General features: G+C 60.1%; 48 protein-coding genes (2 of these 48 running past the window's edge). 15 read left to right on the top strand and 33 right to left on the bottom strand.

The window, feature by feature from the left end:
• Both gspE and gspM read left to right on the top strand, forming a co-directional pair.
• Positions 1-1,302: the 3' portion of a type II secretion system ATPase GspE gene (gene gspE / locus KO536_RS14320; protein ID WP_307876324.1), read on the top strand. Its footprint begins 345 nt before the window's first position; only the last 1,302 of its 1,647 coding nucleotides appear in the window; its start codon lies beyond the left edge, outside the window; it ends in the stop codon at positions 1,300-1,302.
• Positions 1,299-1,742: a type II secretion system protein GspM gene (gene gspM, locus KO536_RS14315; protein ID WP_219262177.1), complete on the top strand. Its 444-nt coding sequence runs from the start codon at positions 1,299-1,301 to the stop codon at positions 1,740-1,742. Before gspE ends, gspM begins: the two co-directional genes overlap by 4 nt.
• Positions 1,743-1,744: 2 nt before the next feature.
• Here gspM and KO536_RS14310 read toward each other — a convergent pair whose 3' ends face one another.
• Positions 1,745-2,923, bottom strand: a complete 1,179-nt coding sequence (locus tag KO536_RS14310) for an MFS transporter (protein ID WP_257622936.1) — start codon at positions 2,921-2,923, stop codon at positions 1,745-1,747.
• A 221-nt stretch (positions 2,924-3,144) separates the two neighbouring features.
• On the opposite strand from KO536_RS14310, the gene KO536_RS14305 reads away from it, so the two are divergent.
• The 3 genes from KO536_RS14305 (at position 3,145) to KO536_RS14295 (ending at position 4,846) form a co-directional block, all read left to right on the top strand.
• A complete protein-coding gene (locus tag KO536_RS14305) occupies positions 3,145-4,044 on the top strand; it encodes a LysR family transcriptional regulator (RefSeq protein WP_133076733.1) in 900 nt (299 codons plus the stop codon).
• Between the two features lie 293 nt (positions 4,045-4,337).
• Complete coding sequence (locus tag KO536_RS14300) at positions 4,338-4,643, top strand: type II toxin-antitoxin system RelE/ParE family toxin (RefSeq protein ID WP_219262175.1); 306 nt, start codon at positions 4,338-4,340, stop codon at positions 4,641-4,643.
• Positions 4,640-4,846 (top strand): DNA-binding protein, encoded by a 207-nt coding sequence (locus tag KO536_RS14295; RefSeq protein WP_133076731.1) that lies wholly within the window; start codon positions 4,640-4,642, stop codon positions 4,844-4,846. Before KO536_RS14300 ends, KO536_RS14295 begins: the two co-directional genes overlap by 4 nt.
• A gap of 56 nt (positions 4,847-4,902) precedes the next feature.
• Here KO536_RS14295 and KO536_RS14290 read toward each other — a convergent pair whose 3' ends face one another.
• The 21 genes from KO536_RS14290 to KO536_RS14190 are packed head-to-tail and all read right to left on the bottom strand — an operon-like array spanning position 4,903 to position 23,446.
• Positions 4,903-5,343: a hypothetical protein gene (locus KO536_RS14290; RefSeq protein WP_133076730.1), complete on the bottom strand. Its 441-nt coding sequence runs from the start codon at positions 5,341-5,343 to the stop codon at positions 4,903-4,905.
• Positions 5,344-5,362: 19 nt separating this feature from the next.
• Positions 5,363-6,589, bottom strand: coding sequence for a beta-ketoacyl-ACP synthase (locus KO536_RS14285; RefSeq protein WP_133076729.1), 1,227 nt, complete (start codon positions 6,587-6,589; stop codon positions 5,363-5,365).
• The gene (gene fabG, locus KO536_RS14280; RefSeq protein WP_133076728.1) at positions 6,589-7,317 is read right to left on the bottom strand and encodes a 3-oxoacyl-ACP reductase FabG; all 729 of its coding nucleotides are present in this window, start codon (positions 7,315-7,317) and stop codon (positions 6,589-6,591) included. The genes KO536_RS14285 and fabG overlap by 1 nt, the downstream gene beginning before the upstream one ends.
• On the bottom strand, positions 7,310-7,777 hold the full coding sequence (locus tag KO536_RS14275) for a hotdog family protein (RefSeq protein ID WP_133076727.1): 468 nt from the start codon (positions 7,775-7,777) through the stop codon (positions 7,310-7,312). The genes fabG and KO536_RS14275 overlap by 8 nt, the downstream gene beginning before the upstream one ends.
• Entirely contained in the window at positions 7,774-8,961 is a 1,188-nt protein-coding gene (locus KO536_RS14270; RefSeq protein ID WP_219262174.1) for a beta-ketoacyl-[acyl-carrier-protein] synthase family protein, read from the bottom strand. The genes KO536_RS14275 and KO536_RS14270 overlap by 4 nt, the downstream gene beginning before the upstream one ends.
• Positions 8,958-9,428 (bottom strand): DUF3261 domain-containing protein, encoded by a 471-nt coding sequence (locus KO536_RS14265; RefSeq protein ID WP_219262200.1) that lies wholly within the window; start codon positions 9,426-9,428, stop codon positions 8,958-8,960. Before KO536_RS14265 ends, KO536_RS14270 begins: the two co-directional genes overlap by 4 nt.
• A 53-nt stretch (positions 9,429-9,481) precedes the next feature.
• Complete coding sequence (locus tag KO536_RS14260) at positions 9,482-10,237, bottom strand: class I SAM-dependent methyltransferase (protein WP_133076725.1); 756 nt, start codon at positions 10,235-10,237, stop codon at positions 9,482-9,484.
• Positions 10,234-11,466, bottom strand: coding sequence for an NAD(P)/FAD-dependent oxidoreductase (locus KO536_RS14255; protein ID WP_257622925.1), 1,233 nt, complete (start codon positions 11,464-11,466; stop codon positions 10,234-10,236). Before KO536_RS14255 ends, KO536_RS14260 begins: the two co-directional genes overlap by 4 nt.
• A gap of 2 nt (positions 11,467-11,468) precedes the next feature.
• Positions 11,469-12,632, bottom strand: a complete 1,164-nt coding sequence (locus KO536_RS14250) for a sodium:proton antiporter (protein ID WP_133076723.1) — start codon at positions 12,630-12,632, stop codon at positions 11,469-11,471.
• Positions 12,629-14,941, bottom strand: coding sequence for an MMPL family transporter (locus KO536_RS14245; protein ID WP_219262199.1), 2,313 nt, complete (start codon positions 14,939-14,941; stop codon positions 12,629-12,631). Before KO536_RS14245 ends, KO536_RS14250 begins: the two co-directional genes overlap by 4 nt.
• Entirely contained in the window at positions 14,931-15,629 is a 699-nt protein-coding gene (locus KO536_RS14240) for an outer membrane lipoprotein carrier protein LolA (RefSeq protein WP_257622924.1), read from the bottom strand. Before KO536_RS14240 ends, KO536_RS14245 begins: the two co-directional genes overlap by 11 nt.
• Positions 15,626-16,051 (bottom strand): thioesterase family protein, encoded by a 426-nt coding sequence (locus KO536_RS14235; protein WP_133076721.1) that lies wholly within the window; start codon positions 16,049-16,051, stop codon positions 15,626-15,628. Before KO536_RS14235 ends, KO536_RS14240 begins: the two co-directional genes overlap by 4 nt.
• Positions 16,044-17,588, bottom strand: coding sequence for a histidine ammonia-lyase (hutH, locus tag KO536_RS14230; protein WP_133076720.1), 1,545 nt, complete (start codon positions 17,586-17,588; stop codon positions 16,044-16,046). The genes KO536_RS14235 and hutH overlap by 8 nt, the downstream gene beginning before the upstream one ends.
• Positions 17,569-18,507, bottom strand: coding sequence for a glycosyl transferase (locus KO536_RS14225; RefSeq protein ID WP_219262172.1), 939 nt, complete (start codon positions 18,505-18,507; stop codon positions 17,569-17,571). Before KO536_RS14225 ends, hutH begins: the two co-directional genes overlap by 20 nt.
• On the bottom strand, positions 18,504-19,238 hold the full coding sequence (locus KO536_RS14220) for a glycosyltransferase family 2 protein (protein ID WP_219262171.1): 735 nt from the start codon (positions 19,236-19,238) through the stop codon (positions 18,504-18,506). Before KO536_RS14220 ends, KO536_RS14225 begins: the two co-directional genes overlap by 4 nt.
• On the bottom strand, positions 19,231-20,901 hold the full coding sequence (locus KO536_RS14215) for an acyl-CoA synthetase family protein (RefSeq protein ID WP_219262170.1): 1,671 nt from the start codon (positions 20,899-20,901) through the stop codon (positions 19,231-19,233). Before KO536_RS14215 ends, KO536_RS14220 begins: the two co-directional genes overlap by 8 nt.
• Positions 20,898-21,443 (bottom strand): hypothetical protein, encoded by a 546-nt coding sequence (locus tag KO536_RS14210; RefSeq protein WP_133076716.1) that lies wholly within the window; start codon positions 21,441-21,443, stop codon positions 20,898-20,900. The genes KO536_RS14215 and KO536_RS14210 overlap by 4 nt, the downstream gene beginning before the upstream one ends.
• Positions 21,440-21,694, bottom strand: a complete 255-nt coding sequence (locus tag KO536_RS14205) for an acyl carrier protein (RefSeq protein ID WP_133076715.1) — start codon at positions 21,692-21,694, stop codon at positions 21,440-21,442. Before KO536_RS14205 ends, KO536_RS14210 begins: the two co-directional genes overlap by 4 nt.
• A 9-nt stretch (positions 21,695-21,703) precedes the next feature.
• Positions 21,704-21,964: a phosphopantetheine-binding protein gene (locus KO536_RS14200; protein ID WP_133076714.1), complete on the bottom strand. Its 261-nt coding sequence runs from the start codon at positions 21,962-21,964 to the stop codon at positions 21,704-21,706.
• The gene (locus KO536_RS14195) at positions 21,939-22,751 is read right to left on the bottom strand and encodes a 1-acyl-sn-glycerol-3-phosphate acyltransferase (protein ID WP_133076713.1); all 813 of its coding nucleotides are present in this window, start codon (positions 22,749-22,751) and stop codon (positions 21,939-21,941) included. The genes KO536_RS14200 and KO536_RS14195 overlap by 26 nt, the downstream gene beginning before the upstream one ends.
• Entirely contained in the window at positions 22,727-23,446 is a 720-nt protein-coding gene (locus KO536_RS14190) for a beta-ketoacyl synthase chain length factor (protein ID WP_219262169.1), read from the bottom strand. Before KO536_RS14190 ends, KO536_RS14195 begins: the two co-directional genes overlap by 25 nt.
• Before the next feature lie 304 nt (positions 23,447-23,750).
• Here KO536_RS14190 and KO536_RS14185 point away from each other — a divergent pair, with 304 nt between their 5' ends.
• A complete protein-coding gene (locus KO536_RS14185; protein WP_133076711.1) occupies positions 23,751-24,524 on the top strand; it encodes a ParA family protein in 774 nt (257 codons plus the stop codon).
• On the opposite strand, the gene trxC is transcribed toward KO536_RS14185, so the two are convergent.
• A complete protein-coding gene (trxC, locus tag KO536_RS14180; RefSeq protein WP_133076710.1) occupies positions 24,521-24,961 on the bottom strand; it encodes a thioredoxin TrxC in 441 nt (146 codons plus the stop codon). The two genes, KO536_RS14185 and trxC, sit on opposite strands and share 4 nt — an antisense overlap.
• Positions 24,962-25,015: 54 nt before the next feature.
• A complete protein-coding gene (locus tag KO536_RS14175) occupies positions 25,016-26,812 on the bottom strand; it encodes an SLC13 family permease (protein WP_219262168.1) in 1,797 nt (598 codons plus the stop codon).
• Between the two features lie 304 nt (positions 26,813-27,116).
• Here KO536_RS14175 and KO536_RS14170 point away from each other — a divergent pair, with 304 nt between their 5' ends.
• Both KO536_RS14170 and KO536_RS14165 read left to right on the top strand, forming a co-directional pair.
• Positions 27,117-27,404, top strand: coding sequence for a type II toxin-antitoxin system HigB family toxin (locus tag KO536_RS14170; protein ID WP_219262167.1), 288 nt, complete (start codon positions 27,117-27,119; stop codon positions 27,402-27,404).
• Between the two features lie 5 nt (positions 27,405-27,409).
• Complete coding sequence (locus KO536_RS14165) at positions 27,410-27,811, top strand: type II toxin-antitoxin system HigA family antitoxin (protein WP_133076707.1); 402 nt, start codon at positions 27,410-27,412, stop codon at positions 27,809-27,811.
• Between the two features lie 9 nt (positions 27,812-27,820).
• Here KO536_RS14165 and selO read toward each other — a convergent pair whose 3' ends face one another.
• From selO to KO536_RS14150, 3 genes are all read right to left on the bottom strand, one after another.
• Positions 27,821-29,284 (bottom strand): protein adenylyltransferase SelO, encoded by a 1,464-nt coding sequence (gene selO, locus KO536_RS14160; protein ID WP_219262166.1) that lies wholly within the window; start codon positions 29,282-29,284, stop codon positions 27,821-27,823.
• A gap of 134 nt (positions 29,285-29,418) precedes the next feature.
• Positions 29,419-32,766 carry a mechanosensitive channel MscK gene (gene mscK / locus KO536_RS14155; protein ID WP_133076705.1) on the bottom strand — a complete coding sequence of 1,116 codons (3,348 nt, stop codon included), beginning with the start codon at positions 32,764-32,766 and terminating at the stop codon, positions 29,419-29,421.
• 35 nt (positions 32,767-32,801) lie between these two features.
• A complete protein-coding gene (locus KO536_RS14150; protein ID WP_133076704.1) occupies positions 32,802-34,544 on the bottom strand; it encodes a potassium/proton antiporter in 1,743 nt (580 codons plus the stop codon).
• On the opposite strand from KO536_RS14150, the gene KO536_RS14145 reads away from it, so the two are divergent.
• A complete protein-coding gene (locus tag KO536_RS14145; RefSeq protein WP_219262165.1) occupies positions 34,528-35,472 on the top strand; it encodes a hypothetical protein in 945 nt (314 codons plus the stop codon). The genes KO536_RS14150 and KO536_RS14145 overlap by 17 nt on opposite strands.
• A gap of 87 nt (positions 35,473-35,559) precedes the next feature.
• Here the strand turns inward: KO536_RS14145 and putA are convergent, their stop codons facing one another.
• A complete protein-coding gene (gene putA, locus KO536_RS14140) occupies positions 35,560-39,513 on the bottom strand; it encodes a trifunctional transcriptional regulator/proline dehydrogenase/L-glutamate gamma-semialdehyde dehydrogenase (RefSeq protein WP_219262164.1) in 3,954 nt (1,317 codons plus the stop codon).
• 458 nt (positions 39,514-39,971) lie between these two features.
• Between putA and putP the strand changes: the two genes are divergently transcribed.
• Together putP and KO536_RS14130 are read left to right on the top strand one after the other, a co-directional pair.
• Entirely contained in the window at positions 39,972-41,459 is a 1,488-nt protein-coding gene (putP, locus tag KO536_RS14135; protein ID WP_133076701.1) for a sodium/proline symporter PutP, read from the top strand.
• A 169-nt stretch (positions 41,460-41,628) separates the two neighbouring features.
• Entirely contained in the window at positions 41,629-42,465 is an 837-nt protein-coding gene (locus KO536_RS14130) for a 23S rRNA (adenine(2030)-N(6))-methyltransferase RlmJ (protein WP_219262163.1), read from the top strand.
• A 128-nt stretch (positions 42,466-42,593) separates the two neighbouring features.
• On the opposite strand, the gene msrA is transcribed toward KO536_RS14130, so the two are convergent.
• The 5 genes from msrA to aceE all read right to left on the bottom strand — a co-directional run bounded on the left by msrA (position 42,594) and on the right by aceE (position 52,127).
• Positions 42,594-43,241, bottom strand: a complete 648-nt coding sequence (gene msrA / locus KO536_RS14125) for a peptide-methionine (S)-S-oxide reductase MsrA (protein ID WP_133076699.1) — start codon at positions 43,239-43,241, stop codon at positions 42,594-42,596.
• Positions 43,242-43,308: 67 nt separating this feature from the next.
• Positions 43,309-46,002: a bifunctional diguanylate cyclase/phosphodiesterase gene (locus KO536_RS14120; protein ID WP_219262162.1), complete on the bottom strand. Its 2,694-nt coding sequence runs from the start codon at positions 46,000-46,002 to the stop codon at positions 43,309-43,311.
• A gap of 175 nt (positions 46,003-46,177) precedes the next feature.
• On the bottom strand, positions 46,178-47,563 hold the full coding sequence (locus tag KO536_RS14115) for an alkaline phosphatase D family protein (protein WP_219262161.1): 1,386 nt from the start codon (positions 47,561-47,563) through the stop codon (positions 46,178-46,180).
• A gap of 269 nt (positions 47,564-47,832) precedes the next feature.
• A complete protein-coding gene (gene aceF, locus KO536_RS14110) occupies positions 47,833-49,470 on the bottom strand; it encodes a dihydrolipoyllysine-residue acetyltransferase (protein ID WP_219262160.1) in 1,638 nt (545 codons plus the stop codon).
• An 11-nt stretch (positions 49,471-49,481) separates the two neighbouring features.
• Entirely contained in the window at positions 49,482-52,127 is a 2,646-nt protein-coding gene (gene aceE / locus KO536_RS14105) for a pyruvate dehydrogenase (acetyl-transferring), homodimeric type (protein WP_133076695.1), read from the bottom strand.
• A 383-nt stretch (positions 52,128-52,510) separates the two neighbouring features.
• On the opposite strand from aceE, the gene glnE reads away from it, so the two are divergent.
• The 4 genes from glnE to waaC form a co-directional block, all read left to right on the top strand.
• Positions 52,511-55,453, top strand: a complete 2,943-nt coding sequence (glnE, locus tag KO536_RS14100; protein WP_219262159.1) for a bifunctional [glutamate--ammonia ligase]-adenylyl-L-tyrosine phosphorylase/[glutamate--ammonia-ligase] adenylyltransferase — start codon at positions 52,511-52,513, stop codon at positions 55,451-55,453.
• Between the two features lie 118 nt (positions 55,454-55,571).
• On the top strand, positions 55,572-56,495 hold the full coding sequence (locus KO536_RS14095; RefSeq protein WP_019825360.1) for a branched-chain amino acid transaminase: 924 nt from the start codon (positions 55,572-55,574) through the stop codon (positions 56,493-56,495).
• Between the two features lie 58 nt (positions 56,496-56,553).
• Entirely contained in the window at positions 56,554-57,588 is a 1,035-nt protein-coding gene (gene waaF / locus KO536_RS14090) for a lipopolysaccharide heptosyltransferase II (RefSeq protein ID WP_219262158.1), read from the top strand.
• A protein-coding gene (gene waaC / locus KO536_RS14085; RefSeq protein ID WP_219262157.1) for a lipopolysaccharide heptosyltransferase I crosses the window boundary here: on the top strand, positions 57,589-57,671 show its beginning. 979 nt of this gene lie beyond the right edge of the window; only the first 83 of its 1,062 coding nucleotides appear in the window; its start codon is at positions 57,589-57,591; its stop codon lies off the right edge, out of view.

Raw genomic sequence — 57,671 nt, 5'->3', positions numbered from 1 at the left:
AACGCCTTGTTGCGCGAAGCCATGCGCGAGAAAGCCTCGGACGTACACCTTGAAACCTTCGAGCATTACCTGTCGGTGCGCATGCGTATCGACGGTCAACTGCGCGAAGTCCTCAGGCCCAAGCGCGAACTGGCCAACTTGCTGGTGTCACGGATCAAGGTCATGGCCCGGCTGGATATTGCTGAAAAGCGCGTGCCCCAGGATGGCCGCATCAGCCTGCGCCTGGCCGGGCATGAAGTGGATGTGAGGGTTTCGACCTTGCCCTCGGCCCACGGCGAGCGCGTGGTGATGCGTTTACTCGACAAGCAGGCCGGGCGCCTGGATCTCAAATGCCTGGGCATGCCCGCCGCCACCCTGAACCGGTTTGAGCAGATCCTGGCGCGTCCCCACGGGATCTTTTTGGTGACCGGCCCCACGGGCTCGGGCAAAACCACCAGCCTGTATGCCGCACTCAGCCATCTCAACCACCCGAACCGCAATATTCTGACGGTCGAAGACCCGGTGGAATATCACCTGCCGGGCATCGGCCAAACGCCGGTCAACACCAAGGCCGACATGACGTTCGCCCGTGGCTTGCGGGCGATTTTGCGCCAGGACCCGGATGTGGTCATGGTGGGTGAAATCCGCGACCGCGAAACCGCAGAAATCGCCGTCCAGGCGTCGTTGACCGGGCACCTTGTGCTGTCGACCCTGCACACCAACAGCGCCATTGGCGCAGTGACCCGGCTGGTGGACATGGGGGTCGACGCCTACTTGCTGGCTTCGTCCCTGGTCGGGGTATTGGCCCAGCGCCTGCTGCGCACCCTGTGTCCCGACTGCAAAGTCCCGTACCCCGCCGATCCTCCAGCCTGCACCCGGCTGGGACTTGACACCCAAGCCGCCCCGACCCTGTATCGCGCCCAGGGTTGCAGTCACTGTCAGCAAGGCTACCGCGGGCGCACCGGCATCTACGAGCTGGTCAGCATCACCCCGGCCCTGGCCGATTTGATCCACCAGGGTGCCAGCGAACCGGACTTGGCACGGGAGGCGCGCCAACGTTCCCCCAGCCTGTATCAAGACGGTCATATGGCGCGGCTGGTGCAACTGACTGAACAGGTGATAGGTGCCAGCAGTGTTGAAGTGCAACGCATGGAATGGCGCACGGATGTCGGCTGGGTACTCACTATCACCGCCGCCAGCTTCGCCGAGCTTGAACAACTGCGCACGCGGGGTGTGCAGAACGCACTGCCCGTCATCTTGGGCACTGCCAGCCAGCAGGGCAGCCGGGTGCAGGCATTACTCACCCTGAAGGACGTTATATGAAAGCGCATCTGCGTGAGCGCTGGCAGCACTTGTCGCGTCGAGATCGTCAACTGTGTGGCGGGCTGGCGGTGTTTCTGCTGGTTGTATTCTGTGCCTATGGGCTTTGGTTGCCGGCCCAGCAGAGGTTGGTGGCGGCTCAAGGGCTGTACCTTAAAAACGTGGCACTCGCGGATGAAGTCCAGCGGGCCAGGCCAGCTTCAGCCGCGCAGGATTCTGGTCAGCCATTGGCCACGCGCTTGAGCGAAAGTGCTGCGAGTTCGGGGTTGAATGTCGAGCAGTTCGAGCTGGATGCCGGTGTTGTACGCATCACCCTGATCGGGGATGCGGTTGCGGTGCTGGGCTGGCTCAACCGCATCGAACAACAGGGCGCCCGCTTCGAAAGTCTGAGCCTGGAGAAGCGCGACAGCAGCCTCCAGGCCCGGCTGCAGATCAACAACTGACGCTACAGGAGGCGGGTATTGCCCGGCAGCACCGGCAATCGGGCCAGATGCAGCGACACCAGCAGCGCAATCAGCAACATGCCGACGATAAACGCGCCAATACCGTTCCAGCCTGCGAGATGCCAGAACACGCCACCCAGGGTCCCGGCGACGCTCGACCCGGCGTAATAGCTGAACAGGTACAGCGACGATGCCTGCCCCTTGGCCTTGATGGCCCGGCGGCCGATCCAGCTGCTGGCCACCGAATGCGCACCGAAAAAGCCGAACGTGAACATCAGCATGCCGATAATCACAAACGCGATGGGTTCGAGCAGGGTCAGTGCGATCCCGGCCAGCATCAGCACAATCACGGCCCAGAGCACACGGCGGCGGCCCTGCTTGTCGGCCAGCGCGCCAATTTGCGCCGAGCTGTAGATGCCCGACAGATAGACGATGGACAGCAAACCCACCAGCGCCTGATTCATGTTGTAAGGGTCAGCCAGCAGGCGATAGCCGATGTAGTTGAACAACGTCACAAAGCTGCCCATCAGCAAGAAGGCTTCGAGAAACAGCCACGGCAGGCCCGCATCCCGAAAGTGCATGGTGAACCCGTCCAGCAGGCTGCGCGGGTTCATGGCACGGGGGCGGAAGTTGCGCGACTCGGGCAGGATCTTCACAAAGATCATCGCGGCGGCCAGGGCCAGGCCGCCGATGACCAGCATCGCGGTGTGCCAGCTCACAAAGTCGATCAACACGCCACTGATCAACCGCCCGCTCATCCCGCCAATGGCGTTACCGCCAATGTACAAACCCATGGCCAAACCGATGTGCTGGGGGTGAATTTCTTCACTCAAGTAAGTCATCGCCACGGCTGCCAGACCGCTGAGCGACAAACCCACCAGCGCCCGGGTGATCAGCACGCCTTCCCAGGTCGGCATCATGGCGCTGAGCAATGTAAAGGCTGCGGCAGAAAACAGTGCAAATACCATCACCGGTTTGCGCCCAAAGGCGTCGGAAATAGGCCCGGTAATCAGCAGACCAATGGCCAGCATCGCCGTGGCGACCGACAGGATCAGACTGCTTTGTGCCGCATTGATCCCGTATTCATGGGACAGCACCGGCATCATCGGTTGCACGCAATACAGCAGCGCAAAAGTCGCAAAGCCCCCCGAGAACAGCGCCAGCACCGTGCGCATAAACATCGGCGTGCCTTTCTCGATAAACACATCATTGAGTTGGGAGACAACATCATCCAGCGCGGACGGCGGGATTTCGTGGGCGAGCGGTGCAGCAGCAGTTTTCACGGGGACCTCAAATTGCGGTAAAGCCGAGCGGCAATGACGAAAGAATATAGGCAGCTAACGATTCTTTCCAATATATTGTTCGACATGTTTGATAGGTTTAACGACTCAATGGAGCTTGTATGGAATTGCGCCATTTGCGCTACTTCATCGCCGTCGCCGAAGAGCTGCACTTCGGTCGGGCGGCGCAGTTGCTGGGTATCTCGCAACCGCCCCTGAGCCAGCAAATACAGGCGCTGGAGCAGGAACTGGGGGCGCGTTTGTTTGATCGCACCAACCGTCGGGTTGAGCTCAGTGAAGCCGGGCGATTGTTTCTGGAAGAGGCGCGACTGGTGCTGGCCCAGGTCGACAAGGCGGCCGATGTGGCCCGTCGCGCGCAGCTGGGTGAACTGGGCGAATTGAAGATCGGCTTTACCTCCTCGGCACCGTTCAATTCCAGCATTCCCCAGGCCATTTTTGCGTTCCGCCAGGCATTCCCGGCGGTGCACCTGAACCTCAAGGAAATGAGCAGCCGTGAGGTGGCCGAGGGGTTGGTGGATGAGACCATTGAAGTCGGCATCATGCGTCCGCTGGCGTTGCCAGAGTCGTTAAGTGCCGTGGAGTTGTTTCGTGAGCCGCTGGTGGCGGTGATCCGCGCCGATCACCCCTTGGCTGAAGGCAGTGACCATGGCTTGCAGTTGGCGGCGTTGGCGGATGAGCCTTTTGTGTTCTTCCCGCGCAGTTATGGCAGCGGTTTGTATGCGCAGTTATTGAGCCTGGCGCGCCAGGCGGGTTTCAGCCCGCACTTTTCACAGGAAGCGGGTGAAGCCATGACCATCATCGGGCTGGTGTCGGCGGGGCTGGGGGTGTCGGTGTTGCCGGCGTCGTTCCAGCATATGCGCATCAAGGGCGTGGTCTATCGGCCGCTGCTTGATCCGGATGCCAATACGGCGGTGTGGCTGGTGCAGCGCAAGGGCAGCAACTCACCGATGGCGAATGCGTTCGCGGATTTACTGACCCGTAAAACGGTGGCCAGGGTTTAGGGCTGCCAGGTTTTTTGTGGGCGCTGACTTTACGACTGCTGCGCAGCCTCGCACAGCTCGTCAGCGGCTACAGATTTTGTTGCCAACCCCGCGTTGTAGCCGCTGACGAGTAGAACGAGGCTGCGTCCGATCGCGAAGCGGTCGCAAAACCGGCGCCCGCGATTTGCCAGATAAACCGAGGGGTCGCTCTCGCGCAAGGTCACTAATGGCTTATTAAACAAACTGGATTTTCTGACGGAAGGGAGTGTAATCGCCTGATTCTGCGGGTGTAGCCTTGGGCTTACCTTTTGCGGATGATTGAAATCACTCGCAGTTCAACATTTTCGCGTTGGCTTTCAGGCTTGCCTGACAGTCGAGCCCGTGCGCGTATTTTGGTCAGAATTGATCGGATGGCAGAAGGTCATTTTGGTGATACCAAGTCGATCAGGGCAGGGCTGAATGAAGTTCGAATCAATTACGGCCCCGGTTACAGGCTGTACTTCATGCAGCATGGCCATCAATGGATCGTTTTATTGTGTGCTGGGGATAAAAGCAGTCAAACCCGTGATATCAAACAAGCGCGGTTGATTGCCAAAACCTGGAAGGAGAAAGACTTGTGACTGAGCATTTCACTCGTTGGGACAGTACCGAATTCCTTAAAACGGAAGAAGATATTGGGCACTATCTTGAAGCCTGCAGGGATGAAGCGGGTGATGATCCTGCCTTCATTGCCAAAGCCATGGTCAGGGTTGCCGAGGCACGTGAGACTCTGAAGACCCTGGATAACCAGCCATCCCAGAGCCGGACAGATGCAGTGCGATGACAAACCAGTTTGTTTGTAAACAAGGCGCCGAAAGGCGCCTTTGTCATTTCTGAGGCTTACAACGGTTTTACCAGCGCCGCTTCAGACAGCTGTTTGGCCGTGCGTTCATTCTGGTTGTCCTTGAGGTCGCGCACGATATCGCGGTCCAGCAGGCGCACCCAGCGGATGTAGTTCTTGTGGATCTTGCCGTCCTTGTAGTCCAGACCGCTGCTGTCGCGGTACTGGATACGGTAATGGTCGGCGCTGTACGGAATGTCGATTTCAGCGTGGTATTGCTCGCGCACGGTGATCTGCGCCTGCACCTGCTGGGGGGTGATTTTTTGCACCGTCCAGCCACGCCCGACCAGGGCTTTGACGATGGCTTGCTGCATTTGCGCACGGTCGCTGTGGATCGAGGCATGCAAGGTGCGGTCCGGGTTCTGAATGGGTTTGCTGGTGCAGGACACGGTGCCCAGCAGGGCAAGGGCTATCAGGGTAATACGCAGCAAGTAAGGCATTCCATTGGCTCCAGAGGTGTTAAACCCAGCGACGGAAGATCAACGAGGTGTTGACCCCGCCAAAGGCAAAGTTGTTGTTCATCACGTAATCGTTGTGCATGACGCGCAATTCGTCGCGCAGGTAGTCCAGTTCGCCGCAACGGGGATCGACTTCATCCAGGTTGAGCGTGGGCAGGTAGCGGTCGCTGTTCATCATTTCGATGCTGAACCACGATTCCAGCGCGCCACAGGCGCCCAGGGTGTGGCCCAGATAGCTTTTCTGGGAGCTGATGGGCATGTGTGTGCCGAACAGCTCGCGGGTGGCCAGGGTCTCGGCAATATCGCCTTGCTCGGTGGCGGTGCCGTGGCCGTTTACGTAGCCGATGGCCTGCGCGCCAATGCCCGCGTCTTCCAGTGCCAGCTCCATCGCCCGGCGCATGGTGCTGACTTCCGGGCGGGTGGTGTGCTGCCCGTCGGCGTTGCTGCCAAATCCGACGATTTCAGCATGGATATGCGCGCCACGGGCCAGTGCGTGTTCCAGCTCTTCAAGCACCAGCATGCCGCCGCCTTCGCCGATGACCAGGCCGTCACGGCCCTTGTCATAGGGACGCGGGCTGGTGTGCGGCGCGTCGTTTTTCAGGCTGGTGGCGTAGAGGGCGTCAAATACCATGGCTTCGGTGGGGCACAGTTCTTCTGCACCGCCGGCGAGCATCAGGGGCAGGCGACCGAACTTGATGGCCTCGTAGGCGTAACCGATGCCCTGGCTGCCGCTGGTGCACGCGCTGGAAGTGGGGATCAGGCGCCCGGTCAGGCCAAAGAAGATGCTGATATTGGCCGCCGTGGTGTGCGGCATCATGCGCACGTAGCTGTTGGCATTGAGGCCGTCCGCCACGGAGTTGAGCAGCATATTGCCGAATGCCTTGATCTCATCGGTGCTGCCGGTGGACGAGCCGCAGGCCACGCCCATGCGCCCGTCACGAATGATCGGGTTGCCCAGCAAGCCGGCATCCTGCAACGCCATCTCCGCTGCGCCAACGGCCAGGCGCGAGACGCGGCCCATGCTGCGCAATTGTTTGCGGGTCCAGTGCGCGGGCACCGCAAAGTCATCAATCGGCCCGGCCAGCCGCGTGTTGAGTTCGGTGAAACGGTCCCACTCGTCCATGCGCCGAATGCCACTGCGCCCGGCCACACAGTTGGCTTCGATGCTGGCCCAGTCACTGCCCAGGGAGGTGATACCGGCCATGCCGGTGACGACAACGCGCTTCATCAGCACAAGCCTCCATTGACGGCCAGCACCTGACGGGTGATGTAACCCGCTTCGGCCGACATCAAAAAGTTAACCGCCCCGGCGACTTCTTCCGGGGTGCCCATGCGTTGGGCGGGGATCATTTTCATCAGGTCTTCTACCGGTACGTTTTCGTCGAGCATGGCGGTGTCGATCAACCCCGGCGCAACGCAGTTGACGGTGATTTTGCGTTTGCCCAGTTCGATGGCCAGGGCCTTGGCGGCGCCGATCAAGCCCGCCTTGGAGGCGCTGTAGTTGACCTGGCCGCGATTGCCGATCAGGCCCGATACCGAAGTGATGCAGACGATGCGTCCGGCAGCACGGCGACGGATCATGGGCATCATGACCGGGTGCAGCACGTTGTAGAAACCGTCGAGGTTGGTGCGCATCACGACGTCCCAATCGTCTTCGCTCAGGGCCGGGAACGCCCCGTCGCGGGTCAGCCCGGCGTTGAGCACGACGCCGTAATAGGCACCGTGGGTTTCAACATCGGCTTCGAGCATGGCTTTGCATTGGGCGCGATCCGACACGTCGAATTGCAGCACCCGTGCGCTGCGGCCCAATGCCTGGACTTCAGCCATGACGGCGTCGGCTTCACTGCGGCCACTGCGGCAATGCAGCACCAGGTCAAAACCGGCTTGGGCCAGACGCAGGGCAATGGCGCGGCCGATGCCACGGCTGGAGCCTGTGACCAAAATGGACTCAGTCATGGCGGGTCTCCTGGGATGCTTGAACAAGGTAGTTTTCAGCCTGGGGCGGACGGAACACGTTCAGGCGGGCGCTGGCACGGATGCCGGGGCCGGTGAGGTGACACTCGAACACGCCCATGCCGTTGTCGTCTTCCAGCGAGCGCAGCGCGTGGATGTGCAGTTGGGCACCGAGGGGAAAGTGTTCGACGTTGCATTCAAATTTGCGGGTGCCGAGCAAAAAGCCCAGCGCCACGGGACGGCCTTGCAGGCGGGCGTGGCAACCGGCGTAGGCAGCGACGCTTTGCGCCATCAGCTCAACGCCCACCCACGCGGGCAGGCTGCCGTCTTCGCGGTTGAACAAACCGCCTGCGTTCACGGTGAGACAGGTTTGAATCTGCTCTTCATCAAACGCCAGCACCTGATCGATGAGGATCATGTCGCCAGCGTGGGGCAGCAGTTCGGCGAGCGGCCAATCAATCATGGGGCGTCTCCGATAATAAGGCTGACGTTATTGCCGCCGAAGGCAAACGAGTTGCTCATCAGGCAGCGTTGTGGCGCCGGTGCCAGGGTCTGGCCGGGCGTTACCCAGTTCAGCGCAGGCAGCACCGGGTCGGGTTGACCGTCCCAGACGTGCGGGGGCAGGGCATCGCCGTGGGTCAGGCTCAGCCAGCAAAAGGCGGCCTCCAGTGCCCCTGCCGCACCCAGGGTGTGGCCGGTCATGGGTTTGGTCGAAGAGCACGGCACGCCTTGGGGGAAGACCTGTGTCACGGCGTGGCTTTCCATCGCGTCGTTGTGCAGGGTGGCGGTGCCATGCAGGTTCAGATAGCCGATGTGCGCGGGCTGCAAACCCGCACGACCCAGGGCCTTGTGCATGGCTTGAGCTGCGCCGCGCCCGGAGGGTTCAGGGGCGGAAATATGATGCGCATCACTGCTGGCGCCCGCGCCGAGCAGGGCGATGGAGTGAGTGCCCGCGGGTTGCTTGCTCATCACAAACAGCACCGCCGCCTCCCCGATATTGATGCCGTGACGGTTCACCGAAAAGGGGTTGCAGCGTTCATCCGACACGGCTTCCAGCGATGAAAAGCCATTGAGCGTGAGTTTGCACAGCGTGTCGACACCGCCGCACAGCACCACGTCGCACAGGTTCATGTCCAGCAGTCGCTGGGCACTCATCAGGGCGCGGGCGCTGGAGGTGCAGGCGGTAGAAATTACATAGGTCGGCCCGTTGATGTTCAGCCAGTCGGCCAGAAACGTGGCCGGTGCGCTCAGCTCTTGCTGCTGATAGTCGTAATCGCCGGGGAACTGTTGATGTTGCAAGTAGTGGGCAATGCCACGGCTGGCTTCATCGATGCCCGAGGTGCTGGTGCCCAGCACAACGGCAATGCGCTCGCGGCCGAACGTCTGGATCGCCTGTTCGATGTCGTCTTTGATCTGCAACGCAGCGTCGAGCAGCAACTGATTGTTGCGACTGCATTGCGGGCTGAGTTCAGCCGCAATTGCAGGCAGCTCGCCACTGACCGCGCCGAGGGTGATTGAGCGCTCGGGCACCCAGCCGCTTTGACGCTGCATGCCGGAGCAGTCACCGGCAAACAGCTTGCCCGCGACTTCATCGGTGCCGCGACCCAGCGAACAGACCACGCCCAGGGCATTGAGGTAAGCAGTCATGGGGCGGCCTCCAGCGGGCTGATCCGGTAGTGCAGATCGCCCTTCATATCGATACGAAAGAACCAGGGTTGCTGGTACTGCACTTGCCAGCGCTGTTCCATGAAGCGCCGATCAGGTTCAGCGGTTGCCTGTGGATAATTAACCGACAATTCAGCCGCAGGCGTCAGTGCAAACAATAACGCCGCGAACAGCTCGCGGGCTTCGGGATTGGGCGGCAACAGACCATCGGCGTGCCAGGTGCCGTCCTGCAACAATTGACGTGCCAGAGGAATGCCCAGCGGGTCCATCAACGACCAGCGCAGCCCGGCATTTTCCTGCTGAATCACCAGTAACCAGTCCTGACGCTCATCGGCGTGTTCACGCTGGATATGCAACTGCATGGGCAAGGCCAGGGTTGGGGTATGCCTGGGCAGCGGCAAGCTGGTGCAGCTACTGAGCAGCATGCACATCAACAACCACACAAACATTATCCGTGTGGGAGCGGGCTTGCTCGCGATGCAGGCAACTCGGTTCAACGGATTCACCGCAGCGATCCTGTCGCGAGTAAATCCGCTCCCACAGGGGATTGGGGCTTGCGCGCCACCACGTTGACCAGGGTTTCCTCCCGTTGCCCTACCGGTTTTGGCTTGAGCACGCCCAAGCGCTCCAGCAGGCCGAAATCCTTGGAGCGGCTCCACCACAGGTAGGGGTATGAGACGTTTTGCGGACCGAATTCAAAACCCTGATCACGGATCATGTCCAGGTATTGCTCCGCGCTTTTCTGCACATGCATGGGGTGGCGGAACAACCAGCGGATCACCCAGGTGTCGATGTAGGCTTCGGTGGACTCGGCAAACAGCAAGTACCCCCCCGGTTTGAGCACCCGGTAAAACTCGGCCAGTGCCCGGTCCTGCTGCACCAGATGGTGGAAGGTCTGGTGGCAGAACAGGATGTCGACACTGGCATCCGGCACGTCAAGTTCGGCGCAGTCGCTGCCGATCAGTTCGATGTCGATGCCCTGACGCCGGGCTTCTTCTGCGCTCAATTGCAGGCTCAGCGGATCGGCATCCAGGCCAACCAGACGCGTGGGGGTGAAGGTTTTATGCAGATACTGGAACGATTTTCCCTGGCCGCAGCCGGCATCGAGAATCACCGGCGCGCTTGGCAGTTCTTCACTGAACAGGCTGCGCAGGTCATTGATGGCCACCCGCAGCACATGGTGCTGCCAGGTGTGGCTGCGCAAAAACCAGAAGCCCAGACGGGTTTCTTCAACGTAGGTATCGCTCAGAGGTTTCATGGCGACTCCGTAGCGCAAATGTCCGACAGCATGCGCAAACGGCGCTTGGGTTCGCTGACAAACGGGTTGTTTTCATCCCAGGCATAGCCCGCCAGGATCGAGCTGATCATGCGGCGGATCTGTGGCGAGCTGTCAGGGTGGAAGATCACGTCCTGGAAGGTGCCGGCGTACCAGCCTTCGACGTAGCAGCGGAAGGTGTCGACCCCGCGCTTGAGCGGTTCGGCAAACTCGGCTTGCCAGTCCACGGCCTCGCCTTGCAACTGACGGTGCAGTACGCCAGCGGCCATGCTGGCCGAGCGCATGGCAATGGTCACGCCCGAAGAGAACACCGGATCGAGGAACTCGGCGGCATTGCCCAGTAGCGCAAAGCCAGGGCCGTGCAGGGTTTTGACGTTGGCCGAGTAGCCGCCGATGGTGCGCGCCGCAGTGTCCCACACAGCATTGGCCAGCACGCGTTTCAGGCTAGGGGTCTCGTCGATGAAGCTGCGCAGGCACTCGTCGAGGTTTTCGCTGCGCCCGGCAAAATGTTCAGCTGCCGCGACCACGCCCACCGAGCAGCGGCCATTGCTGAACGGAATGCTCCAGAACCAGATATCGCGCTGGGTCGGATGGGTGGTCACGAGGATTTTGTTGCGATCAAAACCGTCGCAATCAATGCGGTCTTCAACGTGGGTAAATACGGCCTGGCGCACCGGGAAATTCGACGGCGCTTCAAGATCGAGCAAGCGCGGGAGCACGCGGCCATAGCCGCTGGCGTCGAGGATAAAGTCGGTTTCGAGCTGATAGCGGCTGCCGTCTTCGCGTTCAATGTCCAGCAACGGTCTGTCCCGTTCAACATCGGTGGCGATCACGGTCTGGCCGTAGCGGATTTCAACACCTTGCAAGGCGGCCTGATCGGCCAGCAGCTTGTCGAGATCGGCGCGTTGCACCTGAAAGGTGGTGGGTTTGCCGTTGCTGAACGTGTCACCAAAATCGAAAGCGCTGTATTGCTCGCCCCAGGCGAAGGCGGCGCCGTTTTTGAGCTGGAAACCGGCCGCTTGTACCGCTTCCAGCATGCCCGCTTCTTCGATGAAGTCGATGCAGTGCGACAGCAGACTTTCACCAATGGAAAAGCGCGGGAAGTGTTGGCGCTCGATGATCAACACATCGTGGCCCTTGCGTTTGAGCAAGGCCGAAGCGATGGCGCCGGACGGCCCTGCGCCAATCACGACAACCTGACGACGTTCCATTTCTATTCCTGACACAGGCGCTCCTTGCCGGGTACTACGGCAGACTTCAAAGGGGGTTTACTCATGCCCGCCAACGCCGGTAACAGCGTAGCGATCAGGCTCATCAACATCAGCGCAAAGTACAGCGCGGGGCTGATGAGTTGTTGTTGCAGCAGCAGGTTGAGGAAGACGATTTCGCTCAATCCGCGAATGTTCAGTAACAGGCTTTCACGCCATTTGCTGGCCCCGGCAAACGACGGCGTGGCCCAGCTCACCCCGAGCCAGTTACCCAGCAGCTTACTGACCATCGGCAGCAGCAATAGTGCGGTCAGTTGCAGCAGGCTGATGTCGCTCAGGGCGCTGTGAACATTGATTTGCACAATGCCGAACGTGAGGATCAGCGGGATCGCCAACGTGGTCTGCAAGCGTTCCAGCCATACAGCGTTTAACGGCATGACCAGCTTCACCTTGAGCCACGCCATGCAGATCAAATAGCCGACGCCGAAAATAAGGGCATTGAGGCGGTAATGTTCGGCCACCACCAGCAAGGCAAAAAAGCTCAGGCTGTAACACAACGGCTGACGGATGCGCAGGGCGCGCAACAGCAGCGGCAGCAGGGCACCGGCCAGGGGCAGCAGCAAACTGCTCAGATCCAGGCTGCCCTGGGCCAGGCCAAACAGGGTCCAGCATGTGAGGTCGATAAGGATCGCGCTTTGCACCAGGCGCCGAGTGGCGGCGGGCGGGTAATCGATGTGGCGCAAGTACAGGTACAACACCGGGATCGCGGTGATGGCAAACACCAGGCCCACCGCCAGTGAACTCAACCAGGGTTGTTCAGGCAGCAGCCAGACGGCGCAGGCCAGCCCGCAGGCGAAGGGCACGGCAAAGCTGGGCAGGGCGATCTTTACACTCTGGCGATCAAGGCGCAGATCAATCACGTCGCTCAAAATGGTGCCCAGCAACAGGGCAAAACTAAGGCTGTACAGGCTTTTGAGCCAGACCGGCGCGACCAGTTGGGCGCCGTCAAGCTGCCAGTGCGGTTCGATCCAGAACAGCATCAACAGCGGCAGGACGATGGACGCCAGCAATAACTGGCTGACAATCGGGATCACGCCAAAATGACGGCCCACGCGGGTGGCCAAGGCAAACAGGGCCAGGGCCAGCAGCCAGAACAGGGCTGTCATCATTGGCTGTGCTCCTGTCTGCCCGCCCAGGGCGCCAGGATAAAACTGAACGCCAGCCCCAGGCTGACCGACAAGCCGAAGTTGCTGACGGCAGGTGTGCTCGACACGGCCAGCAGGCCGAACGACAGCCATGTGGTCAATGCCGCCAGCAAGGTGCCGAGCAGGCTGACGGCGGCGCCGCCGATTTGCTCGCGCATCAGAATCGCGTAATCGACGCTGATCGCCGTCACCAGCAGCAGGCCGAAGAGGCTGAACAGCGTCAACGGCTGACCCAGCCAGCCCAGGCTTGCCAGGCTGCACAGCGCGGCCAGCAGCGGCAGTGCGACGATGCGCAGTGCACCGCCAAAACCGAACGGAGCGATCAGCAGCAATACGATCAAGGCACAGGACAGCAGCTTCAATTCGGCGGCGCTGATTTGCGTTGCGGCGAATACGTTATTCAAGTCGCCCAGGCGGTCGACCAGTTGTACGCCCGGCAGGTCTTGCGCTTGCACCCGCAGCAAACTGGCACTGCTCAACCCTTGCAGGCTGACCATGGCTGCAACGCCTTCGGCGTTCTTGCCTAGCCAGAGTGCGCGCCAGGGTTCGGCCAGCGGGCCGCTCAACGCGTCATCGATATGTTGCTCGGGCAAGGTCTGCAATTGCGCAACCTCGGCCTGCAGAGCGGTTTCAGGTACGCCCAGCTCCAGCAGCGGCTGCCAATGTTGCGCCAGCTGAGACAGCGCACTGCGCAATTGCTGTTGCTCGCCGGGCAGGCTGACCAATTGGTTCAGCGCCAGGTAGCCCTGCAACTTGCCCATGTGCACCAACTGATCGAGACGCTCGCCAAGGGCGGTTTGGCGCTCAAGCAATTGCTGCTCGTTGTCGGCCCGCACCAGGAAAAACTGGCTGGTGGGCTGGTAGCCGGTAATCCGTGCAATGGCCTGTGCCTCGGCCATCAATTGCGGCGGGGCGCCGACCCATTGGCGAATGTCGTTCTTGGTGGTCAGTTGCCACAAACCGGCCGCGCAAAACCCCAGCAGTAAAACCAGCAAGGCTGGCGTGGGGATGCGTTTGAGCAAGGCTTCGCGCACGTCGAGCAGCGATTGCGCAATACGCAGGGGCCATTGCGCAGGGCGCAGTTCCACACCTTTGAGCAGCGCGGGCAGCAGGCATACGGCGCTCAAGTAAGCACCGACCAGGCCTGCGGCGGAGAAGATGGCGATTTGGGTCAGCGCCGGGAACGGGGTGAAGGCCAGTGCCAGATAGCCAATGCAACTGGTCGCCAGGCTCAGGCTTAAACCGGGCAATGTCAGGCGCAAGGCGGGCCAGCTGCGCCAGGGTTTCAGGCTCCAGCTTTTGGACAGGTAATGCAGTGGGTAATCCACCGCCACCCCGATCAGGCTGGAGCCCAGTACCAGCGTCATCACGTGCATGCTGCCAAAGAACGCGACGCAGGCCACGGCGCCAAACAGCATGCCGACCAGCACGGGCACAAACGCCAGCAGCACCCGCCAGCGCCGGAACGCGAGCAGTAACAACAGCAGAATTCCGACGGTGGCTCCACCGCCGACCCAGGTGATTTCGCGGGTGGCTTGCTGTTGCCCGCTGGCCGCGTAGAGCAGGCCACTGGCAGCGAGCAGTTGCACATCGTGGGGTGCGACCTGCTGACGGCTGTGCTCAAGCAGCTCGGCAACCCGCAGCGGCAGTTTCATGTCAAACGCATTGCCCTGGGTACGGGCGCGCAGCAGCACCCAGTGTTTGTCGTCGGCCTCGGCGACCAGCGCTGCGCTGCCTATATCGAGTTGCACTGCACCGCGCTGCGGCTGGCTGTTCTGGATACGCCCGGTGAGGCCCAGCCAGTCGTCCTGGCTCGGCACCAGGCTGAACCCGGTGAAGGGATCGAACAGGGCTTGTACCCGTTGCTGGATAAAGGCGTCGGGGTGTTCGATCAGTTGCGTGCGGTCGGCTGCAGACAGCATTGCCAATCGGCCGCGCAGCAGTTGATCACGCAGCGCCGGGAGGTCGGCCTGCAGGCTCCATTGCACCTTTTCAAACAGGCCGCTGGCTTGCCACTGCTGGCCCAATTGCTCAGCCGAGGCGATGGCTTGCTGGCGATCGCTACTGCCCACCAGCACCAGCATTTCGCGGTTCAGGGGTTCCTGCATGCGTTGTTCTGCGCTCAGCTCCAGCGCATCCGGTGAATCCCCTGGCACCAGTTCCATCAGGTTGGCCGACAGCGGTGCGCCGTGGCGCCATTGCCAGCCGGCGAGTGCAAGCACCGCCACCAGCAGGATCATGAAGCCACGGGGCAACCAGCGTTCACTGCGCAAAATCGTGCTGCTCCGTTTCACTCAAGGCTTGGTTGCTGACGCTGTTGAGCAGGGTCAGCAGCGTGCTGTCGCCTTGGGTTTCTTGCAGTTCGATACGTTGCACCAGTTCGCCGCCGCCGATGTTGATCTGCTTGAACACTTGCTTGAGCAGCAGTGAGCGTGGGGTCAGGGTCAGCGTCCAGTGGGCGGGTTCGCCTTGCAGTTGCAGGTCGAAGTCCCGTTGCAGGCCACTGCTGTCGCCTTGCAGCACGGCGAGGAACAAGCGGTTTTGCTCGGCGCCGGCGCTTTTGCCGGGCAGCATTTGCCAGCGCGTGCCGTCTCGCCGGGCGATGCCTTGGGACGTGATGCGGTAATCCTGTTGCAGCGGGGTTTTCAATTGCCAAAGCAGGCCGTGATCCTTGGCCAGTACAAAGGTACCGGTGCTGGTCAGCGGCTTGGGCAGGGCGCGCAGGTGTTTTTCCTGGATGAAATCACCGTGGATCACCTGGGGTTTGGCCAGTTGTTCGCTGAGTTGTTGCAGGTCGAAGGCGTGAGCCAGAGGAGTGAATCCGAGCAACAGCGTAACAATCAACCCCCTGTAGCCGCTGCCGAAGGCTGCGATAAGGGCCGAAGGCCCTTCGATATTGAAAAAGCGCGACCCCTTCGGGCTCGATCGCAGCCTGCGGCAGCGACTACCAAGGCGGTTCATGGCAGCATCCTCGCGACAGCGTCGGTGAAGCACTTGGGCGACACCAGTTGCATCTCCTTGCTGGCGATCTCGACCGCCACTTGCACCGTAACGGCCCGGGTCAGCCGCTCGCCTGTGGCCAGGTCGGTAATCAGGTAATTGACCTTCAGGCGGTTCTCCCACTCCACCAGGTTGGCGCGCACATTGATGCGCTGCCCAAACGTGGCCCCGCGGACATAGCGCAATTGCATGTCGATCACCGGCCACGCATAGCCCGCATCGAGCATGTGCGTGTAGTTGTGGCCGATATGGTCAAGTAACGCACAGCGCGCCACTTCGAGGTATTTGACGTAGTGGCCGTGCCACACCACGTGCAGGGTGTCGATGTCGAAAAACGGCACCAGCACTTCGGTATCAACGTGCAAAACGCCTTTGCTACGCATGCAGCCTCCAGTGTTGTTGGGCAATACGGCTCAGGCACAAGCGCAGTTCGGCTTCCAGGGCGCGGTCTTCGACCACCGGCGGGAAGTCCTTCGCCAATTCGGCGTGCATCCGGGCCAGTGCGGGTGGCAGCGGGCGGGCGTCTTCAGCGCGGCTGCGCAACCACACGCCCTGATTAGCCGCCAGCAAGGTGGCAGCAGCGACCTGTTCGGTCAGTTCAAGCACGCGGATCGCATCGCGGGCAGCGATGGTGCCCATGCTCACTTTGTCCTGGTTGTGGCACTCGGTGGAGCGCGAGAACACGCTGGCCGGCATGGTGTTTTTCAAGGCTTCGGCGGTCCAGGCGCTGGTGCCGATCTGCACCGCTTTAAAACCGTGGTTGAGCATCGCCCGCTCGGCGGTTGCGCCCGACAGGTTGCTCGGCAGGCCGTGGTTGTAACGCACGTCCACCAGCAGCGCGAGCTGGCGGTCCAGCAGGTCGGCGACGTTGGCGACCAGGGTCTTGAGGCTGTCCATCGCAAAGGCGATATGACCGCCGTAGAAGTGCCCGCCATGCAGCACGCGCTCTTCTTCAGCGTCGATGATCGGGTTGTCGTTGGCGCTGTTGAGTTCAATTTCGATAAACCCGCGCAGCCAGTTCAGGCTGTCAGCCAGCACCCCCAGCACGTGGGGGGCGCAGCGCAGCGAGTAGCGGTCTTGCAGGCGATGCAAGGGCGCGGTCGGGGCGTCGATGGCCAGGTCCTGGCGAATCCAGGCCGCCACCTGCATTTGCCCCGGATGGGGCTTGGCGGCGAACAGGCGCTCGTCGAAGTGCTCGGGGTTACCTTGCAGCGCCACTACGTTGAGGGCGGTGATGCGCGTGGCCAGTTTGAGCAGGTAGTCGGCACGGGCATAGGCCAGGCACGCGAGGCCAGTCATCACGGCGGTGCCGTTCATCAGCGCCAGCGCTTCCTTGGGCCGCAGTACCAGCGGTGTCCAGCCCAGTTCCTGATGCACGTCGGCTGCGAGGCGGCGCTCACCCTTGAACAATACTTCGCGTTCGCCCGACAACGTGGCCGCCACATAGGACAACGGCGTCAGATCGCCGCTGGCGCCCACCGAGCCCTCTTCGGGAATCAGCGGCAGGATGTCGTGGGCAATAAAAGCCTGCAAACGTTCCAGCAACTCGATGCGCACTCCGGACACGCCGTGGCACAGCGACTGCAGGCGTGCGGCGAGCACGGCGCGGGTGGCCTGGGCGTCGAGCAGTTTGCCCAGCCCGCAGCCGTGAAAGGTGTAGAGGTGGCGCGGCAGCGCTTCAACATGCTCCAGCGGCACCGCCACCACGCACGAATCACCGTAGCCGGTGGTCACGCCGTAGATGACGCCTTCCTTGTCCAGCAGCGAGTCGAGAAAGCGTGCGCCCTTGGCGATGCGCTCGCGATAGTCGGCGTCGTCTTGCAGACGGGTCGGCGCCTGACGATTGGCCAGGGCCAGCACGTCTTCAATGCGCAACGGGGTTTGGCCGAAGGTTACTGGCTCATGCGGATGCGTCGTCATCGGTCTTCCAGAAAGGGTAAAAATTGAACCATTGTTGGGGCGCTTCAAGGCAGTAGTGCCCCAGGCGTTCGGCGTAGCGCGTGGCCCACTGGGCGATCACCTGCTCGCGGTCGCTGCGCCGCCAGAGTACGGCGTCGGTGAAGGGTTCGAGAATGACCCGGTAGCGTCCTTCGTGCTTGAGGCAAAACATCAGGTTGACCGGGCATTTGAGCAGCCCGGCCAACAGCCACGGGCCTTGGGGGAATGCGGCAGGGTGGCCGAGAAAGTCGACCTCGACATTGCGCCCGCCATGCAGCGGCACCCGGTCACCGGCAATCGCCAGCCATTCGCCGTCTTCCAGGCGCTGATTGAGTTGCAGCATCACTGCCGGGTTGAGCTCACTGACCTGAATCAGCCGTAAATGGCTGGCCCCGGCTTCGCCCAGCAGGCGGTTGAAGTGTTCGGCGTGCTTGGTGTGCACCAGCACGTTCATGGTCACCTGTTCGCCCAGCTCGGCCAGTGCGCGACACACTTCGAGGTTGCCCAGGTGTGCGCCCACCAGCATCTGGCCGCGTTCGCCGCGTAACTGATTGCGCAGCAGGGCGGGGTCGATGATGTCGATGTCTTCGATCTTGAGGCGCCCGTTCCACACGTCGAGCTTGTCGAGCAGGGCATCGGCAAAGGCCATGAACTGCCCGAACACCCGTCTGCGGGTGGGGCGCAGGTCGCTTTTCCCGCTCCAGTCGGCCAACCGCTGCTGGTACTGCCAGATGCTGCGCCGGGCACGGCCACCGAAGACAAAGAAGTACAGCACAATGGCGTAGAGCACCGGGCTGAGCAGGCGTCGGCCCAGCAGTTTGATGCCGAACGCAGTGAGCTTCATCAGCCGGAAACTGCCGCGCTCCTTGTGGTCAGCCCAATGCTGTTGAGGTTCGCTCATGCTTTGAAACGCCCCCAGAGGATGCTCGGCAAACGGATCAACATGCCGAAAAACAGTTTGGTGTGCATGCCGGAAATCAGCGCGTTGTCATGGAACAGGCGAAAGTGCGAGAGGCCGTCCTGGGGGTAATGGACCTTGGTCGGCAGCCAGCGCATGGGCTGGTTGCGCCACGCCAGGCGCACCAGGATCTCGGGATCGAAGTCCATGCGCTTGCCCAGTTTGACCGAATTGATCAGCGCCAGCGTCGGCGTCAGCGGGTAGACCCGAAAACCGCACATGGAGTCGGGAATCTGCAGCGACAGGCTGTTGATCCACACCCACACGTGGGTCAGGTAGCGCGCATACAGGCGGCCCTTGGGTACGCTGTCGTCGTATTGCGGATAACCGCAGATCAGCGCCTGGGGGTTTTGCTGCGACACCTGCATAAAGGTCGCGACGTCGCGCAGGTCGTGCTGGCCGTCGGCGTCTACTTGCAGGGCGTGGGTGAAGCCCAGCCTGGCGGCTTCCCGCAGCCCCGCCATGACCGCGCCACCCTTGCCCTGATTGATGGCCAGGCGGATGAGGAAAGTGTTCTCGCCCTGGGCAAGCTGTTCGAGAACGGCACTGCACGCGGGGCTGCTGGCGTCGTCAACCAGCACGCAGGGCAAGCCGGCGGCGAGCAGGGCGTCGACCACGGCCGGCACGGCGGTTTCGTGGTTGTACACCGGAATCACGGCGCAGGGGTTATGCATGGGCGGGCTCCAGCACGATGCGGCCACTGGAACAGGGCGCCGTCGCGTTGCGGTAGGCGAAGTGCAGCTTGCTGCGCTCACGGTCGAAACGCAGGGTCAGTTCGATGGCGTCGCCGGGGCGTACCAGTTGCTGGAACTTGAGCACTTCCATCCCGGCAAAACGCGGCGGCAGGTCGAGGAGTTGCTGACCCAGTGCCATTGCCCAATCCACTTGCACCACGCCCGGCAGTACCGGGGTTTTGGGGAAGTGACCACTGAAGTAGGCCAGGTCTGGCGGGATCGACAGGTTGAGGGTCCACTGGCCGTCATGTTCGGCTTGGCTTAGCACCTCGGGCATTTTAGGCCGGGGTGCCAGCAATAACGTATCGACCTGGGCCTGGGGCAGCTTGCCCTGGCTGTTGAGTGGCATCTGGCGCAACACGCGCCAGCGACGGGGCAAGGCCAGGGCTTCGCAGTGCTGGCTCAAGTGCTGGCGCAGGGTTTGGGTCAGGGCGCGGCGACCGTGTTCACGCAAGGCAAACAGACCGCTGGGGCTGAGTACCAGCAAGGCGCCCAGGGACGCACGGTTTTCGTTGACCACGCCCAGGCGGGCTTCAGCCACCCAGTCGTGGTTGACCAGTGCGTGCTCGAGCATGGGCAGGGAGATGCGTTTTTCTTCCAGTTTGACGATGCGATCCAGGCGCCCGAGCAACTCGAAACGGCCATCGGCCTCGATGCGAGCCGCGTCGGCAGTCTGTTCGATATGACCTGCGGGCAAGTACGCCGAGGCGATTATCAGGGCGCCATCTTCGCTCTGGCTCAGTTGCACATCGGCAAATGGTTGCCACAGGTTTGGGCCCTGACGCCACGCGATCCCACCGGTTTCCGAGCTGCCAAGGATTTCGGTCGGCCACTGGCCCAGACGCTCGAACAACCCTTGCGCCGCCTCTGCAGGCAAGGTGCCGCCCGACGAGAAGACCCGACGTACCGGGCTCAGGGCGGGCCAGTCCAGGTTGTCGGCCATGCGCTTGAGCAGGGCAGGACTGGCGACCCATGCGAATGATGAATGCTCGCGGCTGGCGCGCTGCATGTCTTCAGGGAACGCCAGTTGTTTGCGGACAAAGGTGCGGCCTGCGCACAGGGGCCACAACACGCGAAACAGCAGACCGTAAATATGCTGTGCAGCCACGCTGGCAATGATGCACGCATCACCCAGATCGGCGCCCCACAGCTGTTCCAGCGCCTGGACTTCGTTGGCCATCTGGCGCAGGTTTTTGTCGATGCGCTTGGGTTCGCCGCTGGAGCCCGAGGTGCACAGGCTGAGCTGGCACTTGTCCAGATCCAGTTCTGCTGCCGGCACTGCATCGGCGTACAAGGCTTGCAGTTGGTCGCTTTGAGTTATCCACAGGTCAACCCGGTCATCCCAGCGCTGACGGGTTTGGGCTTGCAGGTCGGCAGGCAGCAGCACGCTGACGCCGGCGCGCCACGCACCGAGTAAAGCCACTGCCAGTTCGCCAGCGTCCTCAAGGTGCACGGCAATGTGCTGCACGCCTCGCTGTTGCAGGCCGCCTGCCAGGCGCAAGGCCTGTTCACAGAGGGTGTCGTGGTTCAGCGCAGGGTCAAGCGTAACGCGGCGCTCTGCGTGTCCCTTGAGCAATAGCTGCTCAAGTTTTATCCAATTCATGCCCGGCCTCTTACCTTTTGTCGTATCAGCCATTCAATGGCAAACAGCAGCCCCATCAGCCCGTAGGCGATAAGGCCGTTGTACAACGTCCACCAGCTCAGCGGCGCCCACAGCGTCAAACTGGCTGCGACTAACCCGTTGAGCATGAAAAACAGGCACCAGACCTTGGTCACCTGCCGTGTGTAATCAATTGCGATGTCGGGTAATACCGGCTCGCGCAAGCGGGCCAGGCGCTCGATTATCGGTGGCCCGAACTTCAGGCTCAGACCGAACAGGCAGAGCATGAACGTACTGATCAGGACCGGGTACCAGCGCAACAGTGCCGGGCTGTTGAACAGCGCCAGCAGGCCGCAGAACACCAGTGCAACGACCGCCATCCACAGGCTGCCGGGGCGCCGTTCTCCGGTCAGGGCACGGGCCAGCCACAAGCCGCCAAGCAGTAACGCGAACTGCCATGGGGCGAAATGGGCCATGCCGAAATACACCGCAAAGGGGTACAGCAGGCCCGCCAGCAACAGCCCAAGGCCAATCAGTCGACTCATGCGTCAGCGTGAACCAGGCGATAAACTGCCTCGACCACGTCATTGACGGTTCGCACCGATTTGAATTCTTCAGCGGCGATTCTTTTGCCGGTTTTGCGCTTGATGTGGTCGATCAGGTCAACGGCGTCGATGCTGTCGATTTCCAGGTCCTGATACAGGTTGGCGTCCAGGGTGACGCGCTCGGGCTCCAGTTCGAAGAGTTCGACCAGGGCGTCGCGCAGGGTATTGAAAATGTCGTCACGGGTTTGCATGGTTCGGTCTCAGGCTGCCTGTTTGGCCGTGACAAAAGCCGCAAGGCTGGCCACGTTGGAAAAGTGATTGCGAGTGTCTTTGGCATCGGCGTCTATTTTGATGCCGTAGGTTTTTTGAATCGCCAGGCCCAGCTCAAGTGCGTCGACCGAATCCAGCCCCAGGCCATCGCCAAACAGGGTTTGTTCGTCACCAATGTCGCTGACGCTGATGTCTTCGAGGCCCAGGGCATCGATGATCAGCTGTTTAATGTCGCGTTTCAGATCGCTCATCTGTGGCGAGCTCCTTAATAAAGTAGTCATGCACGAAGTCATTGAGCAGGCGCGAGGCTTTAGGCGGCGGGCCAAGCGCGGTAAAAGTGTCTGGATCTATATCGGCGCCGACACGAATACTGAAGTGCACGCGCCGATAGGGGATGCGGTACCAGGGTTCGGCCTTGGTCAGCGTGGTGGGGCTGACCTTGATCACCACCGGGGTGAGGATTTTCGCACCCCGCAGTGCTATCGCGGCGGCGCCGCGATGAAAGGCAGGTGCCGTGCCCGGCTGCGTGCGGGTGCCCTCCGGGAAAATGATCAGGGTCTGGCCTTCCTGCAGCGCTCGCGCGGCGTTATCGAGCATGTCGACGCTGCCATCGTTGCTGATGTACTGCGTGGCGCGCACGGGGCTGCGGGTAAACGGGTTCTGCCAAAGGCTCTCTTTGACCACGCAATTGGCGTTTCTTACCAGGCCGATCAAAAAAACCACGTCGATAAGCGACGGGTGGTTGGCAATGATCATCTGGCCGGGTCGACCGAGCCGTTCGGCACCTTGTACGTCATAGGTCAGCACGCCCATGCGGGCCATGGTGCGAATAAACAGCCAGAACAGCCGGCTGACGGTTGCACGGGCACGTTCGCGGTGACGAACGGCGTTTCCCGGCAGGCAACCGAGTACCGGGAAAATCACCACCCGCAGGCACAGGCATCCGAGACCGAACAGTGTAAAGCTGATCGCCGTGGCGATCAGGCGCCAGACATAAGCATCGCGATGCTCGCTCACAGGCTGTGTTGCCAGTTCCATACGCGATCTTTCCAGGCGTGCTGGAATGACGCCTGTCCATCGAACAGGTGGCGCAACAGGTTCAGGCTATGGGGCCACGGGGCTTTTTCGATGTCGGTGGTCGTGCTTGCGAGGGAGACCTGCCATTGCGTCCCGGGGGTCAGCAGCAGGCCGACGGCGTAAGGAAAGGGCACATCATCAATCCATTGGGCGTAGGCGTGTGGCGGTTGCTCTTCGGTGATGATCAGCAGTACGGCGGGCGCACCTTCATTCAACAGCACGCAGGCCTCGATCAGGCCATGCTCCAGGCCGTCTCCGGCAGCGGCAATGGCCGTCATCTCGCTGGTTTCGCCGCGCATGATCGACCACAGGCCAATGACCGCGTTATGCACCGAGAGGCTGAATTGTGTCGGGGACAGGGGCTGGCTGGCAGCGAGGTCGCTGAGGATGTCGAATGTGCGCGGGGTTTCGCCGTGGCGTGAGGCGAATACCAGTGGCAGTCCCTCGTGGCCTTGTGCCAGTGGCCAGCCGACGCTGAATGCCATCCGTGCCAGGCGGCTGAGGCGACGGCGTTGCATGGCGGGTAGAAACGAGACATCAGGTGCTGCGTTGCTGGCGGCGAGTACGCTGGGTTGCTGGCTCCAGGCTTGCCAATCGGCCACGCTGTCGAGGCCCGGAGCCCAGGCGCGCCACGCGGCGATATTGAAATTGATCACTGGAGTTTCATCCCGCCCTTGCAGGCTTCCTTGATGCGAAAGTGGGCATCAGTCGATGCCACACCTGATACAGAATGGCGACATTATCCCGGTGCAGTTGGCTTGTAGCAAATATTGCTTACATTTCAAGTATGGTTTTTGCGTGATCTGAAAAATATAAGACTAATGCTTCCCATATGGCGGATATGTTCGACGACTATTGCGGTTAAATCTCTAATAGATGTAAGGCATTTCTCTACGAGGTAGCTAAGCCGCACAAAGGCAATCTACACTCGGGGACACATTGGTACACGGAGGTTTTGAAATGCGTCGCGTGGTGTTCAACCAAAAAGGCGGTGTGGGTAAATCCAGCATCGCGTGCAATCTGGCTGCGGTCAGTGCCAGCGAGGGCTACAGGACGTTGCTGGTGGATCTGGACGCCCAGGCCAACTCTACTCAATACCTGACCGGACTCACGGGCGACGATATCCCGATGGGGATTGCCGACTTCTTCAAGCACAGTTTGTCAGCCGGGATCGGTTCGAAAAAAAATCGTGTCGATATTTACGAAACACCTTTTGAAAATTTGCACGTTGTCACCGCCACGGGCGAACTGGCTGATTTGCAGCCAAAGCTTGAAGCCAAGCACAAGATCAACAAGCTGCGAAAACTGCTTGAAGAATTGTCCGAAGACTATGACCGCATCTATGTCGACACACCTCCCGCATTGAACTTTTACGCCGTTTCGGCGTTGATCGCTTGTGATCGGGTGCTGATTCCATTTGATTGCGACAGTTTTTCGCGTCAGGCGCTTTACGGGCTACTGGCTGAAATCGAAGAACTGAAAGAAGACCACAACGAAGACCTGCTGGTCGAAGGCATTGTGGTCAATCAGTTCCAGGCCCGGGCCAGCCTGCCCCAGCAAATGCTCGATGAGTTGATCGCTGAAGGGCTACCGGTGCTGCCGATGTACCTGAGCAGCTCCGTGCGGATGCGCGAGTCGCACCAGGCCTGTCAGCCTTTGATCCACTTCGACCCGCGGCACAAACTCACTCAACAGTTTGTAGAGTTGCACGATTATCTGGATCAGAACGCTTAGGCACTGATGCCCTGGCTGCGCAGCCAGGCGGTAAGTTGCTGCAACGGCAGCGCACCGCTCTGGCGAGCGACTTCGCGGCCATTTTTAAACAGGATGAGGCTAGGGATGGAGCGTATCCCCAATTGTCCGGCCAGTTGTTGATTGGATTCGCTGTCAAGTTTGGCCAGTCGGCATTTGCCGATCAGTTGGCTGGCGGCTTGTTCAAATACCGGGGCAAAGGCTTTACACGGTCCGCACCATTCGGCCCAAACATCCACCAGCAGCGGCAGGTCGCCCTTGATCTGGCTGGGGTAGTCGGTTTGTTTAAGATCGAAGGGCTTGGCGAGCAGCACCGCATTCTTGCAGCGCCCGCATTTGGGGTGCTCGCCGATACGCTCGGCGGGGATACGGTTAAGGCCGTTGCAGTGTGGGCAGGGGATCAGCAGCGGTTCGGTCATCAGTCATTCTCTACAAGGGGGGGCGCATGAGCGTGCAGTTCAGCAGATGATTGCTCAACTCGCCACTGGCGTCAGCGGCCAGATCCAGGGAATCACCAGCATTGCCACTATCAGCATCAGTACATTCAGCGGGATGCCGATGCGCAAAAAGTCGCTGAATTTGTACCCGCCTGCGTTATACACAAAGGTGTTGGTCTGGTAGCCAATCGGCGTTGCGAAGCTGGCGCTGGCAGCGAACATCACGGCCACCACGAAAGGCCTGGGGTCCACACCCATCTGTTGCGCTACACCAATTGCGATCGGCGTCAGCAATACCGCCACGGCATTGTTGGAGAGGATCTCGGTGAGCAGGCTGGTCAGTAAATAGACAAACCCCAGCATCAGCAGCGGTCCGGCATTGGGGATGGCGGCCATGGTCTGGTTGACCACCAAATTGATCAGGCCGACTTTTTCCATCGCAATGCTGATGGCCAGCATGCCGAAAATCAGGCTCAGGATTTTCCAGTCCACCGCCTTGTAAGCGTCCTGCACATCCAGGCAGCGTGTGGCGACTACCGTCACTGCGGCGATGAGTGCCAGCCCTTCGATGGGCATGACTTCCAGCGCCGCAAGAATCATCACCGCCAGCGTCGAAATAATCGCAATCGGTGCTTTGTCGCGGCGATAAGCGCGCTCCAGGACGGTATTTAGGCTGATCAAGTCGCCATTTTCGGCGAAACGACGGATCTGGCTGGGCGTGCCCTCAACCAGGATCACATCGCCAAATTGCAGGTGCAGATCGTCGAGGTTGCCTTGAATGTTTTCGTCCTGGCGATGCACCGCGAGCACTGCAATGCCGTAACGCGCCGTCAAGTCGAGGTCGCGCATGGGGCGGTGGCTGTAGCGCGAGTTACGGCCCACGATGGCTTCGGCCAGGATCACGTCGTGGTTGCTGATGGTTTCGAACGCATCACCACGGTTGAAGGCCAGCACGCCGCTTTCACGCAGCTCGACCACATTCTGTACCTGCCCGTGCAGCACCAGACGATCGCCGCTGCGCAACTGGGTGGTGGGCTCTGGCGTGGAAAGCTCTTGCTCGTCACGGAAAATCTTCAGGACTTGCAGGCCGCTGCCACCATTGAGATTGGCTTCAGTCAGGGTTTTGCCGATCACGGGCGAATGGTGGGGCACCAGCAGTTCGCTCATGAAGGTGCGAGTCAGGTCCGGGCGCAATTGCTTGGACAGGCTGTCGCGATCAGGTAGCAGGCGGTTGCTGAAAATCATCAGGTACACAAAACCCACGGCGGCAAACATCAGCCCGGCCTGAGTGATTTCGAACATGCCGAAAGGTGCGAGCCCGGCTTTGCGTGCAACCCCGTCCACCAGGATATTGGTCGAGGTGCCGATCATCGTCAGCATCCCGCCCAGTACCGTGGCGTAAGACAGCGGGATCAGCAGCTTGGACGGCGAACTGTGGGAGCGCTTGGCGAGGGCAATCGCCACCGGCGTCAAAATGGCCACCACGGGGGTGTTGTTCAGGAACGCCGAAATGACCAGCGCGGTAATCATCAGTCCGCCGAGCACCCGCAGCGGTTTGTCGCCTACCAGGTTGCCCAGCCAGTTGCCCAGGGCATCAATGCAGCCGGTACGCTCCAGGGCGGCCGAGAGCACAAACATGCAGGCAATCGTGGCGGGAGCCGAGTTGCTGAGCACACTCAACACTTCGTGGGGCGTCAGAATCTGCGTGACCAGCAGGGCGGCAACACCAATGGCGGCTACGACATCGGCGCTCCACTTCTCGCGCACAAACGACACCAACAACCACACCAGCAGAGCGGCAACAAACAGCAGGGGGAGTGAGTCCCAGGACATGGGTCTTCCTTAATGCAACGAATCTCGTATGAGGTATCGGGCAGGCCAGAGCCGCCGCGCGGGCGTCACCATAATCAGGGCGCGTTAGTTCGTCTAAGACTGTTTAGGCAGGTTGATATGCGATTTTGTTATGGCAGGACGAGGCGACGTATTTGCTCATACAGTGCTGAGCCGGCTTCGCAGCTCTTATCTAGGCTTTGAAGCGAGACAGCGACAGCGCCATTGGTCAGGGGCGGGTTATCGCATATTGCGATTGAGTGATCCCTGACTTAACCTCCATAGCAAGATGCGATAGGGACGTTGCATGCGAGTGATAACAGCCAAGCGTATTTGGGAAGCGAAAGCACAATGGCCGCAATCGGCGAGCGCACTCGATGAGTGGTATCGCAAGATCAAGGTCCTCAACCCCCAGGACTTTGCCGCGTTAAGGTCGTTTTTCCCTGCTACCGACAAGGTCGGTTCGTTCCACGTTTTCAATATTGGAGGTAACAAGCTGCGGCTGATCGCCGTGGTGCGTTATCGGGTACAGCGCCTCTACATTCGTCATGTGCTCGATCACAGTGACTATGACAAGGGCAATTGGAAGGAGTAAGCACAATGAACGCATTGATCGCACAGGCGGCAGAACACTGGAAGTTCGTGGCGCCTTTACTACGCAAACCGAAAACCGAAGCAGATTACGATGAGTTGGTCGCAGCCCTCGACGGGTTGACCGACTTGATTGGCGACGATGAGAGTCACCCCTTGATGAGCCTGGTGGACATCATCGGTGACTGGGTTGAAGCCTACGACCTCGAGCATCGGCCGATGCCCAAGGTCAGTGGTGTCGATGTGTTGCGCTCGGTGATGCAGGAGCACGGGCTGACTCAAAGCGACTTGCCGGGCGTGGGTACCCAATCGGTGGTGTCCGAAATCCTCAGCGGCAAGCGCCAGCTCAACGTTCGGCAGATACGCTGGCTGGCGGACTACTTCAACGTGCCTGTGGATATGTTTATCTGAGGCTTTGCATTACGACGAGCAGCTGATTTCCAGGTGCTTTCCCCATTCAGGCGGGCGCTCGGCATAGGTTTCCATGCCCGGTTGCTCGGTGAACGGTCGGGTCAGCACGTTGTGCAGGCACTGCACTTCGCTGTAATCCCCGGCTTGGGCGGCATCGATGGCTTTTTGCGCCAGATAGTTGCGCAGGATGTATAGCGGGTTGACCCCGTGCATGCGCTCACGGCGTGCGCTTTCATCACTCACGCCTTCACGGGCGACCCGGGCAACGTACTGCGCTGCCCATTCATCAAAACCCTTGAGGTCGACAAACTCGTCACGCAGGCGGGACACGGCCTGCTCTGCTGGCAAGTCGCCCAGGCGGCGGAAGAACAGGGTGTAGTCAATGCTGCTGCCTTGCATCCGTTGCAACAGGGTTTCGATCAATTGTTGATCACCGTCTTCGGCGGTGGTCAGGCCCAGTCGGCGGCGCATCAGGTCGGTGTAGTGCGCTTGATACTGCGGCAAGTACAGCCCCAGGGTTTCGCGCAGGGCTTCAACGCTGATAAACGGCGTCAGGGCCTGGGCCAGTGCGCTGAGGTTCCACTGGCCGATAGGCACCTGATTGCTGAAGGAGTAACGCCCTTCGTGGTCTGAGTGGTTGCAGACGAAATTGGCGTCGAAGTCGTCGAGGAAGGCGAACGGTCCAAAGTCGAAGGTGATGCCCAGAATCGACATGTTGTCGGTGTTCATCACGCCGTGACAAAAACCGTAGGCCTGCCACTTGGCAATCAGCTCGGCGTTACGCTCGACGATCTCGCGGAACATCGCCAGATAGGGCTCGGGTTGCTCCAGGCACTCGGCAAAGTGCAGGGTCAGTACATGCTCGCCCAACTGCTTTTGCTGCTCGGGGCGCTTGGTGTAGTAGAAGTATTCGAAATGCCCGAAGCGTACATGGCTGGGCGCCAGGCGCAGGACCATGGCCGCGCGCTCCTGGGTTTCACGCCACACCGGGGTGTCGGAGCCGATCACGCACAGTGCGCGGCTGCTGGGAATGCCCAGCGCGTGCAGTGCCTCGCTGGCGAGAAACTCGCGGATCGATGAGCGCAGCACGGCGCGACCATCGCCCATGCGCGAATAGGGCGTCATGCCGGCACCCTTGAGGTGCAAGTCCCAATGTTCGCCCGCCTCGTTATAGACCTCGCCCAGCAGCAGCCCGCGGCCGTCACCCAGTTGCGGGTTATAGGAGCCGAACTGATGACCGGAATAGACCATGGCGCGGGGTTCGGCGTCGGCCCACAGGGTGTGCCCGCCAAACAGCTGGGCGAACACCGGGTCCTGGGCCACGGCCGGGTCGAGGTCAAGCAGCGCCATGGCGGCATCGCTGGCAACCACCACGCGCGGTGCGTCGATGGGCTCGGGCAGCACGTGAGTTGAAAACGCGTCACCCAGTCGAGCGAAACGGTTATCAAAAGTCAGTTCGTCGAGGGCTTTCAATGACCGTCTCCAGTAAGCATTTTCAAAGGTGGGAGCGGGCTTGCTCGCGATGGTATCAACGGGCTTGGCCAGTTAAACCGATTTGCCTGCATCGCAGGCAAATCAGCTCCCACAGAGGTTGCATCAGCCTTGAGTCAGTCGAGCTTGCCCAACTGCGGCTTTTGCGGGGGTAGTGTCGGCTCGGGCGGGACTTCCGGCCCTACGGGCACCAACTTGTATTCCTGACCCTGCAAGTTCTTGAGGTACACCTCCATCTGTTGGAACGAGATGTTGATGTGGTGGTTCTTGAACTCGCGGTTGATAAAGCGGTTTACCTCGTCGATCACCGGGTTACGGTCGCCCAGGTCACGGACGTGCATGCGCAGTTCGTGGTCCAGGGTGCTGGCGCCGAAGTTGAGGAAGTACACGTGCGGCTCAGGGTCTTTGAGTACACGGGGGTTCTCTTGTGCAGCCTTGAGCAGCAGGCTTTTTACCAGGTCCAGATCCGAACCGTAGTCCACACCCAGTTTGAGGGTGACGCGGGTGATGGTGTCGGTCAGGGACCAGTTGATCAGCTGCCCGGTGATAAAGGTCTTGTTCGGGACGATGATGTCTTTGCGGTCGAAGTCGGTGATGGTGGTCGCACGGATGCGGATCTTGCTCACAGTGCCCGACAGGTTGCCGATGGTGATGGTGTCGCCAATCCGCACCGGGCGCTCGAACAGAATCATGATCCCGGAGATGAAGTTGGCGAAAATCTCCTGCATGCCAAAGCCCAGGCCCACCGACAGCGCGGCGACCAGCCATTGCAACTTGTCCCAGCTCACACCCAGGGTCGACAGGGTGGACACGAAGCCTACGCCGATGATCACGTAAGTCAGCAAGGTGGTGGTGGCGTAGGCGCTGCCCTGGCCCAGATCGAGGCGAGACAGCACCAGCACTTCCAGCAGCCCGGGCAGGTTGCGCGCCAGGGCAATACTGATGCCGATGATGACCAGTGCACCGATCACGTCGCCAATGCTGATGGGCACCATGCTCATGTTGGCGCCGGTGCCGCTGGTGTACTCGTACAGGGTGATGTTGTCGAGGTAGGAGAAGACCGAGATCAGGTCGGCCCAGACCCAGTACAAAATGCCGATAAAGCCCGCCAGCAGGGCCAGGCGAATCAGGCGCAGCGATTGTTGGTTGACCTGTTCGATGTCCAGGGTCGGTTCTTCAATGATGATGTCGTTGCCTTCGCCTGCTTCCTTGGCCGCCTGACGTTTGGCCAGTGCGCGTTGGTAGGCCAGGCGCCGTGCCGCCACCGCCAGGCCGCGCACGAAGGCCGCTTCGACCACCAGCCAGAGCATCAGCAGGTAGAGGGTGTTGATCAGTCGGTCGCTGAGTTTGAGCGCGGTGTAGTAGTAGCCAAAACAGACGGCAACGAACAATGCCAGCGGCAACAGCGCAAAGGCAAAACCGAGCAATTTGCGCAGGCGATAGGCTTTTGTCGCTGTCTCGAAGTCGTTGAGCAGCAGGCGGCACAGCAACCAGGCCATGGCGGCATAACAACTCAACACCACAAGGATGCCCAGTACGTCATCGGCCAGTGCAGCGGGTTGTTGCTCGGCAAAGGCGACCACGGCCACCAGGGCCAGGACGACAAAGCCCAGCTTGCGAATCCAGTTTTGCAGGAACGCGACCAGCGGTTTTTCCCAGCGGAAATGCAGTTCGGCCACGCCACCTGGTGCCAGAATCCGGTAAGCGGTGTAGAACACCAGCCAGGCTTCGGCCATCTGGATCAGGGCCGCGCCCGTATTGGCGTTCATGCCACGGGCATCGGTTTGCAGGGCATAGCCGCACAGCGCCAGAGCCAGCGAAATAGGCATCGCCAGCAGAATATTGATCAGAATGGCCAGTGGCGTATGCCATTGGCTATCGCGCTTGAAGTGACCAATGTCCTGATGGATTTTGTTCAATTTGCTGTAGAGGTAACGGCGCTTCCACAGCAAGGCTGCCACCACCAGCAAGAACGGCAGGAACAACAGTGGTCTCTGCACCAGACCTTCAGCCAGCTCGCTGACGCTGGAGCCCCACGGCAGGGTGGTGACTTGCTGTTCCAGCTGGCGCGGGGCAGTTTCCAGCCACTCCAGATCCAGGGGCTTGTTGCTGGGAATCCAGAACATTTGCTCGTCCAGCGTGGCACGCAGGCTCTGGGCGGTGCTGAGCAGTTGCTTCTGGTTCAGTTGCAGCGTGATCGATTCGTTGAGCAGGGAGCTCAACTCGCGATTCAGGCGGTCCAGCAAGTCACTGCGGGTGTTGACCAGTTCGAGCAGGGTCTTGCGCAGTTGAGGGGTAACTTGATCGGCAGGCTGGGTCGACAGCAGGTTGTCGACGTAGGACGTCGGGTTGCTGATCAGCTCCCGTTGCTGGTTGATTTCAAACTGATACAGACGAATATCGGCGATTTCGTCTGCCAGGTTCTTGTCCATTTTCTGCAGGCGCGGCAGGGCCTGTTTCTGCTTATAGAGAATCTTGGACAGCAGCAAACTGCCCTTGAGCACGTTGATCTGCTCGTCCAGCGCCTGATCGCTCTGGGTGACGTTGTCCAGTTGCTGCTTGGTTTCGAGGTTCTGCTGGGTGACTTCATTGAGGCGGTCGGTGCTGCGTAGCAGGTAGTCGGAAAGCTTGAGGTTGATCGCGCTTTCGGTCGCCAGCAGGCTGCTGCTGCCGGACTTTTGCGCCTCGATGGATTGTTCGGTCACGGTCTGCTGCGACTGCGCCAGACGCTTCTGGTTGATCAGGGTTTGCAGCTCCTGGATTTCCTGATCCTGACGCGTGGTTTTTTCCAGCAGCAAGTCATGCTGGCTGCCGCTCAGGTCTTGCAGCAGGCTGTTACCGGCCAGCTCCTGGCGGCGCAGGGCGATCAGTGCGGTGAGCGAGGCCACTTCGGCGTTGAGCTGGTTGCGCTGATCCGGGGTGAGCAATTTGCCATTGTCACGACCGGTTTTCAGGATGTTGTTGATCTGCTGAATACGCGTCTGGCTGGTGCTGATTTCGGCCTGAGCCCTTTCCGGGCGGGTTTGTGCGGCAATGCTCTGGCTGTTGGCAATGGCCAGGGCTTTTTGCAGTTCGCCCTGCTGCGTCGTGCGCTCAGCCAGCATTTGCTCCAGCTGCGGCACGGCCAAATCACTGTAGCGCTGGGCCACCGGCAGGGCTTTGCTGGCCTTGAGGCGGGCCAGTTCACGCTGGTTTTCGCTGGTCTGGCGCGGCGCATTGCTGAGCTGTTGTTTGACGTCGTTCAGGCGCTGTTCGTAATCGGCTTTGTTGTCCAGCAGGGTGAGGGTTTGCTGGAGCACTGCCTGCAGGGCTTTCTGGTCTGCATCTGGCAGCTTGCGATCGGCAATTTTGTCCAGGCTTTGCTGCACCGATTCGGAGGTAGGCGGTTCGGCCGCGTGTAGCGTGCCGACACAAAGGCTCAGACCGAGCAGGACTGTTGCGATGAACGTGCGCAGAGTTGGCATAGATACCGGTCAGACAAAGGTCAGAAAGTTGGAGTTTAGAGGAACAGCCCGGGCCCCGGTGCACTTCCTTCGGGGAATCTGACGCCCACTTTGGCTATCTTGTTCCCCTCCATCACGGCGACTGTCCAGATGGTGTTGTTCCACTCCACCTGATCGCCGACCACCGGCGCGCCGCCGACCTTGTGCGCAATAAAGCTGCTGAGCGGAATGTTGGGGTCGATGCCGTCCAGCTTCAGGCCATACAACGCCGACACAGCGCCCAGCTGGGCGTCGCCTTCGAGCACAAAGTCGCCAAAAAAGCGCAGATCCAGGCCACGGCTCGGAGGCTGGCTGAACAGTTTGCCCAGGGCTGGCAAGTTGTGTTCGTGACCGATGACGCAGAGCAAATCGCCAATTTCGAGGGTGGTGCTACCCGACGGGTGGAGCAGTTTCTGATCGCGAAACAGGGCCGCGATACGGGTGCCCTCGGGCATTTTCAGTTCACGCAGGGCCGCACCGATGCACCAGTTTTGTGCGTCGAGGCGGTAAACAAACAGTTCCCACTCGCTGGTCACGTGAACTTCGAGGGCTGAGCGCGAGACCGGTGCCAAGTCCGGGGGTACGGTCACTTTGAGCAACTTGGCGACCCAGGGCAGGCTGGTGCCTTGCACCAGAAGGGACACCAGCACGATAAAGAACGCCAGGTTGAAATACAGCTGCGCATTGGGCAGCCCGGCCATCAGCGGGAACACCGCCAGAATGATCGGTACCGCACCGCGCAGGCCCACCCAGGCAATAAAGGCCTTCTCGCGTCCGTGGAACGCTTTGAAGGGCAGCAGGCCCACCATGACCGACAGTGGGCGTGCGAACAGGATCATCCACAGGGCCAGTGCCAGGGCCGGAATCGCGATCGGCAGCAAGTCGTGTGGCGTGACCAGCAGGCCCAGCACCAGGAACATTCCGATCTGGGCCAGCCATGCCATGCCGTCGAGCATGTGCAAGATGCCGTGACGGCTGCGGATCGGGCTGTTGCCGATCACCAGGCCGCACAGGTATACCGCGAGGAACCCGCTGCCGTGCAGGGCGTTGGTGAGGGCAAAGACCACCAGGCCGCCTGCGATGACCAGAATCGGGTACAAGCCGTTGGCCAGGTTGATGCGGTTGACCATTTGCAGCATCAGCCAGCCGCCAGCCAGCCCGACAGCACCGCCGATACCGAACTCACTCAGCAGGTTGAGCAGCAGGCTCCAGTGAAGGCCGGTCTCGCCGCTGGCGAGCATGTCGATCAGGGTGACGGTGAGAAACACCGCCATCGGGTCGTTGCTACCGGATTCGATCTCAAGGCTGGCCGAGACCCGTTCGTTCAGGCCCTTGCCGCCCAGCAGCGAGAATACGGCTGCCGCATCGGTCGAACCGACAATGGCGCCCACCAGCAGGCCCTGGATCAAATTGAGGTTGAACAGCCAGGCGGCCATCATGCCGGTCAGCCCGGTGGTGATCATTACCCCCACGGTCGCCAGCGACAACGCAGGCCATAACGCCACGCGGAAACTGGAGACCCGCGTACGCAGGCCGCCGTCGAGCAAAATCACCGCGAGGGCGAGGTTGCCCACCAGATAGGCGGTGGGGTAGTTGTCAAAAATAATGCCGCCGCCATCGACACCCGCAGTCATGCCCACCGCAAGGATGATGACCAGAATCGGGATGCCCAGACGCGAGGACAGAGAACTTACCAGAATGCTTGCACCTACCAGCAACGCGCCGATCAAGAACAGGCTGTTGATGGTCGTCGCATTCAAAGGCAGTACTCCAGAAAGCTCAAAAGACAGGGCGCAAACGGCTCATGCAGTCTGCGTGCCAGCGATTCTAACCTGCGTTATTGGCGGGCTGTCAAAAAGGTTTTGTGCGGGGCGGCTGTCTTCCAAATCCAAGCAGGCTTACCACGCTGCATCTGATGCGTTGGCGCAGTGTCTTTTCATTTCTGACATGGCTAACGGCGATGGTTGGATACCGGCATGTGCACAGTATGGTGGGTATCAGGGCATCTTCCGACGAAATTACGAGATGCGGACTGCATTTCATTGTTGGGCTTATTTTGTCTACTTCCGCCTCAATTTAACTCTGCGGGGCGAAAAAATGCCGTTATCTCTATTGAAAAAAGATAATCCTGACTCAGAAGAATCAACACCTGCTCAGAGTGCGCACACGTTCTTTGTGATTTCCGTGAAGAAATTCATGGTTCTGTATTTCATGACGATGGGGCTTTATTCGATTGTCTGGTTTTACGAGCACTGGAAGCAGTATCGGTTGGCGACTGGAATCAAGGTTTGGCCGGCAGTTCGTGCTTTTTTCGGGGCGTTAATGATTTTCTCCTTGTTCTCTAAAGTCCAAAAGTCACTGAGTGAGTCGGGACGAGCTTACGAGTGGTCCCCAGTCATGCGTGGAGCATTGATTTTGGCCATAACAGTCGTGTGCATTATTTTTTCAGTGATAGGTAATGCCACCTTTATTCCTGCGTGGCTAGTTGTCGTCAATGTCATGATCTTAGGCGTACTCGGTTTTTTACTGGCAGGTGCCCAGAGAGCTATCAATTTTTTGGAAGCCGACCCCGAAGGCCATAGTAATTCGACTCTGTCGTTTGCCAACGGTATCTGGGCAGGGGTGTTTGGCTATTTATGGTTAGGTTGGATTATCATTTTTTTCACCGCAATTAATCTCAAGATCTGAGCCCTCTTTACGTTTGCAAAGCCTCAACGCATAAAAAAACCGGGCAACCCCTTCGGGTGCCCGGTTTTTTATTGCCCGATCAAACCATCAGCCGATGGTCATCAAGCTCGCGTTACCGCCAGCAGCAGCGGTGTTGACGCTCAGTGCGCGCTCGATCACCAGGCGTTCCAGGGCGATGTTGGTTTCGCCTTGGGACAGACCTTGCACGCCAACGATGGCGCCTGCGCGCTGGGCCACTTGCTTGCACACGTCACGCAACTGATCACAGTCACCGTGGTGTAGGACGGCGTCGAAGATCACGTCGTCCTTGGTCCAGTCAGCCACCAGGGTGATGCGTGCCTGCACTTCTTTTGGCAGACGGGCGTACAAGGCCTTGGCCAGTTCGCTTTGCGGCAGTACCGCGGTGCTGCCTACGGCCAGTACGGCAGCCAGTTGGGTCAGCAGGTCGCTTTCCACTTCAGCCAGGCACAACACGTGTTCGCGCGGCAGAATGGCGTAGCTGTTGCGTTCGCCGGTCGGGCCGTTGAGCAGGCGAGTGATGCCGCTTTGCGAGTGCGCAGCGTACTCGGTGCACAGTTCGGCCAGCGCCGGTTGCTGGTTGCCGGTTGCCCAGGTGTGCAGGGCACTGAGCGGTTTGCTCAGGGCTTCGCGAGCCTGGGTATCCGGCGCGCTGATGGCATCGACCTTGGCGAACGATTGTTCGATCGCATTGCCCGGGCGGGTCGACAGCAGGCGGTACAGGTACAGCGGGCCACCGGCTTTCGGGCCTGTGCCCGACAAGCCTTCGCCGCCGAACGGTTGCACGCCGACCACGGCACCCACGATGTTGCGGTTGACGTAGACGTTACCGGCGTTGACGTTGTTGACCACTTTGGCAATGGTTTCGTCGATGCGGGTGTGTACGCCCAGCGTCAGGCCGTAACCCGAAGCGTTGATCTGTGCGATCAACTGGTCGATGTCTTTGCGCTTGTAGCGCACCACGTGCAGCACGGGCCCGAAGATCTCGCGTTCCAGTTCGTCGAAGCTCTCCAGTTCAATCAGGGTCGGCATGACGAAGGTGCCGCGCTTGCATTCTTCGATGTCGGCAATGGCCATCTGGTAAACAGTGCGGCCTTTGTCGCGCATGCCCTGGATGTGTTGCTCGATCCCGGCCTTGGCTTCGGCGTCGATCACCGGGCCAATGTCTACGTTCAGGCGTTCAGGATTACCCATGCGCGATTCGGCCATGGCACCTTTGAGCATTTCGATGACGCGGTCTGCCGAGTCTTCCTGCAGGCACAGTACACGCAGGGCCGAGCAACGCTGACCGGCGCTGTCGAAGGCCGAAGACACAACGTCGATAACCACTTGTTCGGTCAGCGCCGAGGAGTCGACGATCATGGCGTTCTGGCCGCCGGTTTCGGCGATCAGCGGGATAGGACGGCCTTGAGCATCCAGGCGGCCTGCCACGTTGCGTTGCAGCAATCGTGCAACTTCGGTGGAGCCGGTGAACATCACGCCTTTGACCCGATCGTCGCCGACCAGGCGTGCGCCAACCGTTTCACCACGGCCCGGCAGCAACTGCAGCACGCCTTGCGGGATGCCTGCTTCGAGCATGATGCGCACGGCCTGGGCGGCCACCAGCGGGGTTTGTTCCGCAGGCTTGGCCAGTACCGGGTTGCCGGCAGCCAGTGCCGCAGCCACCTGGCCGCTGAAGATGGCCAGCGGGAAGTTCCACGGGCTGATGCAGACCACCGGGCCCAGCGGGCGATGGGCATCGTTGGTGAAATCGTTGCGAGCCTGTACCGCGTAGTAACGCAGGAAGTCGACGGCTTCGCGCACTTCGGCGATGGCGTTGGCAAAGGTCTTGCCAGCTTCACGGGCCAGCAGGCCCATCAGTGGCTGGATCTCGCCTTCCATCAGGTCGGCGGCGCGTTCCAGGATCGCAGCGCGTTCGGCGGGCGGGGTGGCCTGCCAGATCGGTGCGGCGCTCAGGGCGCACTGGATAGCGTTGTCGGCGTCTTCAACGGTGGCTTCTTGCACATAGCCCACCACGTCACGCAGGTCAGCCGGGTTGAGTACCGCCGCAGGCGTTTCGCTGCTGGAATCGCAACCGAGCATCGGCGCGGCTTTCCAGTCGTTGTGGGCTGTGGCCAGCAAGGCGCAGGACAACGACGCCAAGCGGTGTTCGTTGGACATGTCGATGCCGCTGGAGTTGGCGCGTTCGCTACCGTACAGGTCACGCGGCAGCGGGATGCGCGGGTGCGGCAAGCCGAAGCCGCCTTCGGCCGTGGCCATCTGCTCGATCTGGCTCACCGGGTCGGCCACCAACTGGTGGATCGCGATCGTGTGGTCGGCGATGCGGTTAACGAACGAGGTGTTCGCACCGTTTTCCAGCAAGCGTCGAACAAGGTAAGCCAGCAGTGTTTCGTGGGTGCCGACTGGAGCGTACACACGGCACGGACGGTTCAGCTTGCCTTCGGAAACTTTACCTACAACCTGTTCGTAGAGCGGTTCGCCCATGCCGTGCAGGCATTGGAACTCGTACTGGCCCGGGTAGTAGTTCTGACCCGCGATGTGGTAAATCGCCGACAACGTTTGGGCGTTGTGAGTGGCGAACTGCGGGTAGATGGCTTCGGGTACGGCCAGCAGTTTTTTCGCGCAAGCGAGGTAGGACACGTCGGTGTACACCTTGCGGGTGTAGACCGGATAGCCTTCCAGGCCTTCGACCTGGGCGCGCTTGATTTCGCTGTCCCAGTACGCGCCTTTCACCAGGCGGATCATCAGGCGATGACGGCTGCGGCGAGCCAGGTCGATCACGTAGTCGATCACGTAAGGGCAGCGCTTCTGGTAAGCCTGAATCACGAAGCCGATGCCGTTCCAGCCCGCCAGTTGCGGCTCGAAGCACAGGCGCTCCAGCAGGTCGAGGGAGATTTCGAGGCGGTCAGCTTCTTCGGCGTCAATATTGAGGCCGATGTCGTACTTCTTGGCCAGCAAGGTCAGCGACAGCAGGCGCGGGTACAGCTCGTCCATGACGCGCTCGTACTGGGCGCGGCTGTAGCGCGGGTGCAGGGCCGACAGCTTGATCGAAATGCCCGGGCCTTCATAAATGCCACGGCCGTGGGACGCTTTGCCGATCGAGTGGATGGCTTGCTCGTAGGACGCGAGGTACTTCTGGGCGTCATGTTCGGTCAGTGCAGCTTCGCCGAGCATGTCGTAGGAATAACGAAAGCCCTTGGCTTCAAAGCGCGTGGCGTTGGCCAGGGCTTCGGCGATGGTTTCGCCGGTCACAAACTGCTCGCCCATCAGGCGCATGGCCATGTCGACGCCCTTGCGGATCATCGGCTCGCCGCTTTTGCCGATGATGCGGCTCAGGGAGGAGGTCAGGCCTGCTTCGTTGTGGGTCGATACCAGCTTGCCGGTCAGCAACAGGCCCCAGGTCGCGGCGTTGACGAACAGCGAAGGGCTGTTGCCCAGGTGCGGGTGCCAGTTGCCGGTGCTGATCTTGTCGCGGATCAGGGCGTCACGGGTGCCTTTGTCCGGGATACGCAGCAGCGCTTCGGCCAGGCACATCAGCGCCACGCCTTCCTGGGACGACAGGGAGAATTCTTGCAGCAAGCCTTGCACGATACCGGCGCGGCCACCGGCGCTCTTCTGATTGCGCAGTTTTTCGGCAATCGAGGCGGCCAGGGTCTGGGTGGCTTCGGCCATTGGGGCAGGCAGGCGTGCTTGCTCCAGCAGCATCGGGACCACTTCGGGTTCCGGGCGGCGATAAGCGGAGGTGATCGCGGCACGCAGTACGGACTGGGGCAGGATGCTTTCTGCAAATTCCAGGAAGCACTGATGCGCGTGATCGGCGTGCACGTCGTCGGCGTCATCGCTGGCGCTGCCAGGGATACCGCTCAACTCGGTCAGGGTTGCACCACCCTCGAGTTTTTCCAGGTAATTGAAGATTGCCTGCTTGATCAGCCAGTGAGGCGTGCGATCAATCGAGGTCGCGGCAGCCTTGAGGCGCTCGCGGGTAGGGTCGTCAAGTTTGACCCCAAGGGTGGTGGTAGCCATATTTTTATCCTCATGGGTGCCACATTTGCGTGGCAGCAGCTGGCGGCAAGATTAGCGCTGCGCTGAAAGAGGTGCAACCTAGTGCAACCCGTTTTTTTGCGGATTGTTCTACGCTTCGTCAGGAATTTTTGAGCAAGGCGGGATGGGCGCACTGGTGCGGTGCTTTTTAATTGGATTTGCGCCGTTTTAGCTCCGAAAAGGAGCAAAAACATCGAATTGGGTTGAAAAGACGACAAGGTGCAACTTGTGCGGTAGAAACTGGTTGCACCTTATTTGGTTTGTTGCATAGCATTCGCGCCCAAGGTGCAACCTGCTAAAAGACGGGTTCATCGGCTGATGGGTTTCCTGGGGAAACATCAGTCATAAATGCGCGGCAAGGTTGATCGTCTCAAACAGGACGTTTGTGAGCGTACGGCCAGACCGCCGCTAAACATAAAAACAATGCCAGGGCTTTATCAATGAGTGTTAGTAACCCAACCCTGATCACGTTCGTGATCTATATCGCGGCAATGGTGCTGATTGGCCTCATGGCCTATCGCTCCACCAACAACCTTTCTGACTATATTCTCGGTGGCCGCAGCCTGGGCAGCGTTGTCACTGCATTGTCTGCTGGCGCCTCCGACATGAGCGGCTGGTTGTTGATGGGTTTGCCGGGCGCGATCTACATGTCCGGTCTGTCGGAAAGCTGGATCGCCATCGGCCTGGTGGCCGGTGCTTACCTGAACTGGTTGTTTGTTGCCGGTCGCCTGCGGGTGCAGACCGAGCACAACGGTGATGCGCTGACCCTGCCGGATTACTTCTCCAGCCGTTTTGAAGACCACAGCGGCTTGCTGCGGATTATTTCGGCCATCGTGATTCTGGTGTTCTTCACCATCTACTGCGCTTCCGGCATCGTGGCCGGTGCCCGTCTGTTCGAAAGCACGTTCGGCATGTCTTATGAATCAGCCTTGTGGGCCGGCGCTGCGGCGACCATTGCCTACACCTTTATCGGCGGCTTCCTGGCCGTGAGCTGGACTGACACCGTTCAAGCCACCCTGATGATTTTTGCGCTGATCCTGACGCCCATCATCGTACTGCTGGCCACTGGCGGCGTAGACACGACGTTCCTGGCCATCGAGGCCAACGACCCAAGCAACTTCGACATGCTCAAGGGCACGTCCTTTATCGGCATCATCTCGCTGATGGGCTGGGGCCTGGGTTACTTTGGCCAGCCCCACATCCTGGCGCGTTTCATGGCCGCTGATTCGGTCAAGTCGATTGCCAACGCACGTCGCATCTCCATGACCTGGATGATCCTGTGTCTGGCCGGTACGGTGGCTGTAGGTTTCTTCGGTATCGCTTACTTCTCGGCTCACCCGGAAGTGGCAGGTCCTGTGAACGAAAACCCTGAGCGCGTGTTCATCGAACTGGCCAAGTTGCTGTTCAACCCGTGGATTGCCGGTGTACTGCTGTCGGCCATTCTGGCTGCGGTAATGAGCACCCTGAGCTGCCAGTTGCTGGTGTGCTCCAGCGCACTGACCGAAGACTTCTACAAATCCTTCCTGCGCAAAAACGCCTCCCAGCTTGAGCTGGTATGGGTGGGCCGGATCATGGTGCTGGTGGTTGCCTTGATCGCTATCGCGATGGCTTCCAACCCGGAAAACCGTGTATTGGGTCTGGTGAGCTACGCGTGGGCAGGCTTTGGTGCTGCGTTCGGTCCAGTGGTGCTGATCTCGGTACTGTGGAAAGGCATGACCCGTAATGGCGCATTGGCCGGTATTTTGGTGGGTGCGTTTACCGTGATCGTGTGGAAGCATTTCGCACTGTTCGGCCTGTACGAAATCATCCCGGGCTTCATTCTGGCCAGCCTGGCCATCGTGCTGGTGAGCCTTGCGGGCAAAGGCCCAAGCAAGGGCATGGTTGAGCGCTTCAATGCTGCCGAGAAGGATTTCCAGCAGAACCACTGATCGGGTAAGCGCATGCGCTGACTTGAAGGTGTACTGAAACGGCCCGTCTCCAGGTGAGACGGGCCGTTTTTTTTGCCTGGGCCTTGCTCACCGTATCTCGGAAAATCGGCCTGCCACCTGACGTCAGGTTGTGTACAAGGTAAACTTCGCCCCCTGCGCAGGAGCAACCATGAACTATCGTCACGCCTTCCACGCCGGCAACCATGCCGACGTCTTCAAACATATCGTCTTGACCCGCCTCATCGCCCTGATGTCGCGCAAAGAGCAGCCTTTTGCCTACCTCGATACCCACGCCGGTATTGGTCTGTACGACCTCAAGGGCGATCAGGCCAGCCGTACGGGTGAGTATCTGGAAGGCATCGCACGGTTGTGGGGCCAGAAAGACCTGCCTGCAGTGACTGATGACTACATGCAAGTGCTGCACAAGATGAACCCCGATGGCGAGTTGCGCTATTACCCGGGTTCGCCGGAGTGGGCGCGTCGCCTGACCCGTTCCCAGGATCGCGTGCTGTTGAACGAAAAACACCCCGAAGACGGTGTGTTGCTCAAGGACAACATGAAAGGCGATCGCCGTGTAGCCGTGCATTTGGGCGAAGGCTGGCATGTGCCGCGGGCGCTGCTGCCGGTGGCCGAGAAGCGCGGGCTGATGTTGATCGACCCGCCGTTCGAGAAACTGGACGAGATGAAACGCTGCGCGGAATCGTTGAAAGACGCGATCAGCCGTATGCGTCAGACCGTGGTGGCGATCTGGTATCCGATTAAGGACAAGCGCCAGTTGCGCCGTTTTTATCAGGACCTGGCGGGTTCGGGCGCACCGAAACTGCTGCAGGTCGAATTGTTCGTGCATCCACTGGATACGCCCAACAGCCTCAATGGCTCGGGCTTGGTGATTGCCAATCCGCCTTGGGGTCTGGAAGAAGAACTGCGTGAACTGCTGCCGTGGCTGGCCAAGAAACTGGGGCAAACCCAGGGTGGCTGGCAGATGGAATGGTTGATCGCTGAGTAAGCTGATGTTGTAGTCGCTGACGAGGTACGAGGCTGCGAAAAGGGCCGAAGGACCTCCAGAATGCCGGGGCTGCTTCGCAACCCATCGCAGTCTCGTTCCTCGTCAGCGACTACAGGAGTAGCCTTTGATCAAATCGGGCAGGTCACGCCGGTGCCGCCAATGCCGCAATAGCCTTGCGGGTTTTTCGCCAGGTATTGCTGGTGGTATGCCTCGGCGAAGTAGACCGTAGGCGCCTGCTCTATTTCAGTGGTGATGGTGCCCAGGCCAGCCTTGTCCAGTTCGGCCTGGAACACTTTTTTGCTCTCCAGTGCCTGCTCAAGTTGTTCAGGGGTGGTGCAGTAGATCACCGAGCGGTACTGGGTGCCGATGTCGTTGCCCTGACGCATGCCCTGGGTCGGGTTATGCAGTTCCCAGAACATGGCCAGCAATTGCTTGTAGCTGACGATTTCTGGTTCGTAGACCACCAGCACCACTTCAGTGTGGCCGGTCAGGCCCGAGCAGACTTCTTCGTAAGTCGGGTTTGGTGTGTAGCCGCCCGCATAGCCCACAACGGTGCTGACCACGCCTTCACGTTCCCAGAACTTGCGTTCTGCACCCCAAAAACAGCCCAGGCCAAAAATCGCAAAGTCCACATTCTTCGAAAACGGGCCCAGTAGCGGCTCGCCGGTGACGTAGTGGGTTTCCGGCAGCTGTACGTGGGTGTCGCGGCCCGGCAGGGCTTGTTCTTTAGTAGGGAGCACGTTTTTATTCACCAGGATTTCCGAGCGCAAGACCATGGTTCAAGTCCTCTCAGTCAGAGTGTAGGAAGTCAGGCCGCTAGTGTGCCCGAGTGTTGCCGCGCTGTCAGGCCACGGGGCCACGGGGGTAACGCTTGAGCTTTTCTATCAGTTCGCTGCCGGGGATCGGACGATCGAACAGATAGCCCTGGCCCACATCACAACGATGGCGGCGCAGGAATGCCAACTGTGCAGCGGTTTCAATGCCCTCGGCAACCACTTTGAGCTTGAGGTTGTGGGCCATGGCGATCACGGCGGAGGTGATCTCCATGTCGTTCTGGTTGTCGGGGATGTCTTTGATGAAGCTGCGGTCGATCTTGATGATGTCGATCGGAAATTTCTTCAAGTAGCTGAGCGAAGAGTAGCCGGTGCCGAAATCGTCCATTGCCAGGGTCAGGCCGAGCTTCTTCAGCTGATCGAGTTGCAGGCGGGTGTCGTCGGTGGCTTCCAGCAGCAAGCCTTCGGTCAGTTCCAGCTCCAGCAGTGCGGCCGGGAGCTGTTCTTCCTTGAGGATGCTGGCAATCGAGGCCACCAGGTCCGGGTCGGAAAACTGCTTGGGTGAGACGTTGATCGCCACTTGCAGATTACCCAGCCCGGCCAGGCTCAGTTGCTTGCTCATTCGACAGGACTGGCGGGCGACCCATTTGCCGATGGGAATGATCAGCCCTGTTTCTTCGGCCACGCTGATGAACTGGTCCGGGCGGATCATTCCGTTCTTGGGGTGGTTCCAGCGCAGCAGGGCTTCCATGCCCAGCAATCGCCCGGTGCGAAGGCACAGCTTGGGCTGATAAAACACTTCGAGTTCATTTTGCGTGAGGGCACGGCGCAGGTTGTTTTCGACAAACAGCTTGTAGCTTGCTTCGGCATTCAGGGCTTCAGTGAACACTTGCACCTGATGCTTGCCGCAGGCTTTGGCCTTGTGCAGCGCCAGGCCTGCGTTGCGCATCAGGGTTTGCGGGTCGCGGCCGTGCAAGGGGGCACAGGACACACCGACCGAGCCGGTAACGCTGATCAACTGGTTGTCGACGAACATCGGCTTGTCGAGGGTCATCAGCAGTTGGCTGGCAATCTGCTGGCCTGTCACCAGGTCTGTGTCGTCCAGCAGTACCGCGAATTCATTACTGGCAAAGCGCGCCAGACCGTCGCTGGGGCTCAGGCTGTTGCGCAGGCGGCGGGCCAGGCTGATCAGCAGCTTGTCACCGGTCTGGTGGCCGAGGCTGTCGTTGATGCGTTTGAAGTTGTCGATGTCCACCAGTAACAGGCAAACCTGTGTGCTGCTGTTGCGGGCGAAACGCTCGTCGAGGCTGCGGATAAAAGCCGGGCGATTGCCCAGATTGGTCAGGTTGTCGGTGTAAGCGAGGCGCTCGATACGCTGCTGCGCCAGCTTGGCGTCGGTGATGTCTTCGTAAATACCGATGTAGTGGGTCAGTTCCCGGTTGTCGTCATAGACCTTGGAGATCGACATCTGGCCCCAGTAGGGCTCCAGGTTTTTACGCCGACTTTTGAACTCACCCTGCCAGCTGTTGCCATTGCTCAGGCTTGAATGGGCATCGAAGAGTAACTCGCTGAGGTTTTCCAGCGCGGGTAGCTCGGACAGCTTGTGGCCCTGGACTTCCTCGGTGCTGTACTGGGTGATGGCGGTAAAGCTGGGGTTTGCGTATTCCACCACGCCGTCGCAGTTGACCAGCAAAAAGGCGTTGGCGCTTTGCTCGACCGCACGCTGGAACAGGCGCAGGGCGTTGGTGGCGGTCCGTCGATTGTGGTTGTTGATGACCTGGGCAAACTGGTCGGCCAGTTCGCCGGCAAAGGCGATCTCATCCGCCTGCCAGATGCGTGTTTTGCCGATTTGTTCCAGGCACAGGACGCCGACGACCTGCCCATCGATGCGTATGCCTGCATCGAGCATGGCACTGGCTTCGCATCGCCCCAGGCTTTCCACCAGCTTGCGGGTACGCGGGTCGCGACTGGCATTCTGGGCGTCGATCGAGCGGCTGGTGTGCAAGGCTTCGAGGTAGTCGGGGAAGAGGCTGGCGTCGAAGATATCTTGTGCGATGTGTGCCTGGGTCTCGTGCTGGAAAGCTGAAACCGGCACCAACTGGCTGCCTTCGAGGTTCCACAGGCTGGCCCCGTCGATTTGATAAATGTCGCAGGCACTGCGTGTGATCAGTTCGGCGGCTTCTTGCAGCGAGTTGTGCTGGCTGTACCGGTGGCGAGCCAGACGCAGAATTAAATCCTGCTGAGCGCGTACGCGCTCCAGGTGCTGGAGCTGATCGTGTTGGGCGCGCTGATTAAGTGCCAGTGCGATCTGCAGGCGACTGTTTTGGGTCTCAAGCTCGGCCACAGGCGCCGGCAATGGGCTGGCAGCGCTGTCTTCAACCGCGAGCAGGTAGCCGCGCAAGAAGTGACGGTTGTGCTGCTTGTACGCTTCGCCCAGCTCCATCAGGTTCAGTGGGCCGAGAGCGGTGTGCAAGGTGTAATGCACCACGTAGTGGTGGCTGGTTCTGAGCTGGTACTCAATGGCATCGTGCAGTCGATAGCGGGCCTGGGGCTCCATCAAGCTGGCATAGGGCGAGCCAACCAGCGCGCACAGCTCTGCCGCGGGTACACCGAATTGGCGTTCGCAGTGAGGGTCGAGGTAGAACATGGCCCAGCTGGCTTCGTTCAGCCGTTCGAAACGCAGCATGCCAAGTCTGGAAGGCACGGGGAGCTGGGTTACGACCTCGGCTGCCATCCGCGGGGCAGCATCGGGTTGGCTTTTCATTGGGGCACTCGCTTCACAAATGCGGATTGCGCACGGGCTGTCACCCTGTTTCTGTGGTTTGCGGCAAGGTTGCATCATGCTCACGGCGCTGACAAGTGAACATAAAGGCTAAGTGCTATAGGGGCTTATCGGCCGGCCAACGGATTTCTGCAGGCCGACCCACAAGGTTTAGCACTTATGTCAGCGTAATGGTCGCTGACTCGATGATTTGGCCATTGTTATTGTGAAAATCGACCTTGAGCTTCTGGCCTTCAATGGTCAGGCAGGCGAAGTTGTCCTCGCTCACCACTCGGCTGGTGAGTGTGAGCGAGTAAGTGCCTGTACCGATCGTCGTCAGGGGGCCGTTGACGATCAGGTCACGGGCTTTGGCATACGGCAGCAGCTTGGTATTGCACAAGGGTGAAGACACGATGCTGTGTACGACAAACCCCGGGCTTTTGCTGTGGCGCAGTTGGCAAGTCAGAGAGCCATGAATGTCACCGGAGACGAACACCACGTTTTTGATGGCGTTGGAGCGAATGGTTTCAAGTATCCGGTTGCGCTGCGCCGCGAATGCCTTCCAGCCGTCATCGCCGCGCTGTTGATCGGGCATGAACATGACGCTGCTGACGATGAACTTCACCTTGGCCGTGCTGTTGATCAGCCATTTCATCAGTGCGTATTCCTGCTGGGTGCCAATCATGCTTTTGGCATTGCCGGACAGGGTGCGTTCAGTGCGGCAGTCCATGACAAACCAGTCGATATCGCCGTCTCCAAATGAGTACCAGTAGTGCTTCAGATCGCGGTTGATGCGTCCATCGGGCCGCAGTTCGTGTGCGGGACCGTGGCTGCATTGATAGATCTCATAAGCCGTCATGGCGTTGTTGTAGAGCTTTCGATCAGTACTGTTCTGATTGGCTGGCCAGTTATCCTCGATTTCGTGGTCGTCGAGCATCATGTAGGTCGGCGTGCCCGACATCAGGTTGCGGATATGGGGTTGTGAAAACGCCGCCTGGTATTTTTTGCTGATGGCAGCGAATTCTCGGTCTGGCAACAGGACATTCAGGTCGTCGACATACACCTGGTCGCCGGTCATCACGACGGCATCGAGGGGCCGCTGCTGGTTCAGCGAGCCAATGGCACTGAAGATTCTGTCCCCCAGTTCGGGGGCCGAAGGTATGCCTGCCGTCAGCCTGAGGTAGCGGCACGAGCCTGTGACATAGCGACGTATACGGCTGGGTTGGTTGGACGTGGTCTTGAAAGTGTAAAGGTGTGGCGGCCACTTGAGCGGGATCAGCTTGACGGTTTCGGGTGTGTGGTCCTGGCGCTCGGTGGAGAACCAGCCTGCCTGGTATTCGTAGCGGGTGTCGGCGCTCAGCCCGCTCAGGACCAGGGTGTCGGACATGTCGAACTCAGTGCTCAGCCTTGAGTACACGCCTGCTGACCACTGGCTTTGACCGACCTTTCGATGCCGGATGCCCGCGAATACAGCGTTTTTTTTATCGGATGCGCCGCGTACAAAAATACGGGCGTGTTGTGCAGTGGTAAATCCCAGAATCGGGCCTACGGTAGGTCTGTTCACATCGAAATCCTTTCTGATGTAAGGCGCTATTTGTCGCGCGGTTAAAGTCCTTTGGTTAACCGTAGAAGTCGCAGGGGGAAGCTACCCACTCCTGGATTCTGCGTGGGTTGTAGTGCGGCGCTGGTGCGAGTGGTGGGAGATTGTGTGTATGGGAATGGCTGAATCGCAGGCAAAAAAAGCCCCGCCAAATGGCGGGGTTGAGGTACGAGCGTGGCGCTCGGAAAACAGTGCGCTACCCCGGCCTTCGGTGAGGAAGGCCGGGGCGGGGCTTACAGCAGGATCGTGCGGATGTCGCCCAGCAACTGGCTCAGACGCTGGGTGAAGCGTGCAGCAGCGGCGCCGTTGATCACACGGTGATCGTAGGACAGCGACAGTGGCAGCATCAGCTTCGGCTGGAAGGCTTTGCCGTCCCAGACAGGCTGGATGGTTGCCTTGGAAACGCCGAGGATCGCCACTTCCGGTGCGTTGACGATCGGCGTGAAGCCGGTGCCGCCAATGTGACCGAGGCTGGAAATGGTGAAGCACGCGCCTTGCATGTCGTCTGCGGTGAGCTTCTTGTCGCGGGCCTTGGCAGCCAGCGCAGCCGCTTCAGCAGCCAGTTGCAGCAGGCTCTTCTGATCAACGTTCTTGATCACAGGGACCAGCAGGCCATCCGGGGTGTCAACGGCGAAGCCGATGTTGACGTACTTCTTGCGGATGATCGCTTTGCCGCTTGGCGCCAGCGAGCTGTTGAAGTCCGGCATTTCCTTGAGCAGGTGCGCGCAGGACTTGAGCAGCAGAGGCAGTACGGTCAGTTTCACACCGGCTTTTTCTGCGACGGCTTTTTGCGCAACGCGGAAGGCTTCCAGCTCGGTGATGTCAGCCTGGTCGAACTGAGTCACGTGCGGGATGTTCAGCCAGCTGCGGTGCAGGCTCGACGCGCCGATTTGCATCAGGCGAGTCATGGCCACTTCTTCAACTTCGCCGAAGCGGCTGAAGTCCACAACCGGGATTGGCGGAATACCGGCACCGCCGGTAGCGCCTGCAGCCGGAGCTTCCTTGGCCTTCTGCATCATGGTTTTGACGTAAGCCTGCACGTCTTCCTTGATCACACGACCGTGTGGGCCGGTTGGGCTGACCGCGCTCAGCTCGACGCCGAATTCGCGGGCCAGTTGACGCACGGCCGGGCCGGCGTGAACTTTGGCACCCTTTGGCGCAGGCGCGGCGGCCGGGGCAGGTGCTGCCTCGGCTTTGGCGGCCGGTGCCGGGGCAGCAGCAGGCGCTTCAGCTTTTGCCGCAGCAGGAGCAGGAGCAGCCTGAGCTGGAGCTGCTGGCGCAGCAGTGCCGGCAACCTTGAGCTTGAGGATGAAATCGCCAGTGCCGACTTCGTCATCCAGCTTGACCGAAATGCTCTCAACCACACCGGCGGCTGGCGATGGAATTTCCATGCTGGCCTTGTCGGATTCGAGGGTGATCAACGATTGATCAGCCTCAACGGTATCGCCGGCCTTGACCAGGACTTCGATGATTTTGGCCTTGCCCGACGAGCCGATATCCGGGACGTGGATGTCCTGGATGGTGGCAGCGGCAGGTGCAGCCGGGGCCGCAGGGGCCTCGGCAGCAGGGGCAGCAGCAGGTTGTTCGGCTGCGGCCGGAGCCGCTGCAGGGGCTGCAGCTTCAGGCGCCGCAGCGGCGCCCTCGACTTCCAGTTCCAGCAATTCGTCGCCTTCTTTCAAGCGGTCGCCCAGCTTGATCTTCAGGCTTTTGACGATACCGGCTTTAGGAGCAGGGATTTCCATGCTCGCCTTGTCCGATTCCAGCGTCAGGATGCTCTGATCGGCTTCGATACGGTCGCCGACTTTTACAAACAGCTCGATGACTTCGCCGTCGCCGCTGCCGATGTCAGGTACTCGAATGAGTTCGCTCACAAATATTCTCCTCAGCAGTCCAGTGGGTTGCGTTTTTCCGGGTTGATGCCGAACTTGACGATGGCTTCTGCAACCACCTTGGGTTCGATATCGCCACGGTCAGCCAGTGCTTCCAGGGCTGCCAACACCACGAAGTGACGGTCTACTTCAAAGAAGTGACGCAGTTTTTTGCGGCTGTCGCTGCGGCCGAAACCGTCAGTGCCCAGCACTTTGAATTCCTTGACCGGTACCCACTGGCGAATCTGTTCAGCGAACAGCTTCATGTAGTCGGTAGAGGCAATGACCGGACCTTTACGGCCAGTCAGGCACTCTTCAACGTAGCTCAGCTTAGGCTTCTGGCCCGGGTGCAGACGGTTGCTGCGTTCAACGGCCAGGCCGTCGCGACGCAGTTCGTTGAAGCTGGTAACGCTCCATACGTCAGCACCGATGTTGAACTGTTCACGCAGGATGATCGCCGCTTCACGGACTTCACGCAGGATGGTGCCGGAGCCCATCAGCTGAACGTGGTGCGCCGCTTCCTTGGTGTCTTCCTCGAGCAGGTACATGCCCTTGACGATGCCTTCCTCGACACCGGCCGGCATGGCTGGCTGCTGGTAAGACTCGTTCATCACGGTGATGTAGTAGAAGACGTCCTGTTGCTCTTCGGTCATCTTCTTCATGCCGTCCTGAATGATCACCGCCAGCTCATAGCCGTAGGTTGGATCAAAGGTGCGGCAGTTCGGGATGGTACCGGCCAGGATGTGGCTGTGACCGTCTTCGTGCTGCAGGCCTTCACCGTTGAGCGTGGTGCGCCCGGCGGTGCCGCCGATCAGGAAGCCACGGGTGCGGCTGTCGCCAGCGGCCCAGGCCAGGTCGCCAATACGCTGGAAGCCGAACATCGAGTAGAAGATGTAGAACGGCAGCATTGGCTGGTTGTGGTTGGAGTACGAAGTGCCGGCGGCGATGAAGGAGCTCATGGCGCCTGCTTCGTTGATGCCTTCTTCGAGGATCTGACCTTTTTTGTCTTCGCGGTAGAACATCACCTGGTCTTTATCGACTGGCTCGTAGAGCTGGCCGACGGACGAGTAGATGCCCAACTGGCGGAACATGCCTTCCATACCGAAGGTACGGGCTTCGTCCGGGATGATCGGAACGATGCGCTGACCGATTTCCTTGTCCTTGACCAGCTGCGCCAGGATGCGCACGAAAGCCATGGTGGTGGAAATTTCACGGTCGCCGGAGCCGTCAAGGATGGCCTTGAGGGTGTCCAGTGGCGGGGTCGGAATGCTGGTGCTCAGAGCACGACGCTGAGGAACGAAACCGCCCAGTGCAGTGCGGCGCTCGCTCAGGTAGCGGGCTTCAGCGCTGCCTGCTTCAGGTTTGAAGAATGGCAGGTTTTCGATTTCGTCGTCTTTGACCGGGATGTCGAAACGGTCACGGAACAACTTCAGGCTTTCAACATCAACTTTCTTGGTGTTGTGCGCCGTGTTTTTCGCTTCGCCAGCGCCGGTGCCATAACCCTTGATGGTCTTGGCCAGGATGACGGTTGGCTGGTTCTTGTGGTTGACCGCTTCGTGGTACGCCGCGTAGACCTTGTACGGGTCGTGGCCACCACGGTTGAGTTTCCAGATCTCGTCGTCGGACAGATCAGCAACCATCGCCTTGAGTTCTGGCGTGTTGAAGAAGTGTTCACGTACGAACGCGCCGTCTTTGGCTTTGTAGTTCTGGTACTCGCCGTCGATGACTTCGTCCATGCGACGTTGCAGGATACCGTCGACGTCCTTGGCCAGCAGTGGGTCCCAGAAACGGCCCCAGATGACTTTGGTCACGTTCCACTGAGCACCGCGGAATACGCCTTCGAGTTCCTGGATGATCTTTCCGTTGCCGCGAACCGGGCCATCAAGGCGCTGCAGGTTGCAGTTGATAACGAAGATCAGGTTGTCCAGGTTTTCACGGCCGGCCAGGGAGATCGCGCCCAGGGATTCTGGTTCGTCGCACTCGCCGTCGCCCAGGAAACACCAGACTTTTTGCTTGCCTGCCGGGATGTAGCCGCGGGCTTCCAGGTACTTCATGAAGCGAGCCTGGTAGATCGCCTGGATCGGGCCAAGGCCCATCGATACAGTCGGGAACTGCCAGAAATCAGGCATCAGCCAAGGGTGCGGGTAGGACGACAGGCCCTGACCGTCTACTTCCTGGCGGAAGTTGTTCATTTGTTCTTCGGTGATCCGGCCTTCCATGAACGCACGGGCGTAAACGCCTGGCGAGGTGTGACCCTGGAAGTAGATCAGGTCGCCGCCGTGTTCGTCGGTCGGGGCCTGGAAGAAGTAGTTGAAGCCGATGTCATACAGGGTTGCGCTGGAAGCGAAGCTGGAGATATGACCGCCCAGGTCAGAATCTTTCAAGTTCGTGCGCATCACCATGGCCATGGCGTTCCAGCGAACCAGCGAGCGAATGCGGCGTTCCATGAACAGGTCGCCAGGCATGCGTGCTTCGTGGGTTACAGGAATCGTGTTGCGGTAAGGCGTGGTGATGGCATACGGCAGCTGCGAACCGGTGCGGGTAGCGAGCTCACCCATACGGGTCATCAGGTAGTGAGCGCGGTCTTCGCCTTCTTTGTCGAGAACCGATTCCAGGGCGTCCAGCCATTCCTGGGTTTCGACGGGATCGAGGTCTTGCATGGCTTGCTCCAGGGCGGATAGGCTTCCAGAATCGGTTGCCTGAGTTTGCGACTGGCCTTGTGGGCAGACGACATAAATTCTTGGATGGCCGGAGGTTGATTCCAGCGGCGTGTAGTTTTACTACAAATCGTCGGCCATTTCAGCCTTTCGAGTGTGTGGCTCAGTAGTAAAACTACAGGATTGGTCCTGATAGCCATCAGTTTGGTTGTGCGAAAAATCGATATTGTTGGTGTGTTTCTCGTCATTCAGCCTTATGTGCGCAGGCTGGATGCTAAACAATATGCGCTTACAGCTATTTATAACCTTTGTTCGACAGTCGGATTAAACCGCTGTTTCTTCCTGTCACCGTACTCGGCAACACCATCGCCGATCAAGGATAGACCATGAGCCTTCCGTCGCTTGCACCCATTCCAGGTCTTTTACAGCCATTGGCCAGTCGCGCCGAGCAATCCTGGCGCACGGCGGTCGCCGGGCTTGAGGGCGAACAGGGGCTCGATGACTGGTCGGCGCAGCGCTGGTTGGCATTTAACCGGGTCAGTGCCGCGAGTGACTTCTTTATAGAACAGTCATTACGTGACCCTTTGATGTTGCTTGAGCTTGCGGGCTCAGGCGAACTGGACCGCAGCTTTGCCCCCGGCGAGTTGTGTGCCCAGATCAGCGTTGCGGCGCAGGCTGCACCCACCGATGACGAGCTGGGCCGTGCACTGCGCCGCCAGCGTACCCGTCAACAGATCCGGATTATCTGGCGTGACATCAACCGCCAGGCCGACTTGATTGAAACCTGCCGCGACCTGTCGGACATGGCCGATGCCAGTATCGATCAGGCTTATCGCTGGTTGTACCAACGTCATTGCCAGCAGTTCGGCACGCCCACCGGGCATCGCAGTGGCGAGCCGCAGCAGATGGTGATTCTGGGGATGGGCAAGCTGGGTGCCGTAGAGCTGAACCTGTCTTCGGACATTGACCTGATTTTCGCCTACCCCGAAGGCGGCGAAACAGTGGGCGCCAAGCGCCCGCTGGACAATCAGGAGTTTTTTATCCGTCTGGGGCAGCGCCTGATCAAGGCCCTGGACCCGATGACCGTCGACGGTTTTGTGTTCCGCGTCGATATGCGTTTACGCCCGTACGGCTCGTCCGGCTCATTGGTGCTGAGCTTCAATGCGCTGGAGCAGTACTACCAGGATCAAGGCCGCGACTGGGAACGCTACGCCATGATCAAGGCCCGGGTCGTGGCCGGTGATCAGGCGATGGGTGCGCAGTTGCTCAGTTTGCTGCGCCCGTTCGTGTACCGACGCTACCTCGATTTTTCGGCGATTGAAGCGCTGCGCACCATGAAACAGCTGATCCAGCAGGAGGTGCGGCGCAAAGGCATGGCCGACAACATCAAGCTGGGGGCGGGCGGGATTCGTGAAGTCGAGTTTATCGCCCAGGCATTCCAGCTGATCCACGGCGGCCGTGACCTCAGCTTGCAGCAACGCCCGCTGCTTAAAGTGCTGACGACCCTGGAAGGCCAGGGGTATTTGCCGGGCGAAGTGGTTAATGAACTGCGCGAAGGCTATGAGTTCTTGCGCTACACCGAGCACGCGATCCAGGCCATAGCAGACCGCCAGACCCAAATGCTTCCCGACACCGGGCAGGATCAGGCGCGCATTGCATTTATTATGGGGTTTGACACCTGGGCGGCATTCCACGAGCAATTAATGGCGTGGCGCGGTCGCATCGACTGGCATTTCCGTCAGGTCATTGCTGACCCTGATGAGGAAGAAGTCATCGATGAAGGTGAACTGATCGTAGGCGGAGAGTGGTTGCCGTTGTGGGAGGAGGTCCAGGACGACGCCGCTGCCTGTGTCCAGCTGGAAGAGGCCGGGTTTGTTGATGCCCCCAAAGCCTTGAAGCAACTGGCGGCCCTGCGTTCCAGTCCGCAATTGCGTGCCATGCAGCGTTTGGGGCGCGAGCGCCTGGATGCGTTTATCCCGCGTTTGCTGGCCCAGGCCGTAGAGCACGCCAACCCCGATCTGGTACTGGAGAGGGTGTTGCCGCTGGTCGAGGCGGTGGCCCGACGTTCGGCTTATCTAGTGCTGTTGACCGAAAACCCCGACGCATTGCGGCGTTTATTGACGCTGTGCGCTGCGAGCCCGTGGATCGCCGAACAAATCACCCGCTTCCCGTTGTTGCTCGATGAGCTGCTCAACGAGCGTCGACTGTTCAAGCCGCCCCTGGCGCCAGAGCTGGCGGCCGAGTTGCGTGAGCGCCTGACACGTATCCCCGAGGACGATCTTGAGCAGCAGATGGAGGCCTTGCGTAACTTCAAGCTGGCCCACCGCCTGCGGGTTGCTGCCTCGGAAATCGCGGGCAGCCTGCCTTTAATGAAAGTCAGCGATTACCTGACCTGGCTGGCCGAGGCGATTCTGGAGCAAGTGCTGGCGCTGGCCTGGCGCCAGACGGTGGCCAAGTACGGAACGCCCCAGCGCACGGACGGCAGCTTGTGCGACCCCGGCTTTATTATTGTTGGCTACGGCAAGGTGGGCGGAATCGAGCTGGGACACGGCTCGGATCTGGACCTGGTGTTTATCCACGACGGTGACCCGAATGCCGAAACCGATGGCGCCAAGCCGATTGATGGCGCGCAGTTTTTCACCCGGTTGGGTCAGCGCATCATTCACTTGCTGACGGCCCAGACCAACTCCGGGCAGCTGTATGACGTCGATATGCGCCTGCGTCCCTCAGGTGCATCGGGATTGCTGGTCAGTTCCCTTGGCGCCTTTGAGCGCTATCAGGAAAGCGAGGCCTGGACCTGGGAGCACCAGGCGCTGGTGCGGGCGCGGGTGCTGGTGGGCTGCAAGCAAGTGGGCAGTGCGTTCGAAAAAGTACGTGCCAGCGTGCTGGGGCGTGAGCGCGACCTGCCTGTCCTGCGCCAGGAGGTCAGCGAGATGCGGGCCAAAATGCGTGGCAATCTTGGTACCCGGATAACGGCTGCCGGAACGGCTGAAAACGCCTTCGAGGCCACGGTGCCGTTCGACCTCAAGCAAGATGCCGGAGGTATCGTCGATATTGAATTTATGGTGCAATACGCGGCCCTGGCGTGGTCCAGGGAACATCCGGCGTTACTGCGCTACACCGATAACATCCGCATTCTGGAAGGGCTGGAGCAGGTCGGGCTGATGCCCGCCACTGATGCCAACCTGTTGCGCGAGGCTTACAAGGCCTTTCGCACCGTCGCCCACCGTCAAGCCTTGCAAAAGGAGGCCGGCGTGGTCACGGGGGATCAACTTGTAGTCGAACGTCAACACGTGCGACGCATATGGTCCGAGCTGGGATTGAGCTAGTTCGCTGGCTTAAGTACAGAGTTAAAGCTGTAAGAACGTATCCGGCGGGTCCATAAGGCCCGTCCAATTTGCCTGACGCCTCGTGGCGCGGGTGCTGGATTCTTTGAGGAGCGTAATGATGTCGATGGCTGATCGTGATGGTGTGATCTGGTATGACGGCAAGCTGGTGCCGTGGCGTGATGCTACGACGCACGTGCTGACCCATACATTGCACTACGGCATGGGCGTGTTTGAAGGTGTACGCGCTTACGAAACCCCGCAGGGCGCGGCGATTTTCCGCTTGCAGGCGCACACTGACCGCCTGTTCGATTCGGCCCACATCATGGGCATGAAGATCCCGTTCAGCAAAGACGAAATCAACGAAGCGACCCGCATTGCGGTGCGTGAAAACAACCTCGACAGCGCCTACATCCGCCCGATGGTGTTCTACGGATCCGAAGCCATGGGCCTGCGCGCCACTGGCCTCAAAGTCCACGTGATCATCGCGCCGTGGAGCTGGGGTGCCTACATGGGTGCCGAAGCGCTGGAAGTCGGGATCAAGGTGCGCACCAGCTCCTTTACCCGTCACCACGTGAACATTTCCATGACCCGGGCCAAGGCCAACGGTCACTACATCAACTCGATGCTGGCCCTGCAGGAAGCGATTTCCGGCGGTGCCGACGAAGCGCTGTTGCTGGATCCGGAAGGCTTCGTGGCCGAAGGCTCGGGCGAGAACGTGTTCCTGGTCAAGGATGGCGTGATTTACACCCCGGACGTGACGGCTTGCCTGAACGGCATCACCCGCAGCACGATCCTGACCCTGGCCACCGAGCTGGGTTACAAGTTTGTTGAAAAACGCATTACCCGCGACGAGGTGTATATCGCCGACGAAGCGTTCTTCACCGGCACTGCCGCTGAAGTGACGCCGATTCGCGAAGTCGACGGGCGTCATATCGGTATCGGCCGCCGTGGCCCGATCACCGAAAAACTGCAAAAAGCCTATTTCGACCTGGTGACCGGCAAGACAACGGATCACCCAGAGTGGCGTACACTGGTCAAATAAAGCGATATGGCACTACAGCAGGGAGGCGAATGCCTCCCTTGCTTGTTTATGGAAACTTATGAATATTTTGATCGTTGGGCCCAGCTGGGTCGGTGACATGGTGATGGCGCAGACACTGTTTCAGTGCCTCAAGCAGCGCCACCCGCAGTGCGAAATCGATGTGCTGGCCCCCGAGTGGAGCCGGCCCATCCTTGAGCGCATGCCGCAAGTGCGCAAGGCCTTGAGCTTTCCGCTCGGCCACGGCGCGCTTGAACTGGCCACGCGACGCAAGATCGGCAAGTCCCTCAAGGGCCAATACGATCAGGCAATCTTGCTGCCCAACTCGCTGAAATCAGCCCTCGTGCCGTTCTTTGCGGGCATCCCCAAGCGCACCGGCTGGCGTGGCGAGTTTCGTTATGGCGTGCTCAACGATGTGCGCAAGCTCGACAAAGAACGCTACCCGTTGATGATCGAGCGTTTTATGGCGCTGGCCTATGAGCCGGGTGCCGACCTGCCCAAGCCTTATCCGCGCCCGGCCTTGCAGATCGATCCGCAAAGCCGTGCCGGCGCACTGGCAAAATTTGGCCTGGAACTGGACCGCCCGGTGCTGGCGCTGTGCCCGGGTGCCGAGTTTGGCGAGTCCAAGCGCTGGCCGTCCGAGCACTACGCCAAAGTTGCCGAGCAAAAGATCCGCGAAGGCTGGCAGGTGTGGTTGTTCGGCTCCAAAAACGATCACGCTGTGGGCGAAGACATCCGCTCGCGGTTGATCCCTGGGCTGCGTGAAGAGTCTGTCAACCTGAGCGGCGAGACCTCGCTGGCCGAGGCCATTGATTTGCTGTCGTGCGCCGATGCCGTGGTATCCAACGACTCCGGGCTGATGCACGTGGCTGCTGCGTTGAACCGCCCGCTGGTGGCGGTCTACGGCTCCACATCGCCGGGTTTTACCCCGCCGTTGGCCGACAAGGTCGAAATCGTGCGCCTGGGGCTCGAGTGCAGCCCGTGTTTTGATCGCACCTGCCGCTTTGGCCACTACAACTGCCTGCGCGAACTGATGCCGCAGCCTGTGGTTGAAGCCTTGCAGCGTTTGCAGGGCTCACCGGTCGAGGTCAACTAGGTGCGCGTTCTGTTGGTCAAAACCTCATCCCTTGGGGATGTGATCCATGCCTTGCCCGCGTTGACCGATGCGGCGCGGGCGAT

Origin of the sequence: Pseudomonas sp. NKUCC02_KPG, from assembly GCF_019345465.1 — a bacterium.
Classification (GTDB): domain Bacteria; phylum Pseudomonadota; class Gammaproteobacteria; order Pseudomonadales; family Pseudomonadaceae; genus Aquipseudomonas.
This window is presented reverse-complemented; position numbering and strand designations above follow the sequence as displayed.

What these genes read in the sequence shown, in the direction of transcription:
- KO536_RS14310 (WP_257622936.1), bottom strand. Translation starts at nt 2,923, where the DNA reads ATGTTTATGCGCACGGTGCTGGCGCTGTTCTCGGGGGGCTTTGCGACT.
- KO536_RS14250 (WP_133076723.1), bottom strand. Translation starts at nt 12,632, where the DNA reads ATGATGACAGCCCTGTTCTGGCTGCTGGCCCTGGCCCTGTTTGCCTTG.
- hutH (WP_133076720.1), bottom strand. Translation starts at nt 17,588, where the DNA reads ATGACGACGCATCCGCATGAGCCAGTAACCTTCGGCCAAACCCCGTTG.
- trxC (WP_133076710.1), bottom strand. Translation starts at nt 24,961, where the DNA reads ATGACCGAACCGCTGCTGATCCCCTGCCCACACTGCAACGGCCTTAAC.
- KO536_RS14265 (WP_219262200.1), bottom strand. Translation starts at nt 9,428, where the DNA reads ATGTTTGTGTGGTTGTTGATGTGCATGCTGCTCAGTAGCTGCACCAGC.
- KO536_RS14205 (WP_133076715.1), bottom strand. Translation starts at nt 21,694, where the DNA reads ATGCAAACCCGTGACGACATTTTCAATACCCTGCGCGACGCCCTGGTC.
- KO536_RS14130 (WP_219262163.1), top strand. Translation starts at nt 41,629, where the DNA reads ATGAACTATCGTCACGCCTTCCACGCCGGCAACCATGCCGACGTCTTC.
- KO536_RS14200 (WP_133076714.1), bottom strand. Translation starts at nt 21,964, where the DNA reads ATGAGCGATCTGAAACGCGACATTAAACAGCTGATCATCGATGCCCTG.
- fabG (WP_133076728.1), bottom strand. Translation starts at nt 7,317, where the DNA reads ATGACTGAGTCCATTTTGGTCACAGGCTCCAGCCGTGGCATCGGCCGC.
- KO536_RS14095 (WP_019825360.1), top strand. Translation starts at nt 55,572, where the DNA reads ATGTCGATGGCTGATCGTGATGGTGTGATCTGGTATGACGGCAAGCTG.
- KO536_RS14210 (WP_133076716.1), bottom strand. Translation starts at nt 21,443, where the DNA reads ATGAGTCGACTGATTGGCCTTGGGCTGTTGCTGGCGGGCCTGCTGTAC.
- KO536_RS14220 (WP_219262171.1), bottom strand. Translation starts at nt 19,238, where the DNA reads ATGCATAACCCCTGCGCCGTGATTCCGGTGTACAACCACGAAACCGCC.
- KO536_RS14270 (WP_219262174.1), bottom strand. Translation starts at nt 8,961, where the DNA reads ATGACTGCTTACCTCAATGCCCTGGGCGTGGTCTGTTCGCTGGGTCGC.
- KO536_RS14235 (WP_133076721.1), bottom strand. Translation starts at nt 16,051, where the DNA reads ATGCGTAGCAAAGGCGTTTTGCACGTTGATACCGAAGTGCTGGTGCCG.
- KO536_RS14175 (WP_219262168.1), bottom strand. Translation starts at nt 26,812, where the DNA reads ATGTCCTGGGACTCACTCCCCCTGCTGTTTGTTGCCGCTCTGCTGGTG.
- KO536_RS14260 (WP_133076725.1), bottom strand. Translation starts at nt 10,237, where the DNA reads ATGAAACCTCTGAGCGATACCTACGTTGAAGAAACCCGTCTGGGCTTC.
- msrA (WP_133076699.1), bottom strand. Translation starts at nt 43,241, where the DNA reads ATGGTCTTGCGCTCGGAAATCCTGGTGAATAAAAACGTGCTCCCTACT.
- KO536_RS14195 (WP_133076713.1), bottom strand. Translation starts at nt 22,751, where the DNA reads ATGGAACTGGCAACACAGCCTGTGAGCGAGCATCGCGATGCTTATGTC.
- KO536_RS14285 (WP_133076729.1), bottom strand. Translation starts at nt 6,589, where the DNA reads ATGAAGCGCGTTGTCGTCACCGGCATGGCCGGTATCACCTCCCTGGGC.
- KO536_RS14225 (WP_219262172.1), bottom strand. Translation starts at nt 18,507, where the DNA reads ATGAGCGAACCTCAACAGCATTGGGCTGACCACAAGGAGCGCGGCAGT.
- KO536_RS14215 (WP_219262170.1), bottom strand. Translation starts at nt 20,901, where the DNA reads ATGAATTGGATAAAACTTGAGCAGCTATTGCTCAAGGGACACGCAGAG.
- KO536_RS14165 (WP_133076707.1), top strand. Translation starts at nt 27,410, where the DNA reads ATGAACGCATTGATCGCACAGGCGGCAGAACACTGGAAGTTCGTGGCG.
- aceE (WP_133076695.1), bottom strand. Translation starts at nt 52,127, where the DNA reads ATGCAAGACCTCGATCCCGTCGAAACCCAGGAATGGCTGGACGCCCTG.
- putA (WP_219262164.1), bottom strand. Translation starts at nt 39,513, where the DNA reads ATGGCTACCACCACCCTTGGGGTCAAACTTGACGACCCTACCCGCGAG.
- KO536_RS14300 (WP_219262175.1), top strand. Translation starts at nt 4,338, where the DNA reads ATGATTGAAATCACTCGCAGTTCAACATTTTCGCGTTGGCTTTCAGGC.
- KO536_RS14170 (WP_219262167.1), top strand. Translation starts at nt 27,117, where the DNA reads ATGCGAGTGATAACAGCCAAGCGTATTTGGGAAGCGAAAGCACAATGG.
- KO536_RS14290 (WP_133076730.1), bottom strand. Translation starts at nt 5,343, where the DNA reads ATGCCTTACTTGCTGCGTATTACCCTGATAGCCCTTGCCCTGCTGGGC.
- KO536_RS14185 (WP_133076711.1), top strand. Translation starts at nt 23,751, where the DNA reads ATGCGTCGCGTGGTGTTCAACCAAAAAGGCGGTGTGGGTAAATCCAGC.
- gspM (WP_219262177.1), top strand. Translation starts at nt 1,299, where the DNA reads ATGAAAGCGCATCTGCGTGAGCGCTGGCAGCACTTGTCGCGTCGAGAT.
- KO536_RS14305 (WP_133076733.1), top strand. Translation starts at nt 3,145, where the DNA reads ATGGAATTGCGCCATTTGCGCTACTTCATCGCCGTCGCCGAAGAGCTG.
- mscK (WP_133076705.1), bottom strand. Translation starts at nt 32,766, where the DNA reads ATGCCAACTCTGCGCACGTTCATCGCAACAGTCCTGCTCGGTCTGAGC.
- KO536_RS14275 (WP_133076727.1), bottom strand. Translation starts at nt 7,777, where the DNA reads ATGATTGATTGGCCGCTCGCCGAACTGCTGCCCCACGCTGGCGACATG.
- KO536_RS14255 (WP_257622925.1), bottom strand. Translation starts at nt 11,466, where the DNA reads ATGGAACGTCGTCAGGTTGTCGTGATTGGCGCAGGGCCGTCCGGCGCC.
- KO536_RS14145 (WP_219262165.1), top strand. Translation starts at nt 34,528, where the DNA reads ATGGTCGTCGCATTCAAAGGCAGTACTCCAGAAAGCTCAAAAGACAGG.
- KO536_RS14120 (WP_219262162.1), bottom strand. Translation starts at nt 46,002, where the DNA reads ATGAAAAGCCAACCCGATGCTGCCCCGCGGATGGCAGCCGAGGTCGTA.
- glnE (WP_219262159.1), top strand. Translation starts at nt 52,511, where the DNA reads ATGAGCCTTCCGTCGCTTGCACCCATTCCAGGTCTTTTACAGCCATTG.
- waaF (WP_219262158.1), top strand. Translation starts at nt 56,554, where the DNA reads ATGAATATTTTGATCGTTGGGCCCAGCTGGGTCGGTGACATGGTGATG.
- KO536_RS14240 (WP_257622924.1), bottom strand. Translation starts at nt 15,629, where the DNA reads ATGAACCGCCTTGGTAGTCGCTGCCGCAGGCTGCGATCGAGCCCGAAG.
- putP (WP_133076701.1), top strand. Translation starts at nt 39,972, where the DNA reads ATGAGTGTTAGTAACCCAACCCTGATCACGTTCGTGATCTATATCGCG.